The organism is Bradyrhizobium sp. SZCCHNS3016 (genome assembly GCF_032484535.1).
Taxonomy (GTDB): domain Bacteria; phylum Pseudomonadota; class Alphaproteobacteria; order Rhizobiales; family Xanthobacteraceae; genus Bradyrhizobium.
This window is the reverse complement of record NZ_JAUETE010000013.1, coordinates 1-54141: the sequence shown is the minus strand read 5'-3', so window position 1 is coordinate 54141 and position 54141 is coordinate 1. Positions and strand designations below refer to the sequence as shown.

The following is a 54141-nucleotide window of genomic DNA, read 5'->3' as shown; positions in this document are numbered from 1 at the left end:
TTTCCGGCGGCGGCGTCCCCAGCAGCACGTTGCCGACCTGCCAGGCCGCCGCCGAATCCATCAGCCGCATCGGCTCGCGCGCGTTATCCTGCGCGCCGTCAGCCGTCATGATCTCGCGTAGCGGCTTGGTGGTGCCGAGCCGCGGAAAGCCCGCATAGAGCTGGGCGAGGTCCTGCAAGGTCACGCCGACGCCGCCGAGGCCCATGGCGAGGCCCGGGGCCTCGTCCTTCGGCAGCACCAGATTGCCGCCGGCCTGCTTCAGTCGCGACGACAGCCGGCTGGCGCCGACACGATCGAGCAGCACGATAGCGGGCACGTTCAGGGACAGTTGCAGCGCCTTGCGCACCGGCACCGTGCCCTGGAACGTCATGTCGAAATTTTCCGGCGCGTAGGAGCCGAAGCGCACCGGGCGGTCCTCGATGAGGCTCTCCGGGTGCACGAAGCCGTCCTCGAAGGCGAGTCCGTAGATGAACGGCTTCAGGGTCGAGCCCGGCGAGCGCACCGCGCGGGTCATGTCGACCTGCCCTGCCCGCTTCTCGTCGAAGTAGTCGGCCGATCCGACATGGGCGAGCACGTCGCCGCTGTCATTGTCGACCACGATGATGCCGACCGAGACGTTCGGTCCCAATGCGATGGCGCGATCGCGCGCCAGCGGCTCCAGCACCTTCTGCAGCGAGGCATCCAGCGTAAGGCGGATGATCGGCTGATCCTTGACGGCGGCCGAGGCCTGGTCGGCGGCATGCGGCGCCAGGATCGGCATCGGCATGCGGAAGGCCGGCACGGCTTGCGCCTTCGCCTGCGCCGCGTCCTCGGCGGAGATCACGTTCTCCGCCACCATGCGGTCGAGCACGCGGTCGCGGGCGCGTCGAGCGGCCTCGGGATGCCGGTCGAGCCGCCGCGTCTCTGGTGACTGCGGCAGCGCCACTAAGAGGGCCGCTTCCGCCAGTGACAGCCGCTTCGGCTCCTTGCCGAAATACGCGATCGAGGCGGCGCGGATGCCTTCGAGATTGCCGCCATAGGGCGCCAGCGTCAGGTAGAGATCGAGGATCTCGTCTTTGCTCAGCTCTCGCTCGAGCTCGAGCGCGCGCACGATCTGCCGGAGCTTGGCATGCAGCGAGCGCTGCCGCCGCGGCTCGAGCAGCCGCGCCAACTGCATCGTGATGGTCGAGCCACCGGAGACGATGTGGCCGTGCGAGCCGAGTTGGATCGCCGCGCGCGCCAGCGCGCGCGGATCGACGCCGTGATGGTCGAAGAAGCGCTGGTCCTCATAGGCCAGCAGCAGCTTCAGATAGGTCGGATCGACGTCTTTTTTGGCGCTGACCGGCAGCCGCCACCGCCCGTCCGCCATCGCATAGGCGCGCAACAACTTGCCGTGACGATCGACCACGGTGGTTGAGACCGCTTTAGCCTCGCGCAGCGGCAACGGGCCGAGGGAGATCGTGTAGGCGGTGAGGGCTGCGGCGACAAACGCGATGAATGCGAGCGCAATCCCGAAAAGCCATTTGACGCCCCGCCCTCTCCTCCCGTCATGGCCGGGCTTGCCCCGGGCATCCGCGCCGACCTCGCGTGCGGCCGTGGATGGCCGGGTAAAGCCCGGCCACGACGACGGAGTGTGAATCTCCGGCGTGCGTCCATCACCGCTCGTCCCATCCTCGCTCATTTCGCCGCGCGGACCTCCACGGAGCCCGTCCCGGTGCGACCATAGCGCGAGGGATTGTACATGTCCTCGACATAGGCCTGCGGCAGCACGTATTTGCCGGGCGACACCGCGCGTACGACATAGGCGACCGTGAACACCGCCTTCGAATCCGCGGTGCGGTCGAGCGCGGCGGTGAAGCGGTCATCGCGGAACTCGGTGTTGACCGGTTCCTGGCCGTCCTCGATCCAGTCCAAGGTGCCGCTGTCACCCGACGACACCAGGTGCGGATTATCGATCTCAAGCCCCGCCGGCAGATAGTCCGACACCATGATGTGGCCGTACTCCGGCTTGGCCTCCGTGACCTTCAGCACGACAGCGAAACGGTCGTTCTGCTTCGCGGTTCTGATATCGGCAGGTTTGCCGTCGAGCGTGTAGTAGCCGCGCTCGATCTTGAAGCCGTTGGACGCCGCCGGCTCCGGCGTCAGCGGCGAGCCGGACACCGAGACCACCGCCTGCACCGGCGCGTCGCCGGTGTTGGTGATCTTCAGCGGCTGGCCGGAGAGCTCCCCCGCCTTGTAGCTGCGGTACATCGCCTGCTTTACGGCCTGGCCGTTGACGTCGAGCGTCAGCGTCTCCCTGGCCAGCGCGCGCGCCGCCAGCACCATCCACGCATTCTCCTGCGTCGAGGTGTACGGCGTCAGTCCGCGCGCGGCCTCGACGCGCGCCACGGCTTGCGAGAGCGTCGCGCGCGGCGCATTGCCCTCGCCCGCCAGCGACACCAGCGCTGCCGCATCGCGCAGGTCGGAGCCGTAATCGGTGCGGCCGAACACCAAGACCGGCTTCGGCGCGAGGCTGTCGGCCGCGGCGGCATAGACCCGCTCGGCACGGGCGCGGTCGCCGACCAGCGCCAGCGCCGCGGCAAGCTGCGCCTTGGCGATCGGGGTGGCGAGATTGCCGAGCTTGGTGTCGGCGAGATAGCGCAGGTCGCCGATCGGCGCCGCGCCATTGCGCGCCAGCACGTAGAGACCATAGGCGAGATCGCGGCCCCCGCTCTTCTCCGGCTCGTCGGCATTGACGACCGAGTTCCTGATGCGGTCGAGCGCGCTCTTGAACAGTACGTCCGGCACCGCAAATCCCTTCTCGCGGGCGCGGGTCAGGAAGTCCGTCACATAGGCATCGAGCCAGGGATCATCGCCGCCTGCCGACCACAGCCCGAACGAGCCATTGGATCCTTGACGTGCAAGGAGCCGGTCGATGGAGTCACGGATCCGCTGGTCGACCTCGGTGTCCATGGCGAGATGCGCGCCGACCGCGAGCTCGTTGACATAGAGCAGCGGCATCGCGCGGCTGGTGATCTGCTCCGAGCAGCCATGCGGATAGCGGTCGAGCGCCTTGAGGATGGTCGCCGCATCGAGCGCGGTCGAGAGCCCCGCCGACAGCGACACCGTGCCGGTGCCCGCCACGAGATCGGAGAACATGTCCGATGTCAGCGTCAGGCTTTCACCCTTCGCGAGTGTGCGGATCGAGCGACGCGCCAGCACCTGGGTCGCCGGCTTCACGTCGAACTGATAGTGCCGCGCCAGCGCCAGCCCATTGGGGCCCTTGATGTCGACATCGAGCTGCGCCTGCCCAGTGCCACTGGCGTCCAGCGACAGGGTCGCCGACGCCCGCTGCTTGGCCGCGAGCTTCATCGTGACGTTGGCATTGCCGGACACCTTGACCGGACCGCCCGCCTTCACGCTGACGACATAGTCGCCGGGCGCACCTTCGACATTGTCGACATCGAACGACAGCGTGCCGCGATCGCCTGACAGGAGGAAGCGCGGCAGGGTCGCGGTCAGCACCACGGGATCGCGCACAGTGACGTCGACATTGGCGCGGCCAACTTTGGTGGCGCTCCACGCCACCGCCATCACCCGCGCTGTGCCGGCGAACTCCGGAATGTCGAAGCTGACCTCGGCAGTTCCGTCTGGCCCGACAGTGACGATGCCCGAATACAGCGCCAGCGGCTTCTGCGTCGGTGGCGAGCCCTGCAGCTCGGCGCCGCCAGAGTCACCGCCAGAGCGGATCTGGCCGCGCGTGCCCTGCATGCCGTCGATCAACTGGCCATAGAGATCGCGGATCTCGGCCGAGAGCTGGCGCTGGCCGAGATAATAGTCGTCCGGCGCCGGCGGCTTGTAGTTGGTGAGGTTGAGAATGCCGACATCGACTGCGGCGATCACGACCTTGGCGTCCTCGCCGGGATTGAGCCCGCCGATCTTGACCGGAATCTTCAACGCCGAGCCCGGACGCACCAGCGCCGGCGGCGTCAGCGCCACGTTGAGCGTGCGCGCCGACTTGTCGATACCGAACCAGGCGACGCCGAGCGCACGGTCCGGCATGCGCTGCGCGGCCGTATCGAGCGGACGGCGCAGCGTCGTCACGACATAGGCGCCAGTGCCCCAGTCCTTGCCGACTGCAAGCTTGACCTGGTTGGTGCCCTCCTTGACCTCGGTGGTCTGCGTCGTCAGCAGCCGGTCGCCGAGCACATTGACCGTCAGCTTGCCGGCGGTGCGCGCATTGATCGTCACGACCATGCTGTCGCCCGACTGGTATTGCGGCTTGTCGAGCGAGGTCTCCAAGAGATCCGGCGTATCGGCGCTGCCGTCGGTGTACCAGCCGACGTCGAACTGCAGCGACGTCACCGGACCGTCGGCATCCGCCGACTTGACGTCGAGGCGATAGCGCCCGGCCTCCGGCAGGAAGCTCAGCCGCGCCGGCTTGTTGGCGGGGATCGTGACGTCGCCATCGCCGACCCGGCGCGTCGACTTCACCGGCTCGTACTCCCAATAGGCGTTCTGCCGGTACCACTGATAGCGCGACTCGATCTTGAGCAGCTCATAACGCAGCCCATTGCGCGCCAGCGTCTTGCCCTCGGGCGAGACGAACACGACGTCGAACTCGGCCTTCTCGCCCTCGCCGACGCTCTTGCCGGAAAACGACGGCTTGATGCCGATCTGCGCGGCCTTGGGCGCCACGGGGAGCACCAGCTTGCGCTCGACGGCGCGGCCGCCGGTCTCAGCCATCCGCACATAGATCTGCGCCTCCTGCGGCCGGCTGGAGGACGGCGGCTTGGACAGGCTCACGGGGAACGTCGCCGCGCCCTTCTCATCCGTTTCCGGCATGCCTTCGATCGGGGTGCGCTCGTTGGAGGCGCTCTCCTCGTCGGCGACGCCGAACTGATAGCCCGGGAAGCCCGGCCGCTCGGAGGCGGTCGTCACCAGCAGGTCGCCCTCGAGCTGCAGGCCGGAGGCCGGCGCGCCGTAGAGGAAATGGCCGTCGACCTTCACCTCCACAGGAGTCTCAGCCTTGATCTGCTTGTCCTTGGACGACAAGTCGAATTCCAGCCGCTCGGGGACGTAGTCCTCGACCATGAAGGTGGTCTCGCCGACGGACGCCCCCTTTGGATCGGTGAAGGCGCGCACGCGGTAGGTGCCGGTCGGCACCGCCGAGTTCAACGCCACGCTGAACGATCGGCCGCCCGCCCCCTGATCCGGCAACACGGCCCGGCGGAACTCGACTCCATCCGGGCGCTCGACGACCAGCGTCAGCGGCGTGCCGGTCATGGCGTTGCCCTTGCCGTCGCGCAGCAGCGCCGTGAGATAGACGGTCTCGCTGGAGCGGTAGACGCCGCGCTCGGAATAGACGAAGGCGTCCGGCCCGGCCGGCGCCTCGCGGCCGGACACGCCACGGTCGGAGAGATCGAAGGCGGTCGTCTTCAGGCTGAGGAAGGCGTAGTCGGCTTTCTCGCCGACCACCGTCAGCATCGCCGGCGACAGCCCGCCCTCGCCCCGCGCCAGCCCCGTCTCGAAAAGCGCGTGCCCGGCCTCATCGGTCCTGCGGGTCGCCAGGATCTCGTTGTTGCGCGCCACCAGCCTCACCTCGGCGCGCGCCACCGGATCGGTGGACGCCAGCGAATTGACGAACACATGGATCCCGTCATTGCCGGAAAGCGAGGCGACGCCGAGATCGGACACGATGAACCATTGCGTGGCGAGCTGGCCGCCGCTGTCCTCGTCATTGCCACTGGTCGGGCCCTTCGGCGCGGCCGTCATCACATAGACGCCCGGCTGCATGTCGCTGAGCGCCTGATCCACCGGAAAGGCGGTGGTGACGTCCTGGTTCAGGGTCATCGCGGTCGAGAGCTCGCCGCTCCACACCTTCATGCCGCGCTCATTGCCGAGATCGGTGAGCTGGTAGCTCGACAGCGGCCGCTGGAAGTCGCTGTCGATGACGGTGTTGATCAGGTTGCGGTCGCCGATCCGGAAGACGTTGATGTTGACGGCGGGCGTGTTGACGCTGACCAGCGGAATGCCCTTCTGGCCGGTGCGCGGCAGCACATAGGCCTTGCCGGTGAAGCGCACGAACGGCTTGCGGTCGCGGACATAGATGTTGAACTCGGCCGATTTCGGCAGGCTTTCCTTCACGCCTGACGGCAGCCCGGCGCGCAGGTTGATGTTGTAGCGCTCGCCATGCTTGAGGCCCTCGACGCAGAGCTGCTTGTCCTCCGAGGTCAGCGCCGGCTTGTCGGTACCTGCCTGAGCCACGAACGGCGAGAAGTCGGTGCGCTTGGCAAGATCCTCGGAGAACTGGAAGCAGGCGCGCGGGCTCGCCGAGTCCGAGTCAACGGTATAGTCGAGCAGCTTGAAGCCGTGCTCGTCGCGCATCCGCTCATACTGTCCTCGGACGTCGGCGATCTCGCGCAGCTCGAGCGACATCCTGAGCGTATCGAGCGCCGGCCGCCACAGCTTGCGCTCGGCCATGGTCTTGCCGAGCACGGCGAGCGCGTCCGCCTCCTCGCCGGCATTGCCGGCGCGCTGGTAGGCGATGTAGGCCGCCGTCGAGGCGCGCTCCAGCAGGAAGGTCTGCTCCGACGAGTTGATCGGCTTGATCTGGTTGAGCACGGTGCGTGCCAGCCGCAGCCAATTACCGGAATCATCCGGGGCCACTGTGGCGATCTGTCCGAGGATCTGCAGGCCCGTGCGCAGGTCGTTGCGGCGCAGCGCCGCATCGGCGTCGGTGCGCAAGGTCGCCAGCGGCTTGTTGACCGCCCCGGCCTCGCTCTTGATCTGGGCCTCCAGCTTGACGGCGGCGTCAGCCAGATCGTCGCGCTTGAACGCCTTGTCGGCGGCGTGGGCGGAAGCGAGGCCGAGCGCCATGGTGGCGCAGAGGACGGCGGCGCGAACCAGACCGATCATGGGACAGCTCCTTGGACGGCTCTGTGAAAGTTCTCTGGAAAGATTTCCAGACAGGTCTTGGCGGTGCACGGATCGACGCCCGTGTTTGGCCGATTGGTGGCGAGAATGGACGCGAAATGGTGACGGACTGATGGCAAGGGTTGTAGGGGCCAAGATAGCGACCCTTGGCCTTGGCTGCCATCGGCAGGCGGCCGCGGCCGGGAAAATCTGTTCATCAACGGCAATTCACGGGACATGTTCACAGGACATGGCATACCGGCAAAGACCGCAGCAGCCGTTTGACCAGCGCCGCTGACGCGCGAACGGCCCTTGATGACCCTCCTCCGCCTCCGCTTGGTCGCCGCCGGCCCGTATCCGGTTCGGATGGTCTTGGCGAAACGGAAGATTTTTCATATGACCCATGCTATGGGATGGCCGTACCGGCGGGGCTTCGCCTCGGAGCGTTCATCCCGTGACGTCCGCCCGTGCCGTTCACGTCGCGACGACGGTCCCATAGCTCAACTGGATAGAGTAGCGGATTTCTACTCCGCGGGTTGCAGGTTCGAGTCCTGCTGGGATCGCCACTTAATTTCTGCGGAAAGCCCTGTAATAATAGGCATCTCTAGCCCGCTCGCGCCCACGCGGCGGAGGTCCGCGGCGAAACAAAAGCGGATCAGAATGGACATTCCGGGACCGATGAGGACAGATTTTCCCGGAAAAAATCCCGGACTTGATAGGCACCTTGCGGAGCCAAGATGCGGGCTTCGATAGCAGCTGGGAGGACTAGTGCCCCGAGGGGTCCCCCCCCCCAAGACGTAGCGGCTTTCCTTAGGCGCGCGCGGCTGAAATCATGGTGCCATGAGCACTCTCACCCGACGCCGAAATCCCGATGCGCGCGACGAAAGCTGGCGCATCCATTTCGGCGACATCGCGGCCGGCACGATCTCCAGGCGGGCCGGCAATCCGTCCGGCACCCCGGAGTGGCAATGGCTCTGCGGCTTCTATCCCGGCAGCCATCCCGGCGAGCTGACGGTCGGCACGGCCTCGACCTTCGAGGAGGCCCGCGCATCGTTCGAGACAGCCTGGACCACCTTTGTGTCCCGCCGATCGCCGGCCGATTTCGAGGCCTGGCGCCGCCATCACGCCTTCACCGCCTGGAAATATGCGATGTGGGACGCCGGGTGTCGGATGCCGACACAAAGCAGCACTAACCGGTCGCGATGCTTTTGCGGAGCCCCGATCGACCTCCGCACGACCGAGTCCCACATCTATGCGTGCCACATGGTCACGCCATGATGAGCGGGAATTGAAAATCCCTTGCTCACAAAGATAACAGATCGCGCGCCACCGGAAGCGGCTCGCGCGACGGCCCGGTGACCAGGATCTCCGCGACCTCGGTCCATTTTCCGGAGATCGTGTAGCGGGTCGATACCGGCTCGATCGCGAAGCGCGCGAACGCCTCGCGGGTCTCGGAGACGTCGTTCACCGACAGCATGAACCGGCCGGAGATCCCTGAGAGCCTGGCCGCGAGCGCCGCGAAATCCGGGCGGGCGAACACGCCCGGGCCGTAGTCCGCCTCGGACCCCCAATAGGGAGGATCGAGATAGAACAGCGTGCCGGCGCCGTCATAGCGATCGACGAAATCCGGCCACGCCAGGCATTCGATGACGACCCCGGCCAGGCGCTCATGGATGGCCTCGAGCTGCGGTCCGAGCTTGGTCACATCGAAGCGCGCTCCGCCGCTCGGCTCGACACCGAAGCTGCGACCAGACACCTTGCCGCCGAACGCCAGACGCTGCAGGTACAGGAACCGCGCCGCGCGTTCGAGGTCGGTTAGCGTGTCGACATTGCATGCCGCCAGGCGCTCGAACTCCGCCCTGGACGTGACCTGGAATTTGAGCGTCTCTAGGAACTGCGGATAGTGCCGCTGCAGGATTCGGAATAGCGTCGCCACGTCGCGCGAGACGTCGTTGATCACCTCTCGCCGCGGTGCCCAGCGGCGTCGAAAGAACACCCCGCCCATGCCGACGAACGGCTCGGCATAAGTCTCATGAGGCACGGCCTCGATCCGGCGGGCCAGCAGCTCGCCAAGGCGACGCTTGCCCCCGATATAGGCCGCAGCCGGACGCACCGGGGCGACCTCTCTTTTTTCATCGTTCATTCCGAAACAGCTCAACGATTCCGCAAGCCCTCGCGCGCCATGGTGGCGCCCGGCGAGCCGGCGCTGAGCGATTTGGTCGTCGGACGGGACTGGCCCAAGTCTGGCCCCGTGGTCGGGAGCGCGCCAACGCTCCTGCCCTCGCCACAGCAAAAGGCCCGGCGCACGAGATCATCGCGGCCGGGCGAGGTTGAGCACCATGGCCTGGTGAGTGGCCTAGGGACCTCTACCCTTCGTTCACAGATGCATGCACCGGCGTGGAGTCGAGATAGTAGGCCTTGCCCTTTTCGAAGGCGGTGATGTCCTTGTGTAATGGATCGGTCGAGATAGCTACTGACGCAGAACCGGACTGCGCTCGAGGTTGGCAAAGAAGTACGACAGCCGCGTCCGCGTGGCATTGACGCCGACCTTGGTCAGGACGTCCTGCTTGGCGACGAAGGCCTCGATCACCGCCTCAGGCGCGCGCGGAAACACGCGCGCGAGGTTTTCGCGCGTCAGCTCGATCATGGAATGCACCTGGATCTATCGGCGATCGTCGTGCGCCTCGCACCCTCGATGGGATCGCAAGGCGCAGAGGGAGCTCATGCAGTGTCAAAAGGGGAACAGGATCGCGCCTCCTAGGTTCACGAGACCTGGGAGAGTTCCTCACGCTACGGCTACAGTTCGTGCCAGCGGCGTATCTCCGCCGCCTTGAGGGCAGCGAGATCGGTCATGATGTGGATTCCCTGTGAAGTCTGGAAATTCAATCGTTTCGGCCGGCTTGCCAGGTGCCAACCAGCCCGATACCTTCACGCTCGCAACCATAGGAATGTGCCAGGCATGAATGCCACCCGGCGGCTGGTCCCCCTGCAGGGACTGCGTGCGATTGCAGCATTATCGATCGCATGGGCGCACTTGCATCACGTGTTCGCCCGGCAACCAGGCGGCCCGGACTTCGGCATGCTCGCCTACGCCGTCGACGTGTTCTTCGTCATCTCCGGCTTCATCATGATGCACCGGGAATGGGACTCGTTCGGAGAGCCTGAGAGTGTCCGCAAGTTCTTCGTGCGGCGACTGGCCCGCATCGTCCCACTCTACTGGGGTGTTTCACTGATTTATCTCTACTTCGTCCTCAGAGTCCCAGGGCTCACCGTCGCCAACCTGTCGTGGGACGTGGTCTGGAAGTCGTTCCTCTTCATCCCGGCAGTTCGCCCACAAGGGAACATCCATCCACTCATCGACATTGGCTGGACTCTGAACTACGAGATGCTGTTCTACATGACCTTCGGCCTGGCACTGTTTCTGCCACGCTGGATCGGCCTCGGCGCCCTCGGCCTGGGCTACCTCGCGCTCTACAATTCGCCGGCATGGCTGCCGTCATCAACCGCGATCGAGTTCTGGGCCAACATTCGGCTTTTCGAGTTCTTCTTCGGAATTGGGATCGCTGTCGCTTTCCGCTACCGGGAACGCCTACCAGGATGGCTGTGCGCCGCCTCCATTCTGTCCGGCGTAGCCCTGTGGCAACTTATCGTCTCAGGACCACCGATTCCCTTCTTGACGGGCTACACCAACGTGATGGCCTACTTTGCGAGTGCCGCCTTGATCGTCGCCGGCGCCGTCTTCTATCAGGGACCGCTGCCTCGGCCGCTGGCTTCGACCTTCAACACGCTCGGCGACGCATCTTACGCCATCTACCTTATGCACCCGCTGACCTATTACTACACGCTTCCATTCTTTGGGATAAACGTTTCTACTCAATCCTGGGCGTACATGTTGTTCGCGCTTTCGGCCGTGATCATCGGCGCCGTTCTGGTGCATCGCTATTTCGAAGCGCCAGCAGCCCGATGGCTCGCGCATGCAGCTGAGACGAGCGGGAAATCCTTCAAGTCGCCGGCAGCGGATGCAGCACGTGGTGCCACGCCATGAACCAGCAGTAGCCGAGCACGAAGCCGGTGAACGGGGCGACCGGCAGCAGCAGCAGCCATGCGGCGGCGAAGATCAGCGGCGTGTACCAGATCGGAAACACGACATATTCCGCCGGATGCGTGTGATGCGGCTCATGCGCGCCGTGATAGAGCAGCCCGTGCAGCGGCAGCCGGTGCATCCAGTATTCGACCAAGGTGAAGCCGAGGAAGCCAGCGACAGCCCATCGGGACCAGGCCCAACCCAGATTGTCACGATCCGCCGCCATCAGCACGGCCGCGAGCAGCGGGTAGAGGATGAAATCGAGCCAGAACAGCCAGTTCGGCCGCGCAAAGGCGCCGCCGCGCAGCCTGGATGAGCCACGTCATGGGTGATGTCCTTGTGTGATGGATGGCCGGGCCTTCGCCGCGCCGAAGCGGCTACGGCCGCGCAGGCGGGTCAAGTCCGGCCATGACGACGGATGAAGGCTACTGACGCAGAACCGGACTGCGCTCGAGCTGACGCACGCGCGCTTCGTGATCGGCGAGGCCCTGCTGCTGCACCGTGAGCTGCATGCGCAGGGCCTCGATCTTCGCGGACTGCTCGATCTGCGCGATCCGCATCTGGTCGAGCTTCTCGGCGATCTGGTCCATCGACGAGATGGTGCGATTGCCGATCGAGAAGCCGATCGGCAGCAGCACCGTGGTCGCGACGATCATGCTGGTCCGCGACCAGGCCTTGAGCAGCACGCTATCGACGAGCTTTTCGCTGACGGTCCTGTCAGCGCCCTTGTCCGATTGGCTCACCTGTCATTCCCACCTGTTGGCCCGTCACCGGGCGCGGTTGCCCTGCGATGACGCAATGCAACACCACAAGGCACGAGGATCATCCGCCCTCGCCCCTTTGCTTGATCGTGGCCGCCCTTGCATCGGCGACGATCGAGCCCTTGCCGGGCCCGGCGCGCAGGATGATCGGGCCGCCGCCGAGCTGAAAAGCGATCAGGAGATAAGCCCACTGCACGAGGTCGCCGTTCGACGGATAGGAGCCGCCATAGGTCCAGATCAGGAACGGCACCGCCCACTGCGCCCAGGACAGCACGAACACCTGGCTCAGCAGCGCGATCAGCCAGCCGAGCTGCAGGATCCGCGACGTCTTCATGGCGTCGTAGAAGCCAAGCACGATCTTGCCGAGCGCCTCGGCGTGCGCCACCTCGATGTCGCGGGCCGCCTGCAGCATGGCCGCCAGCAGCTTGTCGATCGCCTCCTCCTTGCTGATCTGCTTGTTGTTGTAGGAGACGAAGATGTTGGCGGCCGTATCGAAGAACTTGTTGATGAACGGCAGGCCGAGCGCGCCGATGATCGAGGAGAACATCACATGTCTCCCCGCTTCTCCGCCAGCGAGCGAAAATAGTTCAGCAGCAGCAACAGCAGCACCAGGCCGATGCCCCAGTATCTCTCCGGCACATAGCCCGCGATCACGCTGGTGATCGGCGTGGTATCGACGCCGACCAGCATCGGCGCCAGCGTGTCGTGCATGTAGACGACCCCGACCGCCATGGTCACGAACGCCGCCGTCAGCTTCTGCTTGAGGCCGGCGAGCTTCTCTGAGACGGCCGCGAGCACGCTCGCCTCGCGCGTCCACAGCCAGGCCAGCGCCGGCGTGCGCTTCAAGAGCGGCCGGATCCACACGAGATAGACGAATGCGATCACGGCCCCGTTGAGCAGCCAGAAGGCCGCCCATCTCAAGATGTCCTTCAGCACGGTCATTTCCTTTCGGTTGGAAGCACGGAGATGAATTCGGCGCGGTCGACGGCCCTCTGGAACACCCAGAGGCCGCCGGCGAGCCAGCAGCTGGCGATGGCGAGGCACAGCACCGCCTTGAGCAGGAGGTCGCAGGCCGCGGCAAGCCGGCCGGAGCGGGGCCGCGCCGGCGGCCACGGCAGGCCGAAATGGCGGGGCATGGTGGTCCCTCTCAGGCTGGGCGCCGCGTGGGCCGGCTCAGAACCAGTTGGCGATGACGGCGGCGCGCTTCTTCGCCAGCATCACGGCCGCCGCGATCGCGATCGCGACCGCGAGGCCGATCAGGGCGGCCGCGGCGGCGGGCGGCAGCGGCACATGCGCGGCCGAGCCGCTCTGCCTGGCGCTCTCGTTGCCCGCGCCGGCGGCGACGGTGGTGCCGGCAGCCGATGTCGCGACGGTGCGCAGGCGGCGCTCCCTCGCCGTGGCGGCATCGACGACATCCTGCGGCGGCTTCGCGCTCGGCGGCGCGCCCGCCATGCTCTTGGCGGCCGGCAGGATGCGGTCGACCGAGGCCAAGCGCGCGATGATCGGATCGTTGCCGGCCAGCAGGTGCAGCCGGTCGGCCAGGCCGTTGCTGCCGCCGTTCCACAGCTTGACGCAGCCCTTGAAGTCGCCGGCGTCGGCCTTGGCGTTCAGCCCCTTCCAGGCCCAGAACGCAGCGGAGATCTCCGGCTGCAGGCTGAGCTCGGAGACCCTCTCCGGCTGGTCGACGGCCGGCACGCCGGTCCGCGCCTGGCAGGCGGCATAGCCGTCGCGGCCGGTCCATTGCGGGCCACCGCGGCCGATATAGGTTGAGCCGTCATGGGTGCCCGGACGGTTGCCCATGCGGTTACCATAGATGTCGTCGAAGGCCTTGAGCTGCCAGCCCGGCGCGCTGCCATAGCGCGCCCGCACGGCCGCAGCCGAGGCGAACCGGTTCGGCCAGACCTCGGCCATCCGCTCGGCCGTGTAGTTGATGTTCTCCGTCAACCCCTTCAGCGCGAAGCCCCCGCATTCGTGCTCGAGGTTGGCAAAGAAATACGCCAGCCGGGTCCGCGTCGCGTTGACACCGACCCTGGTCAGCACGTCCTGCTTGGTGACGAATGCCTCGATCACGGCCTCGGGCGCGCGCGGAAACACGCGCGCGAGGCTCTCGCGCGTCAGCTCGATCATCGGATGCTCCAGCTAGTCAAGGATGCGGGCGGCGATTGTGCCCTCTACCTCCAGACAACAAAAAAGCCGCCCGCGGGCGGCTCTGGTCGTCGGCTTGAACGTTCCAATTCGCCTCGCAGTGCCCCCGAAGTGGCTCATATGCACGGCTCGGTGCGGATCGATCGCGGATACCCGATTACTCGGCGCCGGAAGGGTCGGAACGTGCACCCCCCATGAACCGTTGACTTTGGCACAGCTGACGTTGCACACGTCGAGGTTGCGCGTTAGTTTCCGATCCCGAGGGGGCCGCTCCATGAAGGGGAACACCGAATTATCAGAGCTTATGAGGAAAACGGTCGAGCCCGATTGGCTCCTGTTGCAGGCAGCCACACTTCGGTTCGAGCTCGAGAACGAGCAGGCCGCTTCAAAGAGATATTTGGCGGATCGCATGCTTAAGTTCAGCGTCGCCGGATTAGTCGTCAATATTGGGCTGCTGCTGTTGTGGTGGCCAATGCTGCTGCTCTGCATCGTCGCGGTGATCGCAGCGCTTTGGATTCTCGGAATTATGATGGTCGGCAGCTCTTTGTGTCGTCAATACCTAGCAGAGCAAAGGCAGAAGCCCGCATCAGCGCCGTTCTAACGATCATCCGCAGGGAAATTGGCATGGACACGTTCACTCAAGCCGAGCCGTACGCCTTGACTGAGAACGAGCGAGATCAGTTCCGCGCATTGTGGACATGGCGCCACAACGAATACGATGACGAACTCGACCCACTTCGAGTGCTGCATTTTCAGCGCCTGCTCACAGAAGTCGCCCGGCTTCCGTCCGGCGACTACATCGAGATGGGCACGCAACATGGCTGTACGGCCAAGGTCATTTTCGACCTAATGGTGTCCGATGCACATCTCTACTGTTTCGATACGTTTGAGGGATTCCATCCTGATGACCTGAAGATCGAGGACAGCATCAGGGCCCACGGATTCACAACGGATAGCATTCCCAAGGTCGACTTCCGGCAGGTTCCCGAAAAGATTCTTGGTGTAGGGCGGACATCAGACAGATTGACGCTGGTCCCGGGCCGCGTTCCTCATACGCTGGAACCATTCGCACACCTGCGCTTTCGCTTTGCCCATCTGGATATGGATCTCTACGAGCCGACAGCTCAGGGCCTGTCCTGGCTTTGGCCGCGGATGGTGCCAGGCGGCTTGATATTCCTGCACGACTATGACGCGCTGCCATCGGTGCGGAAGGCCGTCGATGAGTTCGCTCGGCCGAAGGGATTGCTCGCAATTCCGATGAGCGACCGTTTCGGAAGCAGCCTTCTTTTCAAGTCACCGGGGTAGACTATGAGCGCTCCTCTTACGCCTTCTATCGAGCTTCCGTCGGACATCACGCTGATCACGCCCGCCTGGGGGGATGAATATATTCGCGTGTTCTCCGAGATCGTCTCGCGGAGCCTGCTTGCGCCCGCCAATCTTCCTGCAATCAGCGAGCGCTTCCGCCTCACCTATCACTTCTATACCGACGACGAAGCCAACCCGCACTTCAAATCGGCCACATTCAGTCGGATCCGGGATCTGGTCGACGTGCAGTTTCATAACGTGCGCGACCTCATCGTCGACAACAAATATACGACCATGGGTGCCGCATATAACGACGGTGTCCGCCGCGCCGCCGAACAACGTTCCGGCATCATTTTCCTCAATGCCGACATGATCTATTCTGATGGGTCTTTCGCCAATCTCGGCCGTCTGATCGAACGGGGTAAGCGCTGCGTTGAGATCGAGGGTTTTCGGGTCGACAAGAAGGCCCTCGAACACGTCCTCACTTGCACCTACACCGACTTCTTCACGATCCCGTCGGCTTCCCTGGTCCGCATCGGGCTGAAGTACATGCACCCGATTTCGACCTGCCATTTCTGGGAGCAGGATGGCCCGTTCATGCCCTTCCACACCTATTGGCGGGCAAGAACAGGTGTCCTCGCGCGTGCCTCCCACATCTATCCGCTTTATCTCTGGCCGCGCAGCTGGGACGGTCTCGCCGCCGAAAAATCGATCGATTGGGATTTGGTCGATCGCGCAGGCCTCGCCGCCGATGAAAAGCACATCGTGCAAAACTCGGAAGAGATTTTTTCGGTCGAACTAAGCGATTCATCCTATTGGATCGACCCGACGCACCCCCAGGGGGCATCTATCAACTCGATGCGACAATTCATCGGCCAGCATTGCCTTCCAGAGCATATCGAACGATTGCGTCAGCCGATCCAATTTCGCACCGACCCCGGAGATCGATGGGGATGGGCATGGGCTGAGTTCAAATCGTGGCTTTGGTTCAAGGCGGTAGCCGAACGATCGAACCTGAGCGCGATCGTTCTTGGAACACTCACACCGAGACGACGCCAGATCGCCAACGCTCTTGCTCTCTTCCGGGCTTGGGCCACGGGACGTCTCACATTGGCGGCCAGTCGACTATCAGCCATCACCCGAACTTCTTCCATGGCCGCGGCTCGGCCTCGGCGCACCGTTGCCATTCTCAGCGAACTTGTCGCCGTGACGGTGCGCAGGTATCGCACCCGGGGCATCGTCGGCGTGTTGCAGGGAATCGGTCGCCAGCTTTCGTTGCGAATGCGAGTCCTCGGCAACAATTACCAAACCGTTGCCATTCTCAGCGAGCTTGCCACCGTGACGGTGCGCAGGTATCGCACCCGGGGCATCGTCGGCGTGTTGCAGGGAGCCGGTCGCCAGCTTTCGTTGCGAATGCCTCTCCTGCGAGTCCTCGGCAACAAATACCAACAGGAAGGCGCGATCGGTGTAATGCGAGGCGTCAAACGGCAAGTGCGCCTTCGTTTTCACAAGGGGCTGTAGCCATGCATGACTGGATTGAGCCTTCGGACATCACGCCCGCGACGGCCGGTCGCGATTGGCTGGATCTGAAAGCAGCAGCACTCTCCCTCAAAATTGGCCTCGAGGAAGATCGGAATACGACACGACGCCTGATCCACTTGAATATCCTGCTGTTGTGCGTGAACGTGGTCGCCATCGGGTTGTGGTGGCAATATATTTACCTCGTTGTCGCGTACATCTTCGCTGCATCATGGATGATTTTGACCGTTGCGGTGATTGCCGAAACGATCGGGATGTTCCGGCGCGCGATGCAAAACCGCAGGCCTAAATATTGGCAGAAACCGACTTGTTAATACCCGTGCTACCGTCGCTCTCGCTGTTAACCCCCAAGGTCCATGGATAGCAAGCCGTGCGGGAAATCCATATTTGCTACACAGGCGAGTTTGCGGAGCGGACACTTCGCGCCTACCGTTCTTGGGAACCATTCGAAATAGCTGCCGATGTCACTGCGATCCGTGCGCAGAATGGGCGCGATCCCCAAACCCTGGAGCGGAATGGCCTACCAGCGTGGCGGCTGGACGTGCGCATCCTATCAGATCACCGCGGCCGTTCGGTTTTGGGCTGAGGGGACTCCATTTCCGCTGAATCAAGTATTGCCGGCAACATCCTTGGTCGCTCCGCCGCCGCTGTCATTGATCGTCGCTCCCGCATTGGTGCCGAGGTTTCCACGCACGACATACCGATTATTCGAACCAGACAAGATGACGGATGTCGTACAGGAGCCCCAGCTCGCAGAGGCGAAATTGTTGCCGATGACGGCGACATCATTGACACCGCTTTCGACTCGGACGCCCGTTGTCGCAAAGATGTGGCATGAGGTGATGATCGTCCCCCTCCCCGCGCCGAGCCAGATGCCGCGGTCAAACCCGCTGGCGAACCGGCATCCGATAATCGACAGGTCGCCCACCGCGTTGCTCACAATTCCGGACCGGGTTGTCGAGTTGCCGACAGGCTGATTGAACTCGCAGTTCTCGATCGTAATGCGGCTTCCGACGTCGATCATGATGCCAAAATTGATGATTCCGGAGCTCTCGCAGCGGCTCATCATCACCTCATAGGGATCGTTACCACCCAGGGTATCGGTGATGTGAATGCCATTCTCGAACGAGCCAGTATGGTCGTTGTTGATCATGCGCACGCGGAATGCACCTGTATTGATCCTCACTGCGCATGATCCGAGCAGATTCACCAGCCGCCATTTGACAGTGCCGTCCGTGATATCGCTCTCGTAGAATTGAAGCGATGGTGCACTTCCGCCAGTCGTGCCTGCAATGCGGCATTGCAGGTAGACACCGGAGACCGTGAGCACGTCGCCGACACCATATGCCGTAGAGTTGGCGCGCGCCCCCTTGAAGTTGCTCGACGATGGCACCGTTACGGGCCAGTCCTGATCCCAGATGCAATCCTCAAGCGTAATGAACTGCCCATAGATATCGACGATCTGGCCGCCTGTGGCCTCGCGGGCGACCACATCACGAATAGTCGCGCTAACACACCCGCTCGATACGAGGATGCAATTCCAGCCGCCAACGAGATCAAGATCTTGGATGACGCATTGAACTGCACCTGACCCAAGAAAGATCAGTCCGTTTTGTGATGCCGAGAGGGCCTGATTGAAAATGCTGATGCCCTCGATGCCACACCTCGCGGCTGTGATCGACACGATGCTGATTTCCGCGCTCAAAGCGCGGAGGCTGCAATAGCGCATACCGACTCCACGCAACCGGATCAGCGGCGTCGATATTGTCAAACCCGTACCGATGGCATAGCCACCTTGAGACAGGACAACATCACCACCCGAAAGCAGTGCAGCGAAATTGATACAAGCCTGGATCGCCCCGGCGTCGTCTGTGACGTTGTCTCCGGTTGCCCCGAACCATTTTACGTCATATTCGCCCTTGTGTGGCAGAACGCGCTCCCACGCACCCGCGCTGGTCGCGATGGCAGACGCTTTGATGTAAACGCCTTCATTCGGATCGCCCGTCACCAGGGTGGAGTAATTACCGCTCTTCCAGACGAACATGCCCTCCCGGTTGCCTTCTCTCAATAGGACCGTTTTCGACACCGAGGTGTCGACGGCCTTGAGCGCGGTCCGATCAGCGCACGAAATGATCGCCGCCGAGGCTGCGTATATCTGCGCCGCGTCGCGCGCCGCGATCGATGCGTCGCGCGCGTTCACGGCATCGGCGAGGATGGCCGATCCGTCCACAACTGCCGAGATCAGCAGCTGATAATGGTCGGTCTGCCAGGCCATTAGGACCTGCGAGCCATTGATCAGAGAGCCAGATGCCAAACTGGAACCGAACGCGTTCTTGATCGCTACCGCGCTGGCGCCATTAACGGCGATCGTCGTCGCCCCCGTGTTGTTCGCCGTGGGCGTCATCAGATAAAGCTTGCCCCCGGGCAACGTCGGCGTTTCCGGTGCTGTTGCGATAATGGCATTGCCAGTACCGCCGGTCACGATGAGGGGAACCACATCGCCCGGCAGATCGCCGATACGTGCCCAGCTGCCAGCACCGGAGGCGCCCGACTTCTGATAGATGCCATTATTGGCCGCGACCGGATCATCATAGACCATCGCAGTCGAATTGGCCGCATGCGCGAGATCAGCATTCAGAGCTGTCAACGTCGCATAGGCAAGTCCGGTGACGCCGGCCTTAAGCAGACCTTCGAGCCAGGTTCCCCAGGCTCGCGCCTCCGCCTTCACTGGCTTGTGTGCTCCCGATCCGGGCACGCCGTCGGTTTCATAGTCGCGCCAGACCTCGGTTGCAGTGAGCGTCATGCTGTTGATTCCAATGTGTTATGAGATGATCGGAAGAGAGCGGAGGCCGCTTACGGACAAATCCAGTGGCCGCTGAAGAAGGTCAGCACCGAGTTTCCGCTGATGGTGGCGGTGCCACTCGAGGTGTCGACATAGACTTGCACGGTGTAAACGTCCGCACCGTTAGCGATGTCATCGCAACCAATGAAGCCCGCCCCGCCACCCAGCAGCGAGGACAATGGCCAATTGCCCTGCTTGAACCCAGCTCCATTCTTGTAGAGCGTGATCGCGATTTGGGCGCCGGTTGTGACCGTCGCACTGATAAACACTGCGGCGTCCAGGTGAACCTTGCCAGCCGGCGGCGTCCATGCATTGGCGGCGAAGTAGTTTCCAACGTCGTAGACTTCGGTCGGAAACGTCACTTGGGTGAAGGTGGAATCGGCTATCCCAGTTTGGTCTGTGCCGTTCTTATGCGCCGAGAAACAGGGCGTGTTCACACGCACCGATGCATCGATCAGCTTGCTCGCGGTACCAACCTTGTACTCGGTCGCGCTCGCAATCGCGACTCCGGAGTCCTTGAGCAGCTTGCCGCTTGTGCCATTGAAGAGCGCGAAATTGCCGTCGGTGGACGACGCCGGCCCGGTAACGGCGCCATCGATGTTGACCTGGATGATGGTCCAGGCCGCGCCGACCGTGGCCTGGTTGCCGGACGCCGCGCCATCGGTGATGCAGATCAGGCTATCGCCAACCTCGACATTGATGCCGGAGGCACCACCGATCTTGCCGGCGATGGACACTTTGTAGGTCCAGCCGCGATCGGCGGCCGGATAGTTAGGGTTTGTCGAGCAATCGATGACGCCCTTGAACACCATGGCATCATTGGCGGCGATCAGCTGATCCGCATATGTCTTGACCGCCTTCTGCGTCGCGACCCTGGTATCGCTGTTCGCCGCTAGGGTACCGTCGGTGTCGACGACGCCACTGGCGAACATCGACAACGCCAGGTTCGAGATTGTGTTGCTCGCCGCATTGATCGTCTTGTTCGTGAGCGCCTGCACGGCGCCGGCGAACGACGCCAGCGCAAAATTTGCGATAGCGCTGATCGTGGTGCGTTTGTTGACGCCGCCAGAGACGACGGGGACGAGCTCCGTTCCAGCTGGCGTGCCAATATCTGGATCATCGGAGATCTTGCCGACCATGTCAGGCTTCCCTCATGTAGAACGAGCCGTCCTCACGCGCCAGCGGCGTGGTGTCCTCGCGCAGCAGCCGGACCTGCGGGATCACCGGCGGCACCACCGGCGGCGTGTTGGCGTCGGTACCAGGATCGAATGCCTCGATCTCGGAGGTCGCGATCAGGCTGAACTGCCAGGTAATGCGTCCTCGCTTCAGGTCGACCTCGGCGCTCTGGATCTCGACGACGTTGTCCTGCAGGCCCGAGACAAAGGGATACTTGATCGGCACCCATCGCCGGCCGAGATAACGCAGGCCGTACAGCGTCGTGCTGAACGACCCGGTGAGGCGCGGATTGAGCCGCTGCATGGCGCGATCGGCGAGCCGGCGCGCCTGAGTGTAGGAATGCACCCATTTCAGCTCGAGCGGCTTCGGCTTGGCTTCGCCGACCGCTGAGATTGACGCCTCGTCGCGCCAGGGATTGGCCGCGACGGTCACATAGTTCTGGGCCGGGTCGGTATAGGAGATGTCGAGCTGGTTGATGAGCTGCTCGTCGGCCTGGCCGTAGGACAGCGCAAAGCCGACGATGTGCTTTTCCGTGATCGGCGGATCCGTCGGAGCCCGGTAGACGCCGACGACGAGCGCCAGTGCGCCGTCGCCGGTCTCCCCCAGCCAGCCATCGCAGGTAGCGAGAATGCCGCCAATGATGTCCGCCGGTGTGTTGTCGTAGGTAAACCAGCCGTTGGACTGGTAGCGCGGCTCCTGTACCCCTGGCGTCGCCGTAAAGACCGCCTGATCGCACAAATTGGCCTCGACCATCCAGGCGGCGAGGTTCGGCGCGATGACGGTTGCATAGTCGAGACCGAGGCCGCCCTCATCCGAGGTGAGATAATCGATGAGTTGCAGCACGGGGTTCTTTGAGAAGGTCCAGGTCGCCGGATTGGTGCGGCTCTGCGCCGGGTCGCGCGGGTCCCAGATCAGCGCGCAGTCACAGATCGCCGAGGGCACCGGAAGATTATGCGGATAGGAATTGGAGAAGTTCTTCGGGTCGGCATCGCCACCGCAGATCACCACCATGTTGGCGACGCCGTCGCCGCGGTGATCCGTTGACCAGATACCGGGAATTGCGCTGCCGCTGCTGGTCAGCTGCACCGAGGCGGTCTGCGAGGCCGCGCCGAGGAACACTTCGAACTGAACGTTCTGGTAGCGGCCATGGGAATCCCAGGGCGCGACCTGGCTGACGCCACCATGGGTGATGTCGAGGTTCATCGTCAGCGCATCGTCATGCAGGTAGAAGCCGCGATAGGCCGAGATGCGGCCCTGATGCAGCGCGCACACCATGTAGGCCGTCGCCGGCGGGTTGCCGTGCGCCTCGAACAGCATGTAATAGCCGGCGAGGCGGTTGGTGCCGTAGCCCTTGATGCGTGGCGGGATCGCCTGCTTGAGCGGTTGAGACCCCTCCTCCGGCTTCGGCGTATCGCCGCGATTACCTGCAGCCAGCGCATATTGCAGCCCGATCGAGGCGCCGATCAGCGCCGCGGTACCGACCACCGTCGCCACGGTGACGCTGCCGACGACGGCCACGCTGGCGATCTCCGTGGCGCCAATCGCCGACAGGATGAGAGCGCCAACTGTCTCAGCCATTGTGTTGTCCGTTAGCGCCGGGCTTAACCGGGCTATCCATCAGCTCGGCCAAACGCCACACTTTCACCAGCGACAACTCGGCCTCGCCGGCGATGACCACACCCATGTCAGAGGTGATCACCGCACGCTGTGTTGGCGAGACGCAGATCGCGCCGGTGGGCCGCTGCTGCAGCTTGCCGCGCCTGACAGCGTAGGGAGCGAGCACGACGGCGAAATCGCCGGCGGAGGGCACCGACACCTCAATGGCACCAATGTGCGCCAGGCGGGCCGCGCAGGACGCTGCGAAGCCGCCCTCGCGGCGGAGGATGCGCAGGAATCCGCGCTCGCTGCCATAGCTGCCGCGGACGTCGGCGATCGGGTCCGGCCGGCCGCAGGCGATCGCCCAATCGGCCATGAACACCCCGCAGTCGAGCATGCCGGGTGCCCAGCGCCGCGCCGTCAGCGATGCGAGATAGTCCGCGAGGGTCATATGTCACACCTGGAACGTCGGCCAGGCCATGTTGAACTGGTTGGCATAGAGCGGCGTGCGCTCGCAGAAGCGATCACCGGGCGAGCGCGCTCGCTGGTCAGGATCGGAGAAGTACGAAAAGGACGGCCGCTTGCGTGACGTCAACAAGGTGCCGCACGACAATTGCACCGTGCGCACGATCACCCCGCCGAGCTCTTCGACCGGCTCCTGGGTAAGCCCCAGATAATCGGCCATGTAATTGGCGCACCAATGCACCGGGCCCAGCAGTGCCCATTCCTGGTCCATGATCGCAAAGCCCTGCGCGCACCGTGCGCCCTTGACTTGCTCGGCGTCCCCCGACGAAGCGATCTTGAGCACGTCGCCGGAGACGCCTGATAGCGTGAAGGTGACACGTTCCGCGGCGCCATTCGTCAGCTGCTTGAACGGCGGCAGCTCGGCGATTTCGCCCAGCCCCTTATATTCCGCGCCGTCAGGATCATAAGCGTTGACGCCTGGCCGGATCTTGCCGACGCCAAGCCAGATCCTCACCACCGGCTGTACGTCGAGCCGGAAGAACAGCCCGAGCCGTTGCATGCCGGATTCCAGCGCTGCAAGCTCGGCGTCGTTGAAGGTCATATCGCAGTGGCCTCGACGAATTGAACGGTCACGCTGTTGAAGGTCCAGGGCTGCTCGGCGAGGTCCATGGCGCCGGGCGTTGCCAGGCGCATCGTGCAGCGTGGGCGATCGAACTCGAGCGCGGTGCCGGCGACAACGTTCTCGCGCAGCGGTGGATTGAAGCCGATGGTTGCATGCGTCGCGTCCGAATAGACCACGGTCGAGATCTCGTAGACGCGCCAACCGACGGTATCGTGGTTGATCGAGAAGCGCTCGCCGCCGACCAGGCTGCCGGCCCGATTGATGATGATGCCGAGTGACGTTGCGCGTAGCGCTGCCGCGCCGCAGATGATGTCGATCATCGCCTGCTCATATTCGCTGCCGTCCGAGAACGGCGTATCGTCGCCGTGCGGCACGGCCGGCGGCGCACCCTGCGCCACACCGGCCGGCCACGGCCGCGCCTGCGCATCGTTGCACCAGACGGTCATCGGCGCCGCACCGCCCTTGGCAACCTGGCGCACCGCGCGCCACAGCAGCGTCGCATTGCGCTGGCGCTGCCGTCCCTGCCCCACCGCACGCGCGCCGAGGCTGACGTCGCTCATGGTCGCGATCCAATAGCCGCCGCCATCGGACCGCACCACAACGGCCGTGCTGTCGGCCGTGGCCCCAGGTGTCGCTGCATGGCCGCCGAGATTCCAGCTGTGCGATTTCTCGCGCAGGAGAGCCCGCGGGAAGTAGGGAACGGCCATCAGCCCACTCCCGTCGCCTGCAGCCGCTGGTTGGACACCGTAAACTGCGACAACCGGTCGACCTTGCGATGCGCCGAAACCACCATGGATTGCAGCCGGTTGATCGTTCCCGGCGAGACGTCGCCGGCGACGTGGAACACGTTGCTGATCTGAGCTCCCGACGTCATCTGCTTGGTCACCGCGTTGGGATAGACCTGCGCGCCGCGCGGCAGGTTGACCAGCTCCGGCCCGCGCTCGCCGACCAGGGCAAGCCCCCCCGGCGCGGAATCCGTGCCATCGGCGAATTTCGGGATGATGGCACTAAGGACCGAAGCGAACGGCGACAGGCCGCCCGAGGCCGGAGCATTGAAGATCGAGCCGACCAGCGAGTTGATGCCCTGCTTGGCCAGCGTCTTCAGCAGGCTCGACAGCACATCGTCGAGTTTCTTGCCCTCGAGCACAGCATCGGCGAACGCGGTCGACAGCGCCGAGCCGATTTGCGACGAGGCCGAGTTGATGTTGCGCAGCTTCTCGGCCGCGGCGTCATAGGCCGCCGTGGCCTGGGCGATCGACTGCGACGACGACAGGAACGCCGCGCTGTGCTCCTTGGTCAGCGTGATGCCCGCAGCCGTCAGCGCCTCCTGCGCCGACATCGATCCGCGCAGCGCCTCATACTTGTCGATCTGCTCCTGCGTGACCTCGCCATTGTCGCGCATGATCGCGGTCAGCTCCTGAAACTCCGCCCGGAACTGCGCCTGGGCGGCGTTGTTCTGGAACACAGCGGCCGTGTCGGCCTTTAGCGTCGCCGTGCGCTTGGTCACCTGGTCGACCGAAGTGTCGAATTGATCGCGGGCGCCACTCTCAGTCTTGCGCGATGGGATGACGCCGGTGCCGGTCTTCTCGTTGGCTTGCGCTGGCCGCGCCGAAGGCAATGGCACGCCCTCCGGGAATGCCGCAGCCGACTTCAGCAACTCGACCCCACGCAGCGCGTTGGCCGCCTGCTGGGCCTTGTCGCGCATCTCCTCGAGGCCGACGAGCAGCGCCGGGTCCTGCTTTTCGGCGCTCAACGACTTGTAGTGCTCGATCACGCGATTGAGCTGCTCGAAATCCTGCGGCAGGCCGGCAGCGTCCTTGCGCAGGATCTCCATCGAATCCGCAATGGCGTTGAACGTGGTCTGTCCCGATCCGGGTTGGATGTTCGCCGCCCGGTTCATGCCATCCATCAGCTTCGCAGCGCGATCGACGAGATCGTCCAACCACGACGCGACATCGGCCGTGACGGCCTTGAACTGCAGGTCGAGCTGATCGGCCGACTTTTTCCAGGCCTCATCGAAGTTGCGCGCCTTGGCGATGGTCTGGCCATCGATGACGACGCCGGCCGCGTTGGCGCTTGCCGCAATCGCCTCGAAGGCCGCCGGCCCGCCCTTCAGCGCATCGACCCAGCCCGCCGAGAGCCCAAGCATCTGCGCGGCCTTGGTCTTTTCCGGGATGGAATCGAAGCGACCGATCAGCTCGCCCGCAGCCTTGAGAAAGCCGTTCATGTCCATGATCGCACCGTTGCGATCGCGATACTTGATGTTGTTAGCATCGAGGATCTTGGTCAGCGAGTTCTCGTTATTCTTGGCATCAGCCAAGAGATCAGCGACATGCTTGAGATCAGCGTTTGCGTCCGACGACGACACCCCGCCTTGCGTGGCGCCGAACTTGATCTGCTGGAGTCGGTCGGTCGAGACGCCAACATAATCCGCGAGCTTGCCGATTTCCGCGAGCTCGGCGTTGACCGCCTTCAACCCGGCCAGCATGGCGCCGAGCGAGCCCGTCGCGCCCGCGAGCGCGGTGCCGAGCGTGGCCAGACCGCCGAACCCCGGATTGAGGCTCGAGAACGCCCCTTCGATGCGGCTGATCGCGCCGTCAGCGAGGTCGCCGGCCTTGTTCATGTCGGCTGCGAACTGGTCGAGCCTGGCACCGAGCTGTACGACGAGATCGGTCATGCGCTTCCCATGCACGCGCCTTCGAGCAGCGCATCGAATTCTGCATCTGTCGGCGGCTCAATCTTGTCTTCGCCACCATTCGCCTTGTTGTAACCGTCGACGCAGACCCCGAGCTGCCAGAACGAGCAGCGGTCGACCTGATCCGGCGCGAAGCCTAGGGCGGCTCCGGTGCCGTAGATGCGTCCGAAGTCGATTGCGGCGTCGGGGTCGCCGTCGTCATCGCTCGCGCGCTTTTTTTTTGCGCGTCGGCATCATCCTTGGTCGTATCCCTGGCCTCGATCGGGCCGGTGAACCCGGCCGTGAGGATCAGGAATGCCGGGCGCATATGCGTCAGCGGCGGATAGCGGTCGACATCGTCGAAATAGGTCCGCAGCAGCCGGTGCGCGTCTTTCGGCTCCATGCCGCCGCCAACAAGGCCGAGCCGGATGACGTCGCGAACGTCGTCCGGCCAGGCGTCGGACACGCGCAGTTCGTTCAGCAGCCGCATCGGCCCGACGATGGGAGCGCCGATCTTGAGCCGCCGGAGATTGATACACTCCTGCAGCTCTCGAAACTGGCCGATCGCGAGCCGGAAGCGGTACTCGTCGTCGCCCCAGAAAAAGCAGATACCGCCATCCGCGCTCATGTGACCTGCCTGCCCTTGTACGTCGTCTGTACCTTGGCGGCGCCGCGATGGCCGACCGAGATGACGACCTCGTTGTGGCGGCCCTGGTTCATGACATAGTTGTTGTTCTGCATGGTTCGCCGGACCACCTCGTTTTCCTTGATGGTCTCTTCGAGCGTCTCGCGATATTGCGGCAGGCCGCCCATCCGATAGAACCGCGCGGTGTGATAGAAGAACGGCTTCGGCGCCTGCCTGGTGGTGCCGAACTCCTCGGCCAGCGCATAGTCGAAGCCGTCCTTCATCGTGGTCGGACCGCCCGCCATCACCAGTACCGTCACCCGGCTGCCATCGGCATTGGTCCGGTCCTCATAGCGCACGCTGGCCCGCAGCGTGCCCGACACGCTGTGCTCGATCGCGCGCTGGATATCGCCGACGAGCTCGGCGCCCTGCGCCAGCGCGAGCTCGTGGAAATTCTTGCGCACGTTCTTGACCAGGTCGGCATTCGCCGCCTTGAAGTTGCGCAGGGACGCATTGTTGGAGCCCATGGTGTCGCCTCTCCAAGGCAGTCATCGCCGGACCTGACCCGGCGATCCATCGTTCTCGAACAAGGATGGATGCCCGGGTCGAGCCCGCGCATGACAAGACTGAGTTACGGAACCAGCAGCGGCGGGATCTCGCCGTCGCTGTCGAGCGTTACGTCGAAGGTCACGCGCTGGCCGCGCTGGCCGGTGACGTTGAGCTTGGTGCACTTGTAGGGGCCGATGCTTTCGCGGTTGCCCAATTTGACCTTGACGTTCTTGGTCGCGCCAGAGTTCATCCATAGCTCCCACGTATCGTAGTCCTCATCCGCGACGACACCCGCTCCGGAGATCGAGGCCGACATCGACACGATGTCGCGATTGAGCCAGGACGGCGCATCGGGATCCTCGCAATCGGGCACATTGGTTTCGTTCGTCGCAGCCGCGCGATTGTAGCTGCGCGAGTTCAGCCCGCACGGCGCCGAGAACACCTCCGGCGAGTTGCCATCGCCGAGCGAGACCAGAAACTTGGAGAACGGAAGCGTTTGAGCCTTGGCCATGAACGATAGCTCCGGAATGAAAGGGGGTCAGAACGGCACTGGCGCGCGGTCAGGACGATGACGCCACGATGGTGACGCGGTAGACCGCCGAGCCCTGCGCACCGCAGGCGACCTTGAGGATGTCGCCGGTCGCCGACGTCACCGGCCAGCCGGTGCGGCTCACGAATACCGCCCGATCGCCGGGCTTGATGTCGATCGACGATGTCGCGCCGGAGAACGGACCGTTGAAGGTGTTCGACGCCGCGGCGCCGACGGTCAGCGTGCCCGACGACGTCTCCTGGTTGTCGATGAGGATCGCCTTGATCTTTCCGGCGTTGATGGTCTGGCCGAAGGAATCGAGCAAGACGCCAAACAGATCGAGGTTCTCGGAGGTCGAGACCGACAGCGCGCGATCGTCCGAGAACGAGATATCGGCCTTGCCGTAGCCGGCGCCGTAGGACAGCACGATGTCGGACAGGTCAGGGATGCGATCGACGGCATCGCGGCCATCCAGCGCCTTCTTGCTGACGACGTTGATCGATGCCTTGATGACGGAGGTCATGGTCGTCGACATGGTCGAGGAGTCCTTCTGCAGCGTGAGGGAAGATCAGTCGGTGAGGAGTTGGAACGTCAGGACCGCATGGGCGGTCTTACCGTCGGGATCGTCGAGATGGAGTGCGTTCTCGAACATGCAGCTGTTGAGCTGGAGATCCGGCCCCGTCAGCACACCTTCGGCGCCGTCGAGCGCGGCGACGATCTGCGCCGCCAGGGTCCGGGCCTCGACGCGGCTTTCGCTGCGCGACCAGGCGTGCAGCGTGAGATGGATCAGTGCGCCCTCGAGGCCATCGAAACGCTCATTGATGACCTGGATCTGCCCGATCGAGACATAGGGGTACTCCGCCCCCATTGGCACCGGGCAGAAGATGCGGCTGCCGGCCGCGGTCGCAGCGCTGCGCAGCACACGCACGACGGCCACCTGGACCGCGAGCGTCGGATCGACCATCGTCGTCATGGCGCCTTGCCGGTCTGCATCAGGAATTCCAGATAGCGGTTCTTGCCCTCGACATCGATCGGGCCGGACGTGATCGCGAACGCAGTCTGCGCATCGGGATCGGCGGCGCTGCGGACATCGCGGGCGCGCCAATCGGTGCCGACGGCGCGCGTGTCGCGGCAGGAGCGCACCACGACGGTGAAGGTCGACTGCCCCTGCAGCCGCGCCTGCTGCACGGCCTCGCCGGCAAAGCGCGGCTGCAGCTCGGCCTGGATCCGGAACTGCTCGACGAACTCGCTTTCGACCGCGCCGGCCCCATCGTCGACGGCGCGGCGGCGGTCGAAAGCCAGGAGATAGCGCAGCGCACCGCCGGACATCCGCCCTACTCCCAGGTCTCGCTCAACAGCAGCGCCTGCGCGCCTTGCGGCAGCTCGATGGCGGCCGCACGGGCCGAGGCGACGACGCTTTCGCGGTTCTCATAGAGATGTCCGACGATCATCTTGATCGCGGTCTTGACGTTGGCCGCGACCTTGTCGACCGCCTCGCCGGCCTTGAACTGGATGACGATCGGCTCCGCCGCGCGCGGATTGACAATCGGCCAGAGAACGCCGAGCGGCGGAATGATCCGGACCGTCGGCCCCTTGGTCTGCACGACGTACTGATCGGTCGCCAGCGTCGCCGTGACATTGTCGAGGCCGGTGTAGGTGATGCCGATGACATCGCCCCTGGCAACCGGCGCGATCGGCAGGCCGTCGACCAGGCGGCGCCAGGACAGCACTGGCCATTCCAGCGTCTGCATCACAAAGCGCCGCTGCACCACCGCTTGCGCCATCATGGTCGCGGCCGCGATGAAGCCTGTGATCAGGTCATTGTCATCCTCGAAGTCGACGCGCAGATGCGCCTTCGCTTCCTCGAGCGAGACCGGGTCGAATTGGGGTGCTGCGATGGTACGAAGCATGAGCGTTCTGCGCCGTTCAACCTCATGCTCGGCGGGTTGACCCGCCGAGCTAGCCTGTCAGACCTCAGACGTTCTGCACCACGGTCGCCAGATCGTTGTCCGTTCCGAAGCCGTACCGCGGATCGAAGCCGAGCACGGTCGCATCGACCAGCGAGGCCGCAGTGCCGACCGTCACCGACACACGAAACCACTTGAAGCCGTTGTTGAAGTCAGTGTCTTCCTGCTTCAGGTCGATCGTCAGCTGATTGTTGTCGTTCGACGCCTTCACCAGCTGCGTGATCGCCTTGCCGGTGATGTCCTTGGCGCCGGCACCAGCATTGTCGGTTGCCTGCTGCAGCTTGGCGTCGACGGTCGCGGCGGCACCGAGCACGCCGGATTTGAGAATGACCATGTAGTTGTGGAAGGTCGTGGCATCCATCCACGCCGAGGTGACGGTGCCCGCGGCTTGCGACACCGGGCTGATGAATCCGACGATGCCGGCGCGCTGCGACGGCTTCAATGCGGGTCCGGACATTGCGAGATGCTCCTGATTTTGATGAAAGGGAATTTCGGCCGATGGCCGGCGCTCGGTGCGCGCCCGAGCACCGGCAGCGAATTAGCGGCTGGCGAGCGCGATGAAATGCGACTTGCTGTTGGCACCCTTCGCCGCCACGACCGGCGCGGACAAATAGGGCTGGCCACCGACGCGGAAGATCCACCGGAACGCCTGGATGTTCTGGTCGAAGAACAGATGGATCGAGGCCGCGAAGTCGATGCCGCCGCCTTGCTTGGTCGCCAGCGCGTAGCCGGAAAGGTCGGCCAATACGATATCGCCCGTGGTTCCGATGGTCTGGCAATGCTCGTTGTATGTCAGCTGTTCACCGAGCAGCATGCCACCCTTGCGGATGCCACCGCCGGCGAGCGCCTGACTCATCGGCAGCCATGCCGCATTGTTGCCGATCTGAAGCGTGCCGAGCTGCGGCAGTGTATCGCGGTTGGCGATGAACTGCGGGCTGCCGCCATCCATTTCGAACAGCCGGGCCATCATCTTCAGGACGTTGGCGGGCACGATCGTTCCCGCGGTCTGACCGCCCTCGGCCGCTACGGTGATCAGCGCGGGCGACTTCATGAAGCCGAGTGGCTTGCCGTTGCCATCGCCCCACATCACAGCCTCGAAGGCTTTCCAGCGGATCGCGCGCGCCGCCTGAATGGTCAGGCGGTTCTGCAGCCGCGGTGCATCGTCGAGCACCTCCTGCGACGCCAGCACGAAGGCATACAGCTCGTGCAGCTGCATGATCGTCGGCGTCAGCGCGGCCTTGCTGGCCAGCATCTGCGTGCCTTCCGAGCGCCATGCAGCCTGGACGCCGGCCGCGCCCCACGGCGTGGTCTCATCCTTGATGATGCCCACCGTGTTGCCCTGCGTCGGTTCCGGATTACAGAATCCAAGCAGGTCGTTGTCGGCAAACACCAGCGACCAGATCGCCTCGCGCCATTCGGTCGGAACCAGAACGCCCTCGCCGGATGATCCCTGATTCTGCTGATAGCCGGTCGCGGCCGCCGCGAAGCGCGGATCTGCGATGCCCTGGACCTGAAGATTGCGGACGGCGACCGCGAATTCCGGCAGGCTCTTGAACCCGCCCGTGCGGGCCGGATCGGTGTCGTTCACGACGGTCGCGAGCGCCGGCCCGCCGAGCGTCGCAATAGCGATCGCAGCAGCCGACGCGGTCGACGCGAACAAAGAGGCCCGGCGAGCCGACTTCTCTTCCGACGCGATCTCAGCATCGAGCGCGGCGACTTCCTTCTCCAGCGTATCGACCTCGGCTTCCAGCGTCGCCAGCTGCGCCCCCTCGGCCTCGGTCAACGTTTCCTTCGCCAGCAACGCGTTCAGCGCCTCCAGCCGGGTCTTGCCGAGCTTGGCTTTCTCGGCGCGGGCCTGGCGCAGCTTCTTCAGATCCTTTTTCATGGATCAAATACCCCTTTTAATGACGCCCGGACGGAGACACAGCCCTTTCTCCCGCTGTCCGGGCGGACGCGGGCGGCAACCGAATAATGTTCGCAATCTGCGAAGTTTGGGGCGGAGAGCGGGATTCGAACCCGCACACGGAGACGTCGACTAGGCGCCCCCCTTGCAGCGCGTATCCATCCAGTCGTCGACGGGCGCTGCTATGTCCGAGGCACAAGCCTCGCGCTCTACCGTTGAGCTACCTCCGCCAGAAAGCATCAATCGAACGCGAGCGCTGAGCGGCGCCGGGCCACCGCGCGCGTCCCACCCGTGACCAACCCGGAAATCACCTGGTCGAGCGTGCCGATGCGATCGGCCATGCCGCGCGCAACCGCATCCTTGGCGCCGAACATGCGGCCTTGGCCGAAATCCTTCCTGACCGTCGCCGGCGACACCTTGCGGCCGGCTGCAACGGCGCGGATGAATTCGGCTCCGGAATCGTTGACGCGCCCCTGCAGATAGGACCGCGCATCGTCCGACAGCGGACCGAACGGGTGCGCCTCATTCTTCAGCGGCGACTGCTCCGAGCGGATCATGGTCACGTTGATGCCCGCCTCCTCCAGCGCTTTGCCGTAATCGACATGCATCACCATGGCGCCGATCGAGCCGACATCTGCCGATGGCGTCATCACGATCTCGGAGGCCTGCGACGCGATCCAGTACCCGGCCGAGGCGGCCAGCGTGTTGACCACGGCAATGACGGGCTTTTTCTGCGCCGCCTCTGCGAAGGCCGCCGCCGCCTCGGCCGTGCCGGCAACCGTGCCGCCGGGGGTGTCGAAATCCCCGATGATCGCCGCGACGTCCGGATCAGTGCCAGCCCGCCTGGCCTGCGCGGCGATATCCGACAGCGACGAACCGTAGTAGCTGCCGCGCGGCGTCAGCGGACCGGAGACCGAAATCAGCGCGATCTTGCTCGGCTGCGCCGGGACGCTGCCAGCGGCCGCGGCCGCTTCGCGCGCGATCGAGCGCACCAGGCACTCGGCCAGCACCGACAACTCGATTGCGACGGCGGGGTCAATCGCCGAGATCTCTGCGATCACCCGCCGCAGCTCGATAGGCTCAGTCCTCGGCATCGTTGGCGCCCTTCTCGCTATCAGCCGGCCCCGGCTGATCGGCACCGTCGCCAGCATCGGCGCCGGAATTCTTCGTCATCGGATTCTTGTACTCATCACCGCCGGGATCTGTTCGCGGCGACATGTTTTCAAAGCGCAGTATGTCGTTCGCGCTCAACCACTCGCCCTGGCGACCGATCAGATAGGCCGCATAACGCGTCTTGAGGTCGCCGCGCAGCAGGCCCATGAAATTGAATTCGATGAATAGGTCGCCGCTGTCGTTGTCGAGGAGCAGATCACGCTCGGCCGCCTGTTCAACGCCGATCGCCAGTGGCGCCAGACAATAGATCACGAATTCACCGCTCTGCTGCTCGATGTTGTTGTTGGTCGAGCGCTTCAGCCGGGAGGCGCGATGCGGCGGAAAGCTCCAGAGCCCGAACACGCTCGTATCGGCAGCGTCCTCGGTCTCCAGCAGCTGCGCCTCTGCGTTGGTGACCTTCAGCGGCGTATACTTGCCGCCATATTTCAGCAATCGATCGCGATGCCGATTGCGACCCGTGCCGTAGCGGCGCCAGGTCTCCATGAAATCCTGCTCGGCTTCCTTGTCCTTGAAGTTGCCGGGATGCTCAATGATGCCGCCGGTGCCACCGAAATTGGCGAACCAGATGTCGCCATAGTCCTGCACCGCGATGGCGCGGCCGAACACCTTCCGGGCGCTTTCAAAGATCGGCTCGCCGAGCAGCCCGTCTTCGCGCAGCGGGTTGCCGCGCAGGTGCCAGATCTCGTCATCGCGATAAGTCTCCGCCTTGAGCGAAGCGCCCTGCACGATCGTCGCCGGCGGGTTGAACGTGTAGTACAGATGGCCATCGTAACGCCGCTCAACCATCGCCAGCCGCCGCGGATGGATCAGCTCGAGCCCGCCAAGCCCGTAAGGCTGCGGCCCTAGGCGGTCCTCATGCGGCGGAAGGATCTTGCAGAAGGCGTTGCGATAGTAAGACAGATGCCAAGCCAGCTCGCCGATGAACTCCCCCGGCGCATTGCAATCGTTCGGGCGCACGCCGAGCAGCCGCGAAGCCGGATGATCGGGCAGCGCCTCGCGCGCGCCATTCTTGCCGCGCCGATAGACCATCACGGGCAAGGTCGAGATCGCCGAGGACAGGCCGTAGCGCACCGACTGCACCGAGCCGAGCTGCGACACATTGGCGTCGTTGACGACGACGTCCGCGATCGAATGCCCTCCGCCGAGCGCGCCCCAATATTGCGGGTCCCACTGGTCACGCGGCTTGCCGATGTCGATGGAGTCCGCCACGACGCGAAGCGCATGGCCGAGACCAGAAAGGAGGCCCATTCTCACACCACCACCAGCATATCGGAGCCGGTCACGGTCATGCCGGCGGAAGGATTCCAGCTCATCAGGATGGTCGCCTGGAGCAGTGCGATCAGCGGATCTATCTTGGCGCGGCCGGCAACCTGCTTGGTGATCATATCGGCGTTGCCGCGCTGTTCGACCTTCGCGTTGCCGACGACCCAACTCATCAGCGCCTGGTCGGCATGAAAATAGGTCGCGTCCGCGAGCTTGAGATCGAGCCCATAGACCGCGGGCGCCAACGCCGGGCCCTGCAGCAGCCGGCGGATCATCTCGTCGGCGACGCCGCCGCCGAACAGCGCCTCGAACAACGCCGCGGCGCGGTTCGGGTCGATGCCGATCGCGTTCTTCTGCGGCAACAGGCCCGACGCATTGACGCGTGCGACGATCGCAGTGAGATCGGCAAGCGCCGCGGCTGCGTCCAGTATCTTGAACGAGCCCTCTTTCTCGAAATCGTCGAGAAAGGCCGCAATATCCTTGCGGCGCTCGAGCACGATCGGGTCTGCCCAGCCGCAACACCACGACAACCAGTGGCGCGTGCCCTTCTCGCGGCCCATGACGGCAAGGCCGAGCAGGTCGTCGCGGCCGCCGCCGTCAACGCCGATCGTGACCACCTCGCAACGTGCGAGCAGCGCCTCGAGGTCGAGCGTTTCATCGGCCTGTGCATCCCACAGATCGGCACCGCTCCAGCCGTCGTCATTCGTGCCCGTGCCGATCTCGATATTGAGATGCTGCGATGCCCAGACGCTGACCGCATCCTGCCCCTTTTCGCGCTCACTCGCGAAATCGGCCATCATCGACGCGACCGTGATCGGGCGATTGATGTTGGGCATCACCATCGGCCAGACGGCGGGGTCCATCCAGCGCGGCTGGACGCCATACTTGCGCTCCTCGCGCGTCAGCGTCGCGATATCGCGCGGTAGTTCATACAGCAGCGGCAACGTCGGCCGGATGATCTTGCCTCGATAGAGCCCGTCGCGCACGTTCCGAACGAACTTCAGCTCGCTCTTGAAGGCGCCGGCCGGTGCCTCGTCGCTCTGCGTGGTGGTGATGACCAGCACGCCTTCCTCGGTCTTGTCCAGGCCGCCGCGGATCTGGCGCAGCACCCGCGAGGTGTGGGCGCGCTTGCCGAGCAGATGGAGCTCGTCGAGCAGCACGAAGATCAGTGCCATCGCGCCGGTCAGGATCTTGAGATCGAAGCTCGCGATCATGATCTCGGACTTGGTGACGAGGTCCTCGATCGTCTTGTCATAGTCGCGAGGCTTGAAGCGCCGACGCAGATCCGGCGACTCCTCGATCATGCCGACCGCCTGCTCATAGGCGCGATCGGCGACCGCCTGCGTCTCGCCCAGAAACAACGCGGTACCGCGGGGCCGGAAGTTCATCAGCATCGCGACGATCATCAACGCCGCCGAATAGGTCGTTTTCGATGACCCCTTCGGCACGAGCGCGAAGAAGTCGCGGATCATGCGGAGCCTGTTGACCGGGTCCCAGGACCCGAACACGGCGCGGACCAGGTCGCGGAACCACTGCCCCGCAGCATCGCCGAGCCGGGGCGTGCCCGGAACGTCCGGCAATCGCAACTCGTCGAAGAACGCCAGCCCCATGTCGGCTTCTTCGGCGAACAGCGGCAGATCCGGCAACAACGAGCGGCCGTTGCGGATGCGGTCCTCCCAATCTGGGCAGGATGTGTCCCACATCAACGGCGGCGCCACGATCGTCGGCACATCGGGGCGAATGATCATCAGTTCATGCCCTGCAGACGACGCGCCATCAGCTCGCCCATCGGCGAGCCGGCATCCGGTTGATGCGCTGCGGCCAGCGCGGCCGCCTTCTTGCCGACCTTCTCGGCCTTGGCCGGCTTTTCCGGCTTCTTCGCACTCGACGGTTTCAACGGCTGACCGAACATCATCAGGTCGTTGCGGTCGACCAGCTGCAGGAACATCCGGATCGCTGTGGCGCTGCCCGCCTGCGCGGCCTCATAGCCCTTCATCAGCAGCGCGGCGTTGAGCCGGTCGCGGGCGACATCACGGCTTTCGAGCTCCGAAAAATAATGTTTCCGCAGTGTCGGCTCGGTGATGCGCAGCGCGCCCGCGATCCGCTCGTTGTTCCAGCCGCACGCCAACAACATGTTGACGCGATTCCGATTTTCCAACGTTGGCACATGCTCCGGCCTTCCGCGCTTGCCGCGGTTAGCCGGGACAGGATCACCAAACAGATCGAAATTCCGAGCCACGACGAAAAAAAACCTGCGAATGAGAGAACGGCCGGTCCGGGACAGGAGAGGGTCTAGAGATTGCACCACCCCCCCTTCTGTTCGGCTCGCACTGGTGGTCAGTGCCAGATGCCGCGGGTGTGGAGGGATGATTGCTCGGCCTGCTGCTTGCGGCGGTCGTGGCAGGACTTCAGCAGGGTCTGCAGATTGGTCTCATCCCAGAACAGGCGTTCGTCACCACGGTGCGGGACCTTGTGGTCGCATACGAGCAGCGAGGTGTTGCCCTCGATCCGGCCGCAGCCGCATTGGCAGGTGTAGAGATCGCGCAGGAACGTCTGCAGGCGCAGGCGTTGCCAGCGGGCGGTCTTGTACCAGGACTTCCAGGGTGGTTGCGGAGGCATCTGCCCAAAGACAAATGGGCCGCCTGCGTTGCCACAGGCGGCCCAAGTCTAGGGAGGAAACAACAAAGAAAGCGGGTGCGCTCAGACCACCATCAGCCAATCCGCGTGCACCTAACCCGTGACGCGCGAAGCCCAGCGCGAGGGCTGGGCTTTTAGGCAGATTCCACCATTTTACCGCGAACCAGTCTTGCTGGTGGCGGATGCGCCGAAGCGGTTAGCTCCGTTCGAAGCGTCCTGATGACCTTGGCCATCTGGCACCAAGCGCGCTCAGATCACGCGCACTCAGCTTCAACCGCTTCGATGTCACTCTCCTCGATCTCCAAGGGAGTGATGCGCCTGAATATTTCGACACCGACACTGAGTCGGCCCCTTGAGTCAATTCTCTCAACTCGCGCCGAGAAGCCGCGGAACGGTCCATTCAGGACCCTGACGAGCTGACCAACCTCGAAAGCGCGCTGCCGCTTGCTTTTCGGCGTGTTGGCGATGTCCTCGATATTCCTGATGTCTTGAAACAGCTTAGGCGTCAGGTGAGGCGTCCACTCGCCGAACCGCAGGAGGCCGATAGCGCCATCGATGCCACGCCAGCATTCCCAGCGCTCCTCGAAATCCGGGATCAGCACGGCGCCGAGGATCAAGGGCGATACGACGTTCCGGCGCTCGATCCATTCGAAGCCGCGCCTGATGCGTTGGAATTCCTTCATCACCGTCATGACCGGCAGATAGGCGCTGATGTTCCGCAACCGGAAGGCCTTCATCACCTTCGCCTCGCAGTTCGGATGCGTGCGCAGGATGTACCAGCACTGCGGCACTGGCGCCGCCTCGGGCGCGTGCAACTTGGCGAGGTCGACGTAGCCCGCGAAGTCCCCAATCTGATAACCCATGTTCATGCTCTCTCCCCTGCTGCTGGCGACCACGTGCCGTCGCGGCGCGGTGGAAAGGGCCGCGGGACGCGAAAGCCGTTGATGGATTTTCGGACGCGAAAATTCGGGTGCATCGGCGACAGGCCATGCACGGCGGGATCGTGCGGCTCGCGCCAGATGCGCTCGGCCTTCGGCTCGGCACCGAGCCAGAGCTTCAGCCGGTCACGCCAGGCCGCGAAGCGCTCCCCGCCCTCGGCGACGATCTCCCAGCTGTCCCGACCAGCATCGTCGGCGAAGGCCGCGAGCGCCAGCAGATCCGGCTGCACGGGCATTGTGCGCCAGACGCCGCGGCCGAGCTGCTGATCGGCCACCAGCACGGGATCGCGCCGTTCGGCGATGCGCAAGGCGACCGTGAAGCCGGCGAGCTCCTCGCCCTGGATCAGGCGCCGTTCCGGCGGCGGTGGCCGCTCGTCGGGGAGCTTCGCGTTCGGAAACTCCCGAAAACCGCCGGACCGGACCCAGAGGTGAAATGCCCGTGGCTTCCATTTCAGCTTGCGGATCTGCGCCGCATAGTCCGGCACAGCCGCCCTGCAAAGCTTCTGGTCGTCAGCCGCGAGTGCCCGGAATTCGGCGAGTGCGAGATCGCGCCGCATCGCCTCGTGTTCCGGATACCCCTGCCATGCTGGCCCGAAATGCTCCGGCTCCGCTTCGCCTTCCTCACAAGCGCCAGCAGCCTCCCGCCCCCCGGAGGGGGGTAAGGGGGGAGATTCAGGTTCAGGTTCAGAGTTTAGGTGGTCGCAGCACTGCGAGGGCTGGCCGAGGGCTACGCCAGGGCTAACCGTTTCCGGCGCGGAATTTAGCCCTTGCTGCCTGCCAGGGCTAAACGCCGTTGATTTATCTTCGATTTCGATCCGGCCGAGCGCGCGTCCCTCGATCTCATCGGGATCAGCCTCGACATGCAGCCGGATCAGGTCCGTCGTCCGCTTGCCGCGCCCGTCGCCGTTGCGCACGCCCTTGTCGTCGATCCATTGCGCGATGCGCGACACGGCGCCGATCTCCTCGAGCCAGACCAGCCGGCGGCGCACGGTGTCAACCGAAAGATCGGTGTCCTTTGCCAGCTGGTCGAGACCGACGAAGCAGCACGCCTCGCCGTTGACATAGAGCGCGGCCGAGCGCAGCACGCTTTTCGCCGGAGGATTTCTCAGGTCCAGCGAGCGCGCCCAGGCATGCGCCTCATCGGAGGCGATGTGCCGGGCCCGGCGCTTCTCACGAAACGCAGTCATGTTCGCAGTCTCACATTCGAAAGGCAGGGAAAGCAGTTCACGCCACGCACAGCAGGGTCACCCCTGCAGAAGGATCATCACGACGCGCTCCGGCTTCATCCGGGCCAGCGCCCCGCGCTCGACGGCCAGCGCCAGCCGGTCCAACCAGGCGCGCCGCAGCCGCTTGCAGGCCTTCGGCTGACCATCCGGGCCGAGCACTTCGGAATCTTCGAGTTCGCCCAGCTTGGCGCCGTCGGTGGCGAGCAAGCAGATGACGGTCGCGAGCTTGATCGAGACCTCCCCATTGCCGGCCAGAGCGCGCAACAGGACGTCCGTCATTCGGCAGCCTCCAGCATCGAGGAGCTTGGGGGTAACGCCTGGCCCCGCGCCTTCACGAATAGATAGTCGAAGCAGCAACCTCCGCCTGCGCCGGCAAAGGGCAGATCAGGACGGCGGCGCTGGACGAGAACGCCCTGCTTGGCCTGCACGCAGAACTGCGCGTTGGCGCGGACGGCATGCAGCTCTGGCGCGCCTTGTGCGCTATAGGCGAGATCGCCGGTCGCGTAGATGATCGAGGCGCCAGGCGCGGCGTTGCGCACGGCCTCGACGAACTCCGCTACCGAGAGATGCCGTGTGCCCCTGGTGTCCATATGGCCCCCGTTGCCTTCGGCTGCTCGCATCTGAAATCGCACGGCGGCGTGTGGCCGCCGTCGTCGATACGTTCTTCGTCGCGCCAGAACTCGGTCCAGTAGAGATCGTGGCCGCCTTGCGCCTCGCGCCGGCCGACTTTCACCATTTCGCAGCGAACGCATTCCTGCTCTGTCTTGTTGAGGAAGCGGACCTTCTCGCCCCAGCGATGGCGGGTGCTGGTCATCGGCGCGCCCGGGTCCTGATCTCCGGAATCGAGCCCGCGCCGCAGCACTTGACCTCGAACATCACTTCCTGATCGTGTTGATCACGATCCCAGATCGAGAAGGTCTCATTCGGCTTCGCGTCCGACGGCATGAGCCAGCCGCCGAGCGCCTTGCGCGCATCACGCTCGGCGTTCCCCGCCTCCGTCATTTCGCGACGAGCGCGCGCCTCGCGCTCGACGGACTGCTGCCATGCCTTGATGAGTTGTTTGCCTTTGCTCGACGCGCCCGCTTCGCTCATGGCCCCTCCAGAAGATCAGATTGCTGCTCGATATGACCCTCGCCCGCGTAGCCCATCGCGACCAGCGCCTGGGCAACGAGATGCCAGACGTGAACGCGCAGCCGCGGGTACTTCGTGAGATCGGCGGTCCGCTGCCGCACGAGGCGCGCCAGCTGCTGCGCCGAGCGCCCGCGGAAGGTCTCGGCGCGATAGTCGCCATGCTCGCGCGTGCCGCCGATGTTGCAGATCCGCATGCGGGCGATCTCGGTAACCTCGCGCGTGACGGCGGAATGGAGCTCGACGCGGATGATGATCATTGGCCACCACGCGCGCGAGCCTCGAAGCCCTCCGCCCAATCGCGCCGAAGCTGTTCAAGCTCCGGAGCTGCCAACGGCCCGTCGCATTGGATGAATGTCTCGCCGCCAACGCACCGCACGGCCCAGCTGCTGCTCGGCGAAAACCCGCGATGCCGCCAACCGAGCCAATAGCCCAGGAACCAGCAGAGGCAGCAGGCGGCGAAGAATCCGGCGAGAACGGCTTGATTGATCATCGGCGATACCCCGCGAGGTAGTCCGCGCCGCCGACCTGATAGGTGATGCCGCTGCGATACTCGATCGGCACGCCGTTGAAGCGGGCCATGCTGATGCCGGCTTCCATCCCGCGCGAGACGCCGCGATCGGTGCACACGACGACCGCATCGGCCAGGTGCATCCAGGCGTGTCCAGCATTGATGCCGTGTGCGCGCTCGCGCTCATTGTCATCGTCAAGGATGCCCGGCTGCGTATAGAGCAGGTGTGACACCAACGGCGCCTCGCCGCGCAGCAGCGCGTCTTTCACGCAAGCGCGCGCATAGGCGACGTTGGCGACGATGTCGCCGGCATAGGGCGACTCCAGGATGACGCGCCGCATTTGCCGCGGCGTCAGCGTCCGACAGCTGAGGATCTCAGCCATTGCCCATCACCCCCTTGATGCGCGCCTCGTTGGCCTGCAGCCATTCCAGCGTCGCGGCGGCCGCTTCGAGCCGCGAGATATGGTATTCCGCCTGCGACCGGCTCATCCCCGGCTTGACCTTGCGCTCGCGGATCTCGACGTTGATGGCGCCGATTTGCTGGCGCAGGGGGATGTTGTCGCTCATGGCCGCAACTCAGTAGTTGGCGCGAGCGCGGGACGCACGAGCTGGGCGAGGAAAGCGCGGCCGTCGTCGGTCACCATGATCCGCTTCGTCGTCGCATGCGCGAAGCCGGCGCCGATCAGGTGCCGCACTATGCCGCCGTCGATCGCCTCGCCCGCGTCGATCGCGCGCAGCGCCGCCTGCATCTCCAGCTCATCCGACGTCAGCGGCAGCCGCGTCTGCAGATGCCCGTCGACGACCTCGCCGAGCAGCCGGTCGCGGCGCGCGAGATCCATCTCGGCTTGCTCAACCGCAATCGCTGACGACGTCCGGCGCAGGAACGGCGGGATCTCGAGATCAGGAAAGCCAGGGCCAGGTCTGCCCGCCGGCGGAACGGCGGTTTCGGCTCCGTTGTCCTGGTCGACTGGAGCCGGTTCGACTATCCCATCTTCCGACGCTGGAGGTAGCGCGGGCGGGGCTGGCAGATCTGCGGCACGAAGTGACTCGCCGCTGTCCGCAAACTGAACGGTTTCGTCGGGCGCATCAAAGCCCCAGGCTTCCCAGCCAGGCCGGCAACGACGCGCGTTGAATTCCACCTTCGGCACGTTGGGCCAGTGGAATTCGATCATCCTGTGGATGTTGTCCGGCTTCTGGCTATGCGCGCCGACCGGCTCGGTGAACACGCTGCGGAAATGCGCCGTCGCCGGAGGCACGACCTTGCCACGCACACCGACCAGCACGATCTCATGCTCGCCGGTGAACCAGTAGCCCATCCCGCGCGCCTCACCCATCCGCCGCTTGTCCCAGACCAGATGCGTGACGTAAGTGAAGCCCTGCAGCTCCATCACCTTGATGGCGACCGCGAGGTGCGGAATCGTCGTCCACTTGAACAGGATGCAGTCGTCGGCGAGGCAAGCGAACCGCTCGACACAACGCGCGACGATCTCCTCAGGCGTTCGCGCCTCCGCGGCCGTCTCATAGTGCATCGACGGATGCCGCTCGGTGCCGGTCTCGGCGGACCACGTCTCATGGTCCCACTCGAAATCCTCGATCGCGACACCGAACATCTTCTCCGGCAATGCCTGGATCTTGCGGCCGAGCTTCGCCTCGCGCTCGGCGCGCTGCTCTTTCTTGGCCGCGATCTTGTCTCTGCGGATTTCCTTGATGACCGGCGCCAGCATCTTCTTGGCATCGGCGGTCAGCTTCCCCTGGGCATCGCGCGGCAACGCAGCCACGATCTCGGCCTGGCGCTCAGCCGGCTGGGCTGCGATCTCGGCTGCAGCAGCAACCGAGATCTTGCCACGGCTGGCCGCCTCGACGATCTCCGGCGCGGCATGCGCTATGACCGATCTGGCGCGGTCGATGCCGGCAACGTCAGCCTGCGTGATCTTGGCCGCCTGCTCGCGGCTAATGTTCGCAGATTGCGAAGTTTGTTCGGGGCGCCCCTGCCTCAGCGTGACAAGCCGCGCGCCGACCATGCGCCGCTCGTCGGCGGACATCTGGCGGCGGTGCAGGTTGCGCGACAGCACGAAATCAAGCGGGTCGCCGTCGACCGCCTGCGCGAATTGCCGGAACAGGAAGCGATTGCCGACGTCGAGAATATCGGCGGCCTGCAGCTTGTCGCCTTCATGCACCCCCGCCTGACACCAGCCCGGGCCGACAGCCTCACCAGTCGACATGATCCAGACGAGCGCGCGGTAGCGGTTGCGGCCGTCGAGGATCTGCACGGCGGCATCGCCCTGCCCGATCAGGATGATCCGGTCTTTCAGGCCGTTGATGCGGATGTCCTCGGCCAGATCGTAGAAGTCCGCGCCCTCGATCAGCGGAAACAGCTCGGCATAAGGATGAAAAGCAAAGGTCATCAGAACGGCACCTCCGCAGGCTCCGGCTGATGACCGAGATCGGCCAGAAGCCGCAGGACGATGGAATCGAGTGATGGAATCTGCTCGCGCGGCGTGCGGTTGCCGCAGTTCTGGCGATGCGTCAGCCAGCGGAGATTGCAGCGGCGGTTGTCGAGCGTCTGGCCGTTGATGTGGTCGACGACGTGCGTCCGCATGAAGCGGTCCGAGCGCGGATCGGCCTTGACCATGATCTCGCGATGCATGCGCAGCGTTGCGCGGTCAGGCCCTACATTGCGTTTGGCGTATTTCTGCCAGGGCGTGCGCGAGCCCCAGGAGACGTTCCACTTCGTTTCCGACAGCCACTCGTAATCCGCGGCATCGACCAGGCACGAGATGTCGTCGCGCACCGACAGCCAGATCCGGCGATACGGCGTCCAGCTCAGGTCGACGAGGTCGAAAGCGCTGATCCCGGGCAACGGCTGAGGCGAGACGAAGCTTTCGCGGATCATCACGACGCCTTCCGCTTTTTCATGAAGTCCTGGAACAGCGGCGGCACGTAGTCCTCGGCGAACGACTTGTCGTCCGCCGTGCGCCACAGCCGCATCGGCTGGCCGCCGACGCTGGCGATGATCTCGCCATTGACCGGGATCAGGAGCTGCAGCGCCTCGATCACCTGCTCGCGCCCGATGCCGTCAGCGGTCAGGCGCTTGACCTGGACGTGCAGCGGGTGCTCCGACGTCATGCCGATCGCATGCATGTAGATGCCGTCGATCGACTCCTGCTCGGCGACCTCGCCTTGGTCCTTCTGCCGCCGCTTGATGATGCGGCGCATCGCCTTGGTGTCGAAGCCCTTTGCCTTCGCCTCGGCAAACAGCACCTTCTGATCATCCTTGAGCGCTACGATCTCCTCGACGATGCGCTCGATCCGCTCGATATAGGAGTTGAGCAGCTCACGGCCTTCGGTGGTGGCGACGCTCATGGCCGCTCTCCCGCGGCCGCATCGATGGCATCCGCCAGGACGCGGTAGAGGGCGCTCGACGGCAAAATCCACACTTCGACCGCGCATGGATCGCGACACACGACCGTCTCGATCCGGAACAACCGGTCGATTGGAGGAACCCGGTCGAGGAAGCCGGGAGGAAGGTGGAGAAGCAGATCGCGCAGCTCGATCAAGACCGCGTCGAGCTTCAAGCAGTTCGCCTTGAACGACATCGGCGTCAGCTTGCTCATCGTCGCCCCCCTTGAAATGCAGGCGCGCCGCGACTTTTCCACAGCCGTACACAGCCACGCGGCGGAGCGCCAAAAACGGATATCCACAGGCCGAAATAATCGCCTTGCGCACCCTGCCCGCCGGATCGACCGGCGCCGCCCTGGCCCGATACGGTGCCGCTCATGGCTGCACCTCATCACCAGGCGCGAACGGCAAACGCTGCACGACGCCGGCAAGCGCGACGGGGTCGGGCTCGATCATCTGCCAAAGGCTGTCGGGCGCATCGGCGCCGATGGCAGACAGAGCGGCCTTCAGGACTACGTAGGTCTTGGGCGGGAATTTGCCGGAGGCCTTGTAGTAGTAGACTGCGGTTTTGTTGCCGCGTGTCAGAGCCATCACGCCGCCAACACCGAGGGCGTCGAAAACCTGTCCGGTCGTTTCGAATCGTCGGGTGATCTTCTTCATGCACCCGAGCGATACTCAAATTATTTGAACGCGCAACGATCAAGTTTTCTTAATGGGATTTTTGTGATGCCTGCGCCATCCTCCGCGGCGATGCCAAAGCCCCCTTCAAAACCGCAACTTCCCCAGGAAGTTCTTGAACGTATCGAACGGCTTAGGCGCGTACAGGCCCTATTAAAGCTGGATACGCAAAAGGCCTTCACCGATCGATTGGGGATTTCTCCGCAGCGGTGGGCCAATTTTGTCGGCGGGATGCCCTTGAGTATCGACGTCGCTCAAAAACTAGTGCGAATCATCCCCGGATTGACCCTCGATTGGCTCTATAACGGCGAGCGGAGGGGCCTGAGCGTGGATCTGGATCGGGCTCTCAACGAGCCGAAGCCCGGGCAGGACCGCGCGCGGGCCTAACCCGCCAGGTTGTCGGTCGGCTGCCAGGAAACCATCGAGAAAATCCCGCATATAGGCGAGGACGATCGCGGCGTCCTCCGGATCTTCAGGCAATTGGCAGCACAGCTCCATGGCGCGGCGCCGGTGCCAACCCTCACCCCTTTTCCCCATTCCCAGTCCGCCCTTCTGACCCTAACCCCGGGGCAGGCGCAGCTCTTTGTTCAAATTATTTGAGCGCTCGGTTTGCATATTCAAATTATTTGAGTAAGGTGCAGCACATTCGGCAGACGGCAGCGTTGCCCTTTGAGTGGTTGCAACTGTGCTCGCCTACCTCCGGTGGCGCAAGCCATGGCTAACGAAAGGTTAGTTCCGATGGTTAACAGACAGAAACAAAGCCTTCGCTGGCGGCGCAAGCAGCTGCTGCGGCACGGCCCGCGGGAGACCCATGCCCCGCTGGCCGCCGCGCTCGTCGTCATCGTGTTGGCTGCGATGGTGCCGCTTGCCGGCGCCGGACTGATTGCCCGCCTCGCATCGTCGGAGCGTCCGGCCTGCTCTGACGGCTCCATTCCCGCCGTTCTGACCGACTGCGCGGTGACGCGATGATCATCAGACGGTCTGCCCTCCTCGCCCGCATCGAGGCTGTGTCATGAAGCTGAAACATCCAGTGCAGCGGGTCACCTACATCACCAAGCGCGGCGAGCGCCGCATCTACGAATATCACCGCAAGCCGTGGCCGAGCACGGTCGATCAATGCGTCGCCGTGCTGGCGCGCGGGCCGCTGCACCGGGAAGGCAACGCTCAGTGGCGCGCCGACGGCCGCGGGCGCCGTTTCAGAAACGCCACCGTCGAGAAAGCGATCGCGCGCGGCCTGGCCGAGCGCAGGGGCGATAAGATCTTCCTGGTCATTCGCGAGGCGGCAGAATGAGCGTGATCACTGTCATGGCCATGTACCTCGACGAGGAGCTCCAGGCGCGCGGCGTGTTCGGCATCGGCCGCGCGGATTGCGCCGAGATCTTGCGCGCCGTCATCGAGCGCACGTCCGAGGTTGCCGAGAAGGCCGTCGCCGCCGTCCCTGGCCTGCCCGCGCGCGATCCACCGAAGGCCTGACGCGCCATGCCCCTGCCAGCCCTTCCGGCCGCACTGGAGGCCCATTTCGCCATCCAAGCGACAATCGGGCTGCCGGAGCTCTGCCGCCTGCTCCCCATGGACCGCAAGACGCTGGCGCGGCATATTGAGGCCGGGCGGCTCACCGGGCGGATCAAGGGATGCGGTCGGAAGAAGCCCCGCCGCGTGTTCATGCCACGCGACGTGGTCGCCTTCCTCGAGGCCCTGGCCGTCCCGGAGCCAGCCCAGCCGAAAGCGCGCTCATGTCCATCTACCAGACCCGAAAGAGCCCCTACTGGCAGTACGACTTCGAGATCGAACATTTTCGCTTTTACGGCTCAACCAAGCTCCGGGATGAACGTCAGGCTCAGACCTTCGAGGAAGCGCGCAAGATCGAGGCCCGCGCCCTCGTCGAGCGACTGAAGGCCGAGGGCTCGTCGCCCCTTACGCTCAAGGCTGCCTGCGACCGCTGGTGGACCGAGCACGGCTCGACCCTGGCCGATCAGCGCATCCGCAGCGTGCTCGACCGCCTGGTCGAAATCATGGGCGCCCGGACCTATCTGCACACCATCAACGACGACGCCGTCTCGCGCATGGTCGCCGAGCGGCGGAAGGATACCAGGCGCGATCGCACCGTGGTCGAAAACGACCGCAAGGTCATCCTGCGCCGGCCGATCACCCCGCGCACGGTCAATCGCACCATCGACCTCTTGCGCCAAGTCATGTACCGCGCCGCCGACAACTGGAACGCGGCGATCGTCAAGATGCCGAAATGGCGCAAGCACCGGCTGAAGCAGGTCAAGCGCCACATCCGCGAGATCTCCGCCGCCGAGGAAGCGACGCTCGACGCGGCCGAAGACCGTGACTACGCCGACGTCCGACGCTTCGCCATCATCACCGGCCTGCGCAAGGGCAACCTGTTCCTGACCTGGCCCCAGGTCGACTTCGACCTGGCCGTGATCCGCGTCATCACCAAGGGCGGCCAGCCCCGCGTCATCCCGCTGACCAAGGAAGCCTACCAGATGCTGTGGCGCCGCCGCGGCGACCACCCGATCCACGTCTTCACGTTCGTTGCCCAGCGGACCTGGAAGAAGCATCCGAAGAACGGCGAGGAGCGGATCAAGGGCCAGCGCTATCCGATGACCTATTACGGCTTCACCACCTACTGCCGGAAATGGAAGAAGCACGGCGTCGCTGCCCGAATCCACGACCTCCGCCACACCACGGGCATGCGCACGCTACGCAAGACCCGTAATCTCAAGGTTGTCCAGACGCTGCTCGGTCACACCGATATCAAGACGACGGCGACGTTCTATACGGATGCACTGGTTGAGGACTTACGAGAAGCGATGGAAGAGGCAAACGCCAAGGTCGGCACCTTGAACGGCCCGCTTCCTTTTGGAACAAAGGTCACAAAGCCATCTGACGGCTCATAAGGAACTGTGATATCTTGCATTTCAACCATTAATCTACCCTAATTCGAATTTCAATTTTAACTCTCTTAGGGCGTTGACTTGCATGTCAACAATGACCAGATTATTGAACAATGGAACCTTAAGATCTGTCAACTTCGGTCTGATCGATGACGAGCTCCCCCAGCGAGGCCTATTTGGCACAAAGCGCCTATTTAGCTTTCTGGCCCAGGATTTGCCGACAATTGAGAGCCAGGACACGATGCTGTCCGCGTCAGAACAAGTAGCGAACCTGTTCGGAAGCTATCTCACCAACCGGCCGCTAATCCTCAGGTCACCGATCTCTCCGCTTAGGCACCTGGAACACGCAGTCTGGGAACTAAAGACTCTGGACGTGAGGATTTTTGGTTGGTTTGCCGATCGAGACCTAATGGTCATTGACGCAGGCTGTGACGTCAAACTCCTCAAAAGTGCGAAGCTAAACTACAGCGGTTTCATCAGCCAAACACAGTACGTTCGAAAGACACTTGGCTTCACGCCGAACGACTACATTTCAGGAGACCAGCCAAATGACATTCTCACCAACTTCGTTGTCGCCCCGAGACCTCATGGCGGCACGCTTCGTGGGTAATGTTAGAGAGGAAATCCTGCTCGCTTTCTTGGAAGAGATGAGTGAGCGCGGATTGACTAAGAGCGACATTGCCAATCTTCTCGGCGTCCATAGATCTGTCATTTCTCGCGTGCTGAATGGAAAGGCTCCGCTTGAACTACGGACGATCGGTCAATTGGCCTGGGCGCTAGGTAGAGATCCAGAGTTCAAGTTGCCAAAGAAGAAGAGGCGGTCTCGCCCAAGTAATCACCCTCCCGTTGTTAACAGCACGGTGTTTCCTTCTGGCTTCTCTACTGTGGAAACGCCATGACCCGGCTAGCGACTTTTTTTTGCTGCGACGACTTGGCGGCAGTCGCGCCGGGGAAGTCAGGTTATCTCGGAGTGTACAGCAATGAGATGATTGTGCCTGCGCTACCCACGACTCTGAATCAGTTGTTCTTCGTTGTGAGGTTTAGAACCCCAATCCACGACCAGCCGAAGAAAATGCAGGTACGTATCGAGTGGCCGGGACATGAACCATTCTTTCAAGTTCAGCCGGTCGCCCCCATCAATCCGACTAAAGAGGGAGTCTTTTTTCAGGCACAAGCGGTCGTCCGTATTTCTCCGTTTGAAATTAGTAAGGAAGGCGTAATTCGGGTCTTCGTTGAGGATGAGCTAACTGACAATTACGCCGGCGGCCTGCGAGTTAGGGTCGGCATTCCTCCTGAACTGAGACTTCAGCAGCTCGCAGGCGGGGTTATGTTGGCAATCGGACACTACGCCCGACTGGGAAGCGAGACGGAGCAGGTCCGAGAACGGACCGCGGTACGTCTCATCGAGACGTTGTCGGACTATTTGATTCGTGCTCAGGGCTCGATCGTGCTCCCATACCCTAGCGCCGACATTCGACTTGTAGTTGATCATCAGAGGCTTCAGGTCTTCTTTGCGCGCCCCTACAATACGGACGATTTATCACTTGATATTGAGCCGCTTCCGAACGGGGAACGAGTAGTTATCGAGGAACTCGATCGGCTTGGCTTCCGGGTGAAGTTCGATCCACAAATGCCTGCGGATCCAGAATTTAATTACAGTGTGAAACCTGGGTCGACTGAAAGTCGGTCACCGGACATTGTGACGGAGCGTCCACCCCGCAAAAGGCGCCCCAAAAAATGAAGGGGTCCCGGAAATTCCCCCTACCTACTATTGGAATCCTATCAACGAATTGAAATCATTACCGAAAGCAAATCAGAAGCGCCTGATTTCTACTCCGCGGGTTGCAGGTTCGAGCCCTGCTGGGATCGCGAATCGCCACGCCAGCGCCATCGTGGCGCCCCGCCGCTCGTCCATTTCGAAACATTGCCGTGAACGACAGGGCGTGCGCACCCAAGCTTGCCTTCGTTTGGCGGATGCGTGGCCATGGCATTGGGGGGCTCGGTTGGCGAAACATGAGGCATCCCGGTTTCTGGTGAGAATTTTGCGGTCCAGATTCCGCGACCACAAGACGGAGCTTTCCGAGCTGCGGCGTCACATCCGGCGCGGCGACGTTGTCTGCGACATCGGCGCCAACAAGGGCAGTTTTCTCTACTGGCTGGCGCGGTGGTCGGCGCCGGGGCGGGTCGTCGCCTTCGAGCCTCAGCCGGACCTGGCCGAAGGATTGGCGCGGCTCTGCAAGCGGTTCTCGCTCGACAACGTCGTGGTCGAACCACGCGCCGTCTATTCGTGCTCCAGCAAGAAGACCCTGTTCGTGCCCGAGGGGCACCAGCCCGGGGCCTCGCTGCTCCGCCCCGCCGAGACCTCGAAGGCCATCCAGGTGCAGACGACGTCGTTGGACGACTATCTCCCCGATACGGGAAACGTGTCTGCGATCAAGATCGACGTCGAGGGTGCCGAACTCGACGTGCTGCGCGGCGCCGAGCGCACCTTGCGCCGATGCCGGCCGTTGATCGTGGTCGAGTGCGACCACCGCCTGGCGACGCTCGACAGGGTGAAGGAGACGTTCTTGCTCCTGCGGGGTCTTGGCTATCGAGGCCAATTCCTGAGCCGCGGGAGATTGCTTCCGTTGTCCGCCTTCGACCCGGAGATCCACCAGCGCGACGATGGCGAATGGTTCTGGAAGCGAAAGGACTACTGCAACAACTTCATCTTCAGGAGCTTGCACGCGCCCACGTCCTGAACTGCGGATGAGCCGGGCTGGTCGATGATGACGTCACAGGTATCTGATCAATCGCCCCTCCCCGCGCAGGACGAAACATTCCGGGAGCCGATCGAAACCATTTCGCCGCGCCTACGAAGTCGTCGTGAAACAGACCCCCGGCATGTTGCCGAATATCAAATCGACCGTAGGGGTTACCGATGTCCGCGTTGCTGAGCTTCATTTTCGAATCCTACTGCCTGAGCTGCCGGGCGATGTTTCCAGAGCTCAATACCGATCAGTCGACCGTCGCGGAGTAGCTCGCGGCCGAGTGGCCGGAATTTCGATCCGAGATTGAGCCGCGCGGGCGCAGCCGGCCCACTTTGGCTGTCTGCCTGCAGACTGCTCGTCCGGAAAACCAACGCGCATCAAGCTTTGCTCTTCAGCTTAATGGCGGCTTCCATTTGACGCCGACGCCCTTCATCCGCCACGTCTTGGGCGATGGAGTTGAACCATGTTTGAACTAGCCATGTTTGCCGCAATCTGTTTCATCGCCGCTGTCGCCCTCACGATCATTTACCAGCGGCGTCAGGACGTCCTCTACGGCCCCTATATCGCGGATGTCTCGTGGCCGACGGCGCTGCCCGGCGACCGCATCGAAGCGTCGTCACCCTGAACCTGGATGTGCTCCCGGGAGGCACCGGGCAGGCCGTCGCGATCACGCCAGCGATGATTGCCGATCTGCATGACGCCCGGCTTCACAAGCCGATGCGCCCGCCGGAATCGTTGAGCAGCGCATCGAGCCGGTCGGGGCTCATCCTCTGTCCACCCGGCGTCTCTATGCTGACGCAGGCAGCGCCGAGACGCAGATAGGCGTTTGCCGTGAGCAGCGCATCCTGCGCGCTGCGGCACCTGATGGTGGCGATCGCGCTGGCGCTTTCGGCCCGAACGGTGAAGGATGCGGCGGCCATGAGGGGCGAGCTCGTCTGTAAGCGGCGGCTGAAATGAAGCCGAAGCCTATGCGACGGAGCCCGACGGTATCATTGAGGCGGATCAAAGCCGCCGGTCCCAGGCTTCGCCATGGGCGTCCCGCTCAGCTCCGATTCAGCGACAGGCTGATGCGGGTGACGATGCCGTCCCAATCGCGCTCCCAGGCCCGGGGGTAGTTGATCAGCACGCAGTGGACATAGCCCCCAACGAAGTTGCAGCGATTATACCAGACGTAGTCGCCCTTGTAGCTCGACACCGCGAAGAAGCGCGAGGTGATCCGCTTGTACTGGATGTTCGGCGGCGGGTTCTTCTGGGCGAGGAATCGCGCCGGCGACTCCCTGGTGTCATTGGGCATCGACTGCACGGTCAGATTGGCGCGGCCGTCCGCGGTCTGGAAGCGCTGGCCATAGCCCCCGGGTTGGCCCGCCGTGTCGCTGAAGATCGAGACGGGAATGTCGACCGACGTGCCGGTCTCCGGGATCCTATAGGTGTTCCAGCGCACCGATTCGGCCGGCGCGGCGTTGCTCCAGCACGCGGCGCATGCAAGCACGGCCATGGCCTTGATGATCGGATTCATGTCTGTCGTCCCCAACGGCTTGAGAAAACATGACGTTGAACCACCTTCGCGGCTCAGCGAAGGCAGCGTCCGCCATCAGCGGCAGGCGAACGCGCGACCCCAGTCGAAGGTTCATGGCTCCCGCAGGTCCCGTGCTCGATCGCTCCTCATCATTGAACCTGGGATGGAGCGACGTTCCGGGTTGCCGTCGGGCCGTCACCCGCCATGAGTTCGTGCGTTCCGGTCTCGGCGGGCTGCTCAAGTCTCCGCAAGAACGCATCCAGTTGCGGCGCGAGTTGCGAAAGGACAAACCTCGACCCTTCCGGGGTGAAATGGATGGTGTCCCAAACAATCGGCGTTTCCGCGTCGATCGTCAGCGGGCAACGCCTCTTGCTGCAAATCGTGTCGAGAATGGAAACGTATTGAACGAGCGGATACGCGCTGGCGATCTCCTTCAAACGGTCGTCCGCCTTGAACGCCCCCTCTCTCGGCAAGAGCGAATTGCCGATTGGGACGTGCGTCTGCTCATGGTTGAACAACGTCGAAGCCAAGGGAGCGGGGAACTCGATCGAAGGACCGAGGAGCAGAACTGGAACGCCGGCTTCCTGAGCTGCCGCCAGCAGCGCGTTCAAATACCGATCGACGCGCCGTGCAGGAGGCTGGCCGTAGGTTTCGAGATAGGCGCGCCAATTGCCGGAAAGAACGACGGCGTCAAAGCGGTGGGCCCTGATCTGATCGCGTAGCAGCTGATTGACGTCGTTGCAGTTTCGCGAGGTGCTCAGCTTGAGCTCGACGAACGGGGGACAAGCCCCTGACGTAAGCTGCAGAAGATGATAGGCATCGGACGACAGGTAGCTGCGCAATCCCCAGGCATAATGTGCGGCGAGGCTGTCGCCGGCGAGCAGAATGTTGCGCTTGTTTGCAGCCGGCTTCAGGCACGCATCAAAGTCGTAGGCCGATGGCGGCTCATCGGGCTGCAAGAAGCAGCTGTGCGCATGATAGAACGGCTCCATCGTCCGGGAATCGTACCGGAGCATTCGTGCCTGGGATTGCGGGAAGCGATCGGCGTAGCCGTCACGAGCGACGCCGTCAACTCCGACCGCGATCAGGACGACGGCAATGCCCGCGATCACCGGGGAGCCACGCACGCCAACCCACTCCGTTCGCGCTCGTGCCGGCCGCTCGACGATGACGTAAGAGAGATAGGCCAGCAGCAGCGAGCACAGCAGGAGCCCGGCGGTAGCAAACGCCGAGGTCGCGACATCGAGCGGCAGCGCGGCCCTGCCGAGGACGAACACCGGCCAATGCCAAAGATAGAGCGAATAGGACAGACGGCCGAGGAAGGCTCCGGTCTCGCGGAACGGCAGCCGGGGCCTGCCCTGCTCCTGATTGAAGGCGACAATATAGAACGCAGTACCGAGACAGGGAATCAGCGCATGCAACCCGGGGAATCGTGTCTCCGCGCGGAAGATGACCACGGGAATCAGCATGGAGCCCATGCCGGCTGTCGCAAGGATGAGACGCGCCTCGCTTCTGACCGGTGACCATCGATGCAGAAAGAACGCGATGCTTCCGATCAAAAACTCCCAGGCCCGCAGCGGGGCGATGTAGAAGGCGGCCGAGGGCGATTGCTTGATCCAAAGCTCATCGAGCACGCACAGCGCGACCGTGCCGGTGATGACCAGTCCGAGCGACAGCTTCGACGTTGGGTCGGGAAACAGCCTGCTCCAGAGCCAAGTCACGACCGGAAACAGGAAGTAGAACTGCTCCTCCACCGACAATGACCAAGTGTGGATGAGAACCTTCCCGATCGTTGGAAGATCGAAATAGCCGGTCTGCGACCAGAAGAAGATGTTCGAGGAAAACAGAAGCGTAGAGACCGCGCTTCCGAAAAACATTCGGTAGTCGCCAGGAGGCGCAAAGAACCACGCTGACCTTGCCCCTGGGGCTTAATCCAGTTTGAAGTTCGTTCTGGCCCCAACGAGGACCAGAGCATGAAGCGCAGCCGCTTTACGGAAGAGCAGATCATCGGGATTTTGAAGGAGCACGAGGCTGGCGTTCCGGTCGCCGATCTGTGCCGCAAGCATGGCGTGAGCGACGCCAGCATTTACAAGTGGAAGGCCAAGTTCGGCGGAATGGACGTCTCGGAGGCCAAGCGGCTGAAGACGCTGGAGGACGAGAACACGCGGCTCAAGCGGCTGCTGGCGGACGCCATGCTGGACAATGCCGCCCTGAAGGATCTCCTGGGAAAGAAGTGGTGACGCCCGCGGCGAAGCGGAAAGCTGTCGCACAGCTCGTGGGCGTTCACGGGATGAGCGAACGGCGGGCGTGTAAAGCCATCGGCTGTTGTCGCATGACGGTCAGATATCAGACGAGCCGGGCCGA

At 63.7% G+C, this 54141-nt stretch carries 63 protein-coding genes, 2 tRNA genes and 1 pseudogene (1 of these 66 only partly in view); 17 read left to right on the top strand and 49 right to left on the bottom strand.

The genetic code is table 11. The features are described from left to right. Positions 1-1660, bottom strand: the 5' portion of a protein-coding gene (pbpC, locus tag QW881_RS23440; RefSeq protein ID WP_316158787.1) for a penicillin-binding protein 1C. 569 nt of this gene lie to the left of the window's left edge; only the first 1660 of its 2229 coding nucleotides appear in the window; its start codon is at positions 1658-1660; the stop codon falls past the left edge of the window. Next, entirely contained in the window at positions 1657-6876 is a 5220-nt protein-coding gene (locus QW881_RS23435; protein ID WP_316158786.1) for an alpha-2-macroglobulin, read from the bottom strand. The genes pbpC and QW881_RS23435 overlap by 4 nt, the downstream gene beginning before the upstream one ends. A 486-nt stretch (positions 6877-7362) precedes the next feature. On the opposite strand from QW881_RS23435, the gene QW881_RS23430 reads away from it, so the two are divergent. Further along, positions 7363-7439: transfer RNA gene (locus QW881_RS23430), tRNA-Arg, on the top strand. Between the two features lie 274 nt (positions 7440-7713). After that, the gene (locus QW881_RS23425) at positions 7714-8151 is read left to right on the top strand and encodes a hypothetical protein (RefSeq protein WP_316158785.1); all 438 of its coding nucleotides are present in this window, start codon (positions 7714-7716) and stop codon (positions 8149-8151) included. 25 nt (positions 8152-8176) lie between these two features. On the opposite strand, the gene QW881_RS23420 is transcribed toward QW881_RS23425, so the two are convergent. Beyond that, positions 8177-9016: a DNA adenine methylase gene (locus tag QW881_RS23420; protein ID WP_315759270.1), complete on the bottom strand. Its 840-nt coding sequence runs from the start codon at positions 9014-9016 to the stop codon at positions 8177-8179. 327 nt (positions 9017-9343) lie between these two features. Next, positions 9344-9520, bottom strand: coding sequence for a hypothetical protein (locus tag QW881_RS23415; protein ID WP_315759271.1), 177 nt, complete (start codon positions 9518-9520; stop codon positions 9344-9346). 312 nt (positions 9521-9832) lie between these two features. Between QW881_RS23415 and QW881_RS23410 the strand changes: the two genes are divergently transcribed. Then, positions 9833-10918 (top strand): acyltransferase, encoded by a 1086-nt coding sequence (locus QW881_RS23410; RefSeq protein WP_315759272.1) that lies wholly within the window; start codon positions 9833-9835, stop codon positions 10916-10918. Here QW881_RS23410 and QW881_RS23405 read toward each other — a convergent pair. The 6 genes from QW881_RS23405 to QW881_RS23380 all read right to left on the bottom strand — a co-directional run bounded on the left by QW881_RS23405 (position 10875) and on the right by QW881_RS23380 (position 13845). Continuing rightward, positions 10875-11183: a hypothetical protein gene (locus QW881_RS23405; protein WP_315759274.1), complete on the bottom strand. Its 309-nt coding sequence runs from the start codon at positions 11181-11183 to the stop codon at positions 10875-10877. The two genes, QW881_RS23410 and QW881_RS23405, sit on opposite strands and share 44 nt — an antisense overlap. 199 nt (positions 11184-11382) lie before the next feature. Beyond that, positions 11383-11700, bottom strand: coding sequence for a hypothetical protein (locus QW881_RS23400; protein ID WP_315759276.1), 318 nt, complete (start codon positions 11698-11700; stop codon positions 11383-11385). Positions 11701-11779: 79 nt separating this feature from the next. Further along, on the bottom strand, positions 11780-12265 hold the full coding sequence (locus QW881_RS23395) for a hypothetical protein (RefSeq protein WP_315759278.1): 486 nt from the start codon (positions 12263-12265) through the stop codon (positions 11780-11782). Beyond that, the gene (locus QW881_RS23390) at positions 12265-12654 is read right to left on the bottom strand and encodes a hypothetical protein (protein WP_315759279.1); all 390 of its coding nucleotides are present in this window, start codon (positions 12652-12654) and stop codon (positions 12265-12267) included. The genes QW881_RS23395 and QW881_RS23390 overlap by 1 nt, the downstream gene beginning before the upstream one ends. A gap of 2 nt (positions 12655-12656) precedes the next feature. Then, the gene (locus tag QW881_RS23385; protein WP_315759280.1) at positions 12657-12854 is read right to left on the bottom strand and encodes a hypothetical protein; all 198 of its coding nucleotides are present in this window, start codon (positions 12852-12854) and stop codon (positions 12657-12659) included. A gap of 37 nt (positions 12855-12891) precedes the next feature. Next, positions 12892-13845, bottom strand: coding sequence for a hypothetical protein (locus QW881_RS23380; protein WP_315759282.1), 954 nt, complete (start codon positions 13843-13845; stop codon positions 12892-12894). Positions 13846-14137: 292 nt separating this feature from the next. Between QW881_RS23380 and QW881_RS23375 the strand changes: the two genes are divergently transcribed. From QW881_RS23375 to QW881_RS23360, 4 genes are read left to right on the top strand one after another with little or no spacing between them, the layout of a single operon-like run. Then, positions 14138-14464: a hypothetical protein gene (locus QW881_RS23375; protein WP_316158783.1), complete on the top strand. Its 327-nt coding sequence runs from the start codon at positions 14138-14140 to the stop codon at positions 14462-14464. 23 nt (positions 14465-14487) lie between these two features. Beyond that, positions 14488-15168 carry a TylF/MycF/NovP-related O-methyltransferase gene (locus QW881_RS23370; RefSeq protein ID WP_315759286.1) on the top strand — a complete coding sequence of 227 codons (681 nt, stop codon included), beginning with the start codon at positions 14488-14490 and terminating at the stop codon, positions 15166-15168. Positions 15169-15171: 3 nt separating this feature from the next. Beyond that, positions 15172-16689: a hypothetical protein gene (locus QW881_RS23365; protein WP_315759288.1), complete on the top strand. Its 1518-nt coding sequence runs from the start codon at positions 15172-15174 to the stop codon at positions 16687-16689. A 2-nt stretch (positions 16690-16691) separates the two neighbouring features. Beyond that, positions 16692-17021 carry a hypothetical protein gene (locus tag QW881_RS23360; protein WP_315759290.1) on the top strand — a complete coding sequence of 110 codons (330 nt, stop codon included), beginning with the start codon at positions 16692-16694 and terminating at the stop codon, positions 17019-17021. A 293-nt stretch (positions 17022-17314) separates the two neighbouring features. Here the strand turns inward: QW881_RS23360 and QW881_RS23355 are convergent, their stop codons facing one another. The 36 genes from QW881_RS23355 to QW881_RS23180 all read right to left on the bottom strand — a co-directional run bounded on the left by QW881_RS23355 (position 17315) and on the right by QW881_RS23180 (position 44590). Further along, positions 17315-19510 (bottom strand): right-handed parallel beta-helix repeat-containing protein, encoded by a 2196-nt coding sequence (locus QW881_RS23355; RefSeq protein WP_316158782.1) that lies wholly within the window; start codon positions 19508-19510, stop codon positions 17315-17317. A gap of 50 nt (positions 19511-19560) precedes the next feature. Then, complete coding sequence (locus tag QW881_RS23350) at positions 19561-20688, bottom strand: hypothetical protein (protein WP_315759294.1); 1128 nt, start codon at positions 20686-20688, stop codon at positions 19561-19563. A 1-nt stretch (position 20689) separates the two neighbouring features. Continuing rightward, positions 20690-22303: a phage tail protein gene (locus QW881_RS23345; RefSeq protein WP_316158781.1), complete on the bottom strand. Its 1614-nt coding sequence runs from the start codon at positions 22301-22303 to the stop codon at positions 20690-20692. Then, the gene (locus tag QW881_RS23340) at positions 22296-22772 is read right to left on the bottom strand and encodes a DUF6950 family protein (protein WP_315759297.1); all 477 of its coding nucleotides are present in this window, start codon (positions 22770-22772) and stop codon (positions 22296-22298) included. The genes QW881_RS23345 and QW881_RS23340 overlap by 8 nt, the downstream gene beginning before the upstream one ends. A gap of 3 nt (positions 22773-22775) precedes the next feature. After that, complete coding sequence (locus QW881_RS23335) at positions 22776-23387, bottom strand: hypothetical protein (RefSeq protein ID WP_315759299.1); 612 nt, start codon at positions 23385-23387, stop codon at positions 22776-22778. Further along, entirely contained in the window at positions 23384-24115 is a 732-nt protein-coding gene (locus QW881_RS23330; RefSeq protein ID WP_316158780.1) for a hypothetical protein, read from the bottom strand. The genes QW881_RS23335 and QW881_RS23330 overlap by 4 nt, the downstream gene beginning before the upstream one ends. After that, positions 24115-26085 carry a hypothetical protein gene (locus QW881_RS23325; protein WP_316158779.1) on the bottom strand — a complete coding sequence of 657 codons (1971 nt, stop codon included), beginning with the start codon at positions 26083-26085 and terminating at the stop codon, positions 24115-24117. Before QW881_RS23325 ends, QW881_RS23330 begins: the two co-directional genes overlap by 1 nt. Positions 26086-26239: 154 nt before the next feature. After that, complete coding sequence (locus QW881_RS23320; protein WP_315759304.1) at positions 26240-26710, bottom strand: gene transfer agent family protein; 471 nt, start codon at positions 26708-26710, stop codon at positions 26240-26242. Beyond that, positions 26707-27234, bottom strand: a complete 528-nt coding sequence (locus QW881_RS23315) for a hypothetical protein (RefSeq protein ID WP_315759305.1) — start codon at positions 27232-27234, stop codon at positions 26707-26709. Before QW881_RS23315 ends, QW881_RS23320 begins: the two co-directional genes overlap by 4 nt. A 104-nt stretch (positions 27235-27338) precedes the next feature. Next, positions 27339-27767: a phage tail tube protein gene (locus tag QW881_RS23310; protein ID WP_315759306.1), complete on the bottom strand. Its 429-nt coding sequence runs from the start codon at positions 27765-27767 to the stop codon at positions 27339-27341. Positions 27768-27816: 49 nt separating this feature from the next. Further along, the gene (locus QW881_RS23305; protein WP_316158777.1) at positions 27817-28320 is read right to left on the bottom strand and encodes a hypothetical protein; all 504 of its coding nucleotides are present in this window, start codon (positions 28318-28320) and stop codon (positions 27817-27819) included. A 33-nt stretch (positions 28321-28353) separates the two neighbouring features. Next, complete coding sequence (locus tag QW881_RS23300) at positions 28354-28758, bottom strand: DUF3168 domain-containing protein (RefSeq protein ID WP_316158776.1); 405 nt, start codon at positions 28756-28758, stop codon at positions 28354-28356. Continuing rightward, positions 28755-29114, bottom strand: a complete 360-nt coding sequence (locus QW881_RS23295; protein WP_316158775.1) for a head-tail adaptor protein — start codon at positions 29112-29114, stop codon at positions 28755-28757. The genes QW881_RS23300 and QW881_RS23295 overlap by 4 nt, the downstream gene beginning before the upstream one ends. Before the next feature lie 5 nt (positions 29115-29119). Then, positions 29120-29695: a head-tail connector protein gene (locus tag QW881_RS23290; protein WP_316158774.1), complete on the bottom strand. Its 576-nt coding sequence runs from the start codon at positions 29693-29695 to the stop codon at positions 29120-29122. Positions 29696-29759: 64 nt separating this feature from the next. Continuing rightward, on the bottom strand, positions 29760-30209 hold the full coding sequence (locus QW881_RS23285; RefSeq protein WP_316158773.1) for a hypothetical protein: 450 nt from the start codon (positions 30207-30209) through the stop codon (positions 29760-29762). Between the two features lie 81 nt (positions 30210-30290). Next, entirely contained in the window at positions 30291-31637 is a 1347-nt protein-coding gene (locus QW881_RS23280) for a phage major capsid protein (RefSeq protein WP_316158771.1), read from the bottom strand. A 107-nt stretch (positions 31638-31744) separates the two neighbouring features. Continuing rightward, positions 31745-31885, bottom strand: a tRNA-OTHER gene (locus QW881_RS23275). A 9-nt stretch (positions 31886-31894) separates the two neighbouring features. Beyond that, positions 31895-32749 (bottom strand): S49 family peptidase, encoded by an 855-nt coding sequence (locus tag QW881_RS23270; protein ID WP_316158770.1) that lies wholly within the window; start codon positions 32747-32749, stop codon positions 31895-31897. After that, on the bottom strand, positions 32736-34076 hold the full coding sequence (locus tag QW881_RS23265) for a phage portal protein (RefSeq protein WP_316158769.1): 1341 nt from the start codon (positions 34074-34076) through the stop codon (positions 32736-32738). The genes QW881_RS23270 and QW881_RS23265 overlap by 14 nt, the downstream gene beginning before the upstream one ends. 2 nt (positions 34077-34078) lie before the next feature. Further along, positions 34079-35839 (bottom strand): terminase TerL endonuclease subunit, encoded by a 1761-nt coding sequence (locus tag QW881_RS23260; RefSeq protein WP_316158768.1) that lies wholly within the window; start codon positions 35837-35839, stop codon positions 34079-34081. Further along, positions 35839-36225 carry a hypothetical protein gene (locus QW881_RS23255; RefSeq protein ID WP_316158766.1) on the bottom strand — a complete coding sequence of 129 codons (387 nt, stop codon included), beginning with the start codon at positions 36223-36225 and terminating at the stop codon, positions 35839-35841. The genes QW881_RS23260 and QW881_RS23255 overlap by 1 nt, the downstream gene beginning before the upstream one ends. 203 nt (positions 36226-36428) lie before the next feature. Beyond that, positions 36429-36710 (bottom strand): HNH endonuclease, encoded by a 282-nt coding sequence (locus QW881_RS23250; RefSeq protein WP_316158765.1) that lies wholly within the window; start codon positions 36708-36710, stop codon positions 36429-36431. A gap of 272 nt (positions 36711-36982) precedes the next feature. Continuing rightward, the gene (locus tag QW881_RS23245; protein ID WP_316158763.1) at positions 36983-37597 is read right to left on the bottom strand and encodes a transcription termination/antitermination protein NusG; all 615 of its coding nucleotides are present in this window, start codon (positions 37595-37597) and stop codon (positions 36983-36985) included. Then, positions 37594-38751 carry a hypothetical protein gene (locus tag QW881_RS23240; protein WP_316158762.1) on the bottom strand — a complete coding sequence of 386 codons (1158 nt, stop codon included), beginning with the start codon at positions 38749-38751 and terminating at the stop codon, positions 37594-37596. The genes QW881_RS23245 and QW881_RS23240 overlap by 4 nt, the downstream gene beginning before the upstream one ends. Before the next feature lie 159 nt (positions 38752-38910). Further along, on the bottom strand, positions 38911-39171 hold the full coding sequence (locus tag QW881_RS23235; protein ID WP_316158761.1) for a hypothetical protein: 261 nt from the start codon (positions 39169-39171) through the stop codon (positions 38911-38913). After that, entirely contained in the window at positions 39168-39482 is a 315-nt protein-coding gene (locus QW881_RS23230; protein WP_316158760.1) for a hypothetical protein, read from the bottom strand. Before QW881_RS23230 ends, QW881_RS23235 begins: the two co-directional genes overlap by 4 nt. Then, positions 39449-39706, bottom strand: coding sequence for a hypothetical protein (locus QW881_RS23225; protein ID WP_316158759.1), 258 nt, complete (start codon positions 39704-39706; stop codon positions 39449-39451). Before QW881_RS23225 ends, QW881_RS23230 begins: the two co-directional genes overlap by 34 nt. Further along, entirely contained in the window at positions 39703-39984 is a 282-nt protein-coding gene (locus QW881_RS23220) for a hypothetical protein (protein WP_316158757.1), read from the bottom strand. Before QW881_RS23220 ends, QW881_RS23225 begins: the two co-directional genes overlap by 4 nt. Continuing rightward, the gene (locus tag QW881_RS23215; RefSeq protein WP_316158756.1) at positions 39981-40280 is read right to left on the bottom strand and encodes a hypothetical protein; all 300 of its coding nucleotides are present in this window, start codon (positions 40278-40280) and stop codon (positions 39981-39983) included. Before QW881_RS23215 ends, QW881_RS23220 begins: the two co-directional genes overlap by 4 nt. A gap of 229 nt (positions 40281-40509) precedes the next feature. Further along, a complete protein-coding gene (locus QW881_RS23210; protein ID WP_316158754.1) occupies positions 40510-40914 on the bottom strand; it encodes a hypothetical protein in 405 nt (134 codons plus the stop codon). Continuing rightward, on the bottom strand, positions 40907-41098 hold the full coding sequence (locus tag QW881_RS23205) for a hypothetical protein (RefSeq protein ID WP_316158753.1): 192 nt from the start codon (positions 41096-41098) through the stop codon (positions 40907-40909). Before QW881_RS23205 ends, QW881_RS23210 begins: the two co-directional genes overlap by 8 nt. Continuing rightward, positions 41095-42936, bottom strand: a complete 1842-nt coding sequence (locus QW881_RS23200; protein WP_316158751.1) for an MT-A70 family methyltransferase — start codon at positions 42934-42936, stop codon at positions 41095-41097. Before QW881_RS23200 ends, QW881_RS23205 begins: the two co-directional genes overlap by 4 nt. Beyond that, positions 42936-43424: an HNH endonuclease gene (locus QW881_RS23195; RefSeq protein ID WP_316158824.1), complete on the bottom strand. Its 489-nt coding sequence runs from the start codon at positions 43422-43424 to the stop codon at positions 42936-42938. Before QW881_RS23195 ends, QW881_RS23200 begins: the two co-directional genes overlap by 1 nt. Next, positions 43424-43894 (bottom strand): DUF2312 domain-containing protein, encoded by a 471-nt coding sequence (locus QW881_RS23190; protein WP_316158749.1) that lies wholly within the window; start codon positions 43892-43894, stop codon positions 43424-43426. The genes QW881_RS23195 and QW881_RS23190 overlap by 1 nt, the downstream gene beginning before the upstream one ends. Beyond that, positions 43891-44145 (bottom strand): hypothetical protein, encoded by a 255-nt coding sequence (locus tag QW881_RS23185; protein WP_316158748.1) that lies wholly within the window; start codon positions 44143-44145, stop codon positions 43891-43893. Before QW881_RS23185 ends, QW881_RS23190 begins: the two co-directional genes overlap by 4 nt. A 160-nt stretch (positions 44146-44305) precedes the next feature. Further along, positions 44306-44590 (bottom strand): hypothetical protein, encoded by a 285-nt coding sequence (locus QW881_RS23180; protein WP_316158746.1) that lies wholly within the window; start codon positions 44588-44590, stop codon positions 44306-44308. 66 nt (positions 44591-44656) lie between these two features. On the opposite strand from QW881_RS23180, the gene QW881_RS23175 reads away from it, so the two are divergent. The 9 genes from QW881_RS23175 (at position 44657) to QW881_RS23135 (ending at position 50886) form a co-directional block, all read left to right on the top strand. Beyond that, on the top strand, positions 44657-44995 hold the full coding sequence (locus QW881_RS23175; protein WP_316158745.1) for a helix-turn-helix transcriptional regulator: 339 nt from the start codon (positions 44657-44659) through the stop codon (positions 44993-44995). A gap of 351 nt (positions 44996-45346) precedes the next feature. Continuing rightward, positions 45347-45577: a hypothetical protein gene (locus QW881_RS23170; RefSeq protein WP_316158744.1), complete on the top strand. Its 231-nt coding sequence runs from the start codon at positions 45347-45349 to the stop codon at positions 45575-45577. Positions 45578-45620: 43 nt separating this feature from the next. Next, entirely contained in the window at positions 45621-45899 is a 279-nt protein-coding gene (locus QW881_RS23165) for a hypothetical protein (protein WP_316158743.1), read from the top strand. Further along, the gene (locus QW881_RS23160) at positions 45896-46081 is read left to right on the top strand and encodes a hypothetical protein (protein ID WP_316158742.1); all 186 of its coding nucleotides are present in this window, start codon (positions 45896-45898) and stop codon (positions 46079-46081) included. The genes QW881_RS23165 and QW881_RS23160 overlap by 4 nt, the downstream gene beginning before the upstream one ends. Before the next feature lie 260 nt (positions 46082-46341). Continuing rightward, positions 46342-47514 carry a site-specific integrase gene (locus QW881_RS23155; protein ID WP_316158741.1) on the top strand — a complete coding sequence of 391 codons (1173 nt, stop codon included), beginning with the start codon at positions 46342-46344 and terminating at the stop codon, positions 47512-47514. Between the two features lie 584 nt (positions 47515-48098). Further along, positions 48099-48410: a transcriptional regulator gene (locus tag QW881_RS23150; protein WP_316158739.1), complete on the top strand. Its 312-nt coding sequence runs from the start codon at positions 48099-48101 to the stop codon at positions 48408-48410. Further along, the gene (locus QW881_RS23145; RefSeq protein WP_316158738.1) at positions 48407-49252 is read left to right on the top strand and encodes a DUF6941 family protein; all 846 of its coding nucleotides are present in this window, start codon (positions 48407-48409) and stop codon (positions 49250-49252) included. The genes QW881_RS23150 and QW881_RS23145 overlap by 4 nt, the downstream gene beginning before the upstream one ends. Positions 49253-49514: 262 nt before the next feature. Further along, the gene (locus tag QW881_RS23140; protein ID WP_315759351.1) at positions 49515-50252 is read left to right on the top strand and encodes an FkbM family methyltransferase; all 738 of its coding nucleotides are present in this window, start codon (positions 49515-49517) and stop codon (positions 50250-50252) included. A 472-nt stretch (positions 50253-50724) separates the two neighbouring features. Beyond that, positions 50725-50886, top strand: coding sequence for a hypothetical protein (locus QW881_RS23135; RefSeq protein ID WP_315759348.1), 162 nt, complete (start codon positions 50725-50727; stop codon positions 50884-50886). 82 nt (positions 50887-50968) lie between these two features. On the opposite strand, the gene QW881_RS23130 is transcribed toward QW881_RS23135, so the two are convergent. The 3 genes from QW881_RS23130 to QW881_RS23120 all read right to left on the bottom strand — a co-directional run bounded on the left by QW881_RS23130 (position 50969) and on the right by QW881_RS23120 (position 53654). Next, positions 50969-51181, bottom strand: a complete 213-nt coding sequence (locus QW881_RS23130; RefSeq protein ID WP_315738059.1) for a hypothetical protein — start codon at positions 51179-51181, stop codon at positions 50969-50971. A gap of 122 nt (positions 51182-51303) precedes the next feature. Beyond that, positions 51304-51777: a hypothetical protein gene (locus QW881_RS23125; RefSeq protein ID WP_315759349.1), complete on the bottom strand. Its 474-nt coding sequence runs from the start codon at positions 51775-51777 to the stop codon at positions 51304-51306. Between the two features lie 149 nt (positions 51778-51926). Then, positions 51927-53654 (bottom strand): acyltransferase family protein, encoded by a 1728-nt coding sequence (locus QW881_RS23120; RefSeq protein ID WP_315759350.1) that lies wholly within the window; start codon positions 53652-53654, stop codon positions 51927-51929. 96 nt (positions 53655-53750) lie between these two features. Between QW881_RS23120 and QW881_RS23115 the strand changes: the two are divergent. Further along, a pseudogene (locus QW881_RS23115) lies at positions 53751-54141 on the top strand (transposase); the annotation flags it as partial.

Excerpts from the sequence above, each read along its gene's own strand:
- QW881_RS23150 (WP_316158739.1), top strand. The coding sequence starts at position 48,099 with ATGGCGGCACGCTTCGTGGGTAATGTTAGAGAGGAAATCCTGCTCGCT.
- QW881_RS23420 (WP_315759270.1), bottom strand. The coding sequence starts at position 9,016 with ATGAACGATGAAAAAAGAGAGGTCGCCCCGGTGCGTCCGGCTGCGGCC.
- QW881_RS23175 (WP_316158745.1), top strand. The coding sequence starts at position 44,657 with ATGCCTGCGCCATCCTCCGCGGCGATGCCAAAGCCCCCTTCAAAACCG.
- QW881_RS23145 (WP_316158738.1), top strand. The coding sequence starts at position 48,407 with ATGACCCGGCTAGCGACTTTTTTTTGCTGCGACGACTTGGCGGCAGTC.
- QW881_RS23220 (WP_316158757.1), bottom strand. The coding sequence starts at position 39,984 with ATGAGCGAAGCGGGCGCGTCGAGCAAAGGCAAACAACTCATCAAGGCA.
- QW881_RS23190 (WP_316158749.1), bottom strand. The coding sequence starts at position 43,894 with ATGAGCGTCGCCACCACCGAAGGCCGTGAGCTGCTCAACTCCTATATC.
- QW881_RS23345 (WP_316158781.1), bottom strand. The coding sequence starts at position 22,303 with ATGGCTGAGACAGTTGGCGCTCTCATCCTGTCGGCGATTGGCGCCACG.
- QW881_RS23235 (WP_316158761.1), bottom strand. The coding sequence starts at position 39,171 with ATGACGGACGTCCTGTTGCGCGCTCTGGCCGGCAATGGGGAGGTCTCG.
- QW881_RS23330 (WP_316158780.1), bottom strand. The coding sequence starts at position 24,115 with ATGGCCGTTCCCTACTTCCCGCGGGCTCTCCTGCGCGAGAAATCGCAC.
- QW881_RS23185 (WP_316158748.1), bottom strand. The coding sequence starts at position 44,145 with ATGAGCAAGCTGACGCCGATGTCGTTCAAGGCGAACTGCTTGAAGCTC.
- QW881_RS23125 (WP_315759349.1), bottom strand. The coding sequence starts at position 51,777 with ATGAATCCGATCATCAAGGCCATGGCCGTGCTTGCATGCGCCGCGTGC.
- QW881_RS23385 (WP_315759280.1), bottom strand. The coding sequence starts at position 12,854 with ATGCCCCGCCATTTCGGCCTGCCGTGGCCGCCGGCGCGGCCCCGCTCC.
- QW881_RS23415 (WP_315759271.1), bottom strand. The coding sequence starts at position 9,520 with ATGATCGAGCTGACGCGCGAAAACCTCGCGCGCGTGTTTCCGCGCGCG.
- QW881_RS23270 (WP_316158770.1), bottom strand. The coding sequence starts at position 32,749 with ATGCCGAGGACTGAGCCTATCGAGCTGCGGCGGGTGATCGCAGAGATC.
- QW881_RS23360 (WP_315759290.1), top strand. The coding sequence starts at position 16,692 with ATGCATGACTGGATTGAGCCTTCGGACATCACGCCCGCGACGGCCGGT.
- QW881_RS23205 (WP_316158753.1), bottom strand. The coding sequence starts at position 41,098 with ATGAGCGACAACATCCCCCTGCGCCAGCAAATCGGCGCCATCAACGTC.
- QW881_RS23365 (WP_315759288.1), top strand. The coding sequence starts at position 15,172 with ATGAGCGCTCCTCTTACGCCTTCTATCGAGCTTCCGTCGGACATCACG.
- QW881_RS23335 (WP_315759299.1), bottom strand. The coding sequence starts at position 23,387 with ATGACCTTCAACGACGCCGAGCTTGCAGCGCTGGAATCCGGCATGCAA.
- QW881_RS23435 (WP_316158786.1), bottom strand. The coding sequence starts at position 6,876 with ATGATCGGTCTGGTTCGCGCCGCCGTCCTCTGCGCCACCATGGCGCTC.
- QW881_RS23310 (WP_315759306.1), bottom strand. The coding sequence starts at position 27,767 with ATGGCCAAGGCTCAAACGCTTCCGTTCTCCAAGTTTCTGGTCTCGCTC.
- QW881_RS23200 (WP_316158751.1), bottom strand. The coding sequence starts at position 42,936 with ATGACCTTTGCTTTTCATCCTTATGCCGAGCTGTTTCCGCTGATCGAG.
- QW881_RS23265 (WP_316158769.1), bottom strand. The coding sequence starts at position 34,076 with ATGGGCCTCCTTTCTGGTCTCGGCCATGCGCTTCGCGTCGTGGCGGAC.
- QW881_RS23135 (WP_315759348.1), top strand. The coding sequence starts at position 50,725 with ATGTTTGAACTAGCCATGTTTGCCGCAATCTGTTTCATCGCCGCTGTC.
- QW881_RS23300 (WP_316158776.1), bottom strand. The coding sequence starts at position 28,758 with ATGACGACGATGGTCGATCCGACGCTCGCGGTCCAGGTGGCCGTCGTG.
- QW881_RS23160 (WP_316158742.1), top strand. The coding sequence starts at position 45,896 with ATGAGCGTGATCACTGTCATGGCCATGTACCTCGACGAGGAGCTCCAG.
- QW881_RS23250 (WP_316158765.1), bottom strand. The coding sequence starts at position 36,710 with ATGCCTCCGCAACCACCCTGGAAGTCCTGGTACAAGACCGCCCGCTGG.
- QW881_RS23120 (WP_315759350.1), bottom strand. The coding sequence starts at position 53,654 with ATGTTTTTCGGAAGCGCGGTCTCTACGCTTCTGTTTTCCTCGAACATC.
- QW881_RS23195 (WP_316158824.1), bottom strand. The coding sequence starts at position 43,424 with ATGATCCGCGAAAGCTTCGTCTCGCCTCAGCCGTTGCCCGGGATCAGC.
- QW881_RS23245 (WP_316158763.1), bottom strand. The coding sequence starts at position 37,597 with ATGAACATGGGTTATCAGATTGGGGACTTCGCGGGCTACGTCGACCTC.
- QW881_RS23180 (WP_316158746.1), bottom strand. The coding sequence starts at position 44,590 with ATGAAGAAGATCACCCGACGATTCGAAACGACCGGACAGGTTTTCGAC.
- QW881_RS23215 (WP_316158756.1), bottom strand. The coding sequence starts at position 40,280 with ATGATCATCATCCGCGTCGAGCTCCATTCCGCCGTCACGCGCGAGGTT.
- QW881_RS23315 (WP_315759305.1), bottom strand. The coding sequence starts at position 27,234 with ATGGGCTCCAACAATGCGTCCCTGCGCAACTTCAAGGCGGCGAATGCC.
- QW881_RS23320 (WP_315759304.1), bottom strand. The coding sequence starts at position 26,710 with ATGAGCGCGGATGGCGGTATCTGCTTTTTCTGGGGCGACGACGAGTAC.
- QW881_RS23260 (WP_316158768.1), bottom strand. The coding sequence starts at position 35,839 with ATGATCATTCGCCCCGATGTGCCGACGATCGTGGCGCCGCCGTTGATG.
- QW881_RS23155 (WP_316158741.1), top strand. The coding sequence starts at position 46,342 with ATGTCCATCTACCAGACCCGAAAGAGCCCCTACTGGCAGTACGACTTC.
- QW881_RS23410 (WP_315759272.1), top strand. The coding sequence starts at position 9,833 with ATGAATGCCACCCGGCGGCTGGTCCCCCTGCAGGGACTGCGTGCGATT.
- QW881_RS23210 (WP_316158754.1), bottom strand. The coding sequence starts at position 40,914 with ATGGCTGAGATCCTCAGCTGTCGGACGCTGACGCCGCGGCAAATGCGG.
- QW881_RS23355 (WP_316158782.1), bottom strand. The coding sequence starts at position 19,510 with ATGACGCTCACTGCAACCGAGGTCTGGCGCGACTATGAAACCGACGGC.
- QW881_RS23225 (WP_316158759.1), bottom strand. The coding sequence starts at position 39,706 with ATGACCAGCACCCGCCATCGCTGGGGCGAGAAGGTCCGCTTCCTCAAC.
- QW881_RS23165 (WP_316158743.1), top strand. The coding sequence starts at position 45,621 with ATGAAGCTGAAACATCCAGTGCAGCGGGTCACCTACATCACCAAGCGC.
- QW881_RS23305 (WP_316158777.1), bottom strand. The coding sequence starts at position 28,320 with ATGTCGACGACCATGACCTCCGTCATCAAGGCATCGATCAACGTCGTC.
- QW881_RS23170 (WP_316158744.1), top strand. The coding sequence starts at position 45,347 with ATGGTTAACAGACAGAAACAAAGCCTTCGCTGGCGGCGCAAGCAGCTG.
- QW881_RS23350 (WP_315759294.1), bottom strand. The coding sequence starts at position 20,688 with ATGGTCGGCAAGATCTCCGATGATCCAGATATTGGCACGCCAGCTGGA.
- QW881_RS23295 (WP_316158775.1), bottom strand. The coding sequence starts at position 29,114 with ATGTCCGGCGGTGCGCTGCGCTATCTCCTGGCTTTCGACCGCCGCCGC.
- QW881_RS23425 (WP_316158785.1), top strand. The coding sequence starts at position 7,714 with ATGAGCACTCTCACCCGACGCCGAAATCCCGATGCGCGCGACGAAAGC.
- QW881_RS23130 (WP_315738059.1), bottom strand. The coding sequence starts at position 51,181 with ATGGCCGCCGCATCCTTCACCGTTCGGGCCGAAAGCGCCAGCGCGATC.
- QW881_RS23370 (WP_315759286.1), top strand. The coding sequence starts at position 14,488 with ATGGACACGTTCACTCAAGCCGAGCCGTACGCCTTGACTGAGAACGAG.
- QW881_RS23340 (WP_315759297.1), bottom strand. The coding sequence starts at position 22,772 with ATGACCCTCGCGGACTATCTCGCATCGCTGACGGCGCGGCGCTGGGCA.
- QW881_RS23280 (WP_316158771.1), bottom strand. The coding sequence starts at position 31,637 with ATGAAAAAGGATCTGAAGAAGCTGCGCCAGGCCCGCGCCGAGAAAGCC.
- QW881_RS23405 (WP_315759274.1), bottom strand. The coding sequence starts at position 11,183 with ATGGCGGCGGATCGTGACAATCTGGGTTGGGCCTGGTCCCGATGGGCT.
- QW881_RS23395 (WP_315759278.1), bottom strand. The coding sequence starts at position 12,265 with ATGTTCTCCTCGATCATCGGCGCGCTCGGCCTGCCGTTCATCAACAAG.
- QW881_RS23325 (WP_316158779.1), bottom strand. The coding sequence starts at position 26,085 with ATGACCGATCTCGTCGTACAGCTCGGTGCCAGGCTCGACCAGTTCGCA.
- QW881_RS23230 (WP_316158760.1), bottom strand. The coding sequence starts at position 39,482 with ATGGACACCAGGGGCACACGGCATCTCTCGGTAGCGGAGTTCGTCGAG.
- QW881_RS23290 (WP_316158774.1), bottom strand. The coding sequence starts at position 29,695 with ATGCTTCGTACCATCGCAGCACCCCAATTCGACCCGGTCTCGCTCGAG.
- QW881_RS23255 (WP_316158766.1), bottom strand. The coding sequence starts at position 36,225 with ATGTTGTTGGCGTGCGGCTGGAACAACGAGCGGATCGCGGGCGCGCTG.
- QW881_RS23380 (WP_315759282.1), bottom strand. The coding sequence starts at position 13,845 with ATGATCGAGCTGACGCGCGAGAGCCTCGCGCGCGTGTTTCCGCGCGCG.
- QW881_RS23285 (WP_316158773.1), bottom strand. The coding sequence starts at position 30,209 with ATGTCCGGACCCGCATTGAAGCCGTCGCAGCGCGCCGGCATCGTCGGA.
- QW881_RS23375 (WP_316158783.1), top strand. The coding sequence starts at position 14,138 with ATGAAGGGGAACACCGAATTATCAGAGCTTATGAGGAAAACGGTCGAG.